At 70.3% G+C, this 57,067-nt stretch carries 53 protein-coding genes (2 of these 53 running past the window's edge); 30 read left to right on the forward strand and 23 right to left on the reverse strand.

Annotated elements, in window-relative coordinates; genetic code table 11:
* On the forward strand, nt 1–415 hold the final stretch of the coding sequence (locus tag HCA44_RS03950) for a fatty acid desaturase (protein ID WP_169647211.1). The gene continues 824 nt to the left of window position 1, outside the view; only the last 415 of its 1,239 coding nucleotides appear in the window; its start codon lies beyond the left edge, outside the window; the stop codon is at nt 413–415.
* 15 nt (nt 416–430) lie between these two features.
* Here the strand turns inward: HCA44_RS03950 and rsgA are convergent, their stop codons facing one another.
* Nucleotides 431–1,420: a ribosome small subunit-dependent GTPase A gene (rsgA, locus tag HCA44_RS03955; protein ID WP_206037714.1), complete on the reverse strand. Its 990-nt coding sequence runs from the start codon at nt 1,418–1,420 to the stop codon at nt 431–433.
* Nucleotides 1,417–2,724 (reverse strand): 3-phosphoshikimate 1-carboxyvinyltransferase, encoded by a 1,308-nt coding sequence (gene aroA, locus HCA44_RS03960; RefSeq protein ID WP_240945302.1) that lies wholly within the window; start codon nt 2,722–2,724, stop codon nt 1,417–1,419. The genes rsgA and aroA overlap by 4 nt, the downstream gene beginning before the upstream one ends.
* A gap of 155 nt (nt 2,725–2,879) precedes the next feature.
* On the opposite strand from aroA, the gene HCA44_RS03965 reads away from it, so the two are divergent.
* Nucleotides 2,880–3,632 (forward strand): SOS response-associated peptidase, encoded by a 753-nt coding sequence (locus HCA44_RS03965; protein ID WP_169647357.1) that lies wholly within the window; start codon nt 2,880–2,882, stop codon nt 3,630–3,632.
* Here HCA44_RS03965 and HCA44_RS03970 read toward each other — a convergent pair.
* Entirely contained in the window at nt 3,619–4,110 is a 492-nt protein-coding gene (locus HCA44_RS03970) for an aminoacyl-tRNA deacylase (protein WP_169647214.1), read from the reverse strand. The genes HCA44_RS03965 and HCA44_RS03970 overlap by 14 nt on opposite strands.
* A gap of 223 nt (nt 4,111–4,333) precedes the next feature.
* Between HCA44_RS03970 and HCA44_RS03975 the strand changes: the two genes are divergently transcribed.
* The 4 genes from HCA44_RS03975 to HCA44_RS03990 all read left to right on the forward strand — a co-directional run bounded on the left by HCA44_RS03975 (nt 4,334) and on the right by HCA44_RS03990 (nt 7,403).
* Nucleotides 4,334–5,080 carry a sigma-70 family RNA polymerase sigma factor gene (locus HCA44_RS03975; protein ID WP_206037715.1) on the forward strand — a complete coding sequence of 249 codons (747 nt, stop codon included), beginning with the start codon at nt 4,334–4,336 and terminating at the stop codon, nt 5,078–5,080.
* The gene (rsrA, locus tag HCA44_RS03980; RefSeq protein WP_169647215.1) at nt 5,077–5,358 is read left to right on the forward strand and encodes a mycothiol system anti-sigma-R factor; all 282 of its coding nucleotides are present in this window, start codon (nt 5,077–5,079) and stop codon (nt 5,356–5,358) included. The genes HCA44_RS03975 and rsrA overlap by 4 nt, the downstream gene beginning before the upstream one ends.
* 311 nt (nt 5,359–5,669) lie before the next feature.
* Nucleotides 5,670–5,885, forward strand: a complete 216-nt coding sequence (locus HCA44_RS03985) for a biotin/lipoyl-binding carrier protein (RefSeq protein ID WP_169647216.1) — start codon at nt 5,670–5,672, stop codon at nt 5,883–5,885.
* 15 nt (nt 5,886–5,900) lie between these two features.
* Nucleotides 5,901–7,403, forward strand: coding sequence for a PAS domain-containing sensor histidine kinase (locus HCA44_RS03990; protein WP_169647217.1), 1,503 nt, complete (start codon nt 5,901–5,903; stop codon nt 7,401–7,403).
* Nucleotides 7,404–7,515: 112 nt separating this feature from the next.
* On the opposite strand, the gene HCA44_RS03995 is transcribed toward HCA44_RS03990, so the two are convergent.
* Together HCA44_RS03995 and HCA44_RS04000 are read right to left on the reverse strand one after the other, a co-directional pair.
* Nucleotides 7,516–7,770 carry a WhiB family transcriptional regulator gene (locus HCA44_RS03995; protein WP_027506852.1) on the reverse strand — a complete coding sequence of 85 codons (255 nt, stop codon included), beginning with the start codon at nt 7,768–7,770 and terminating at the stop codon, nt 7,516–7,518.
* Between the two features lie 386 nt (nt 7,771–8,156).
* Nucleotides 8,157–9,095, reverse strand: a complete 939-nt coding sequence (locus HCA44_RS04000; protein WP_169647218.1) for a diacylglycerol kinase family protein — start codon at nt 9,093–9,095, stop codon at nt 8,157–8,159.
* Between the two features lie 179 nt (nt 9,096–9,274).
* Here HCA44_RS04000 and HCA44_RS04005 point away from each other — a divergent pair, with 179 nt between their 5' ends.
* Nucleotides 9,275–9,661, forward strand: a complete 387-nt coding sequence (locus HCA44_RS04005) for a hypothetical protein (protein WP_169647359.1) — start codon at nt 9,275–9,277, stop codon at nt 9,659–9,661.
* Nucleotides 9,662–9,671: 10 nt separating this feature from the next.
* Here the strand turns inward: HCA44_RS04005 and HCA44_RS04010 are convergent, their stop codons facing one another.
* Entirely contained in the window at nt 9,672–10,298 is a 627-nt protein-coding gene (locus tag HCA44_RS04010) for an acid phosphatase (RefSeq protein ID WP_169647219.1), read from the reverse strand.
* A gap of 23 nt (nt 10,299–10,321) precedes the next feature.
* On the opposite strand from HCA44_RS04010, the gene HCA44_RS04015 reads away from it, so the two are divergent.
* Complete coding sequence (locus HCA44_RS04015; RefSeq protein WP_169647220.1) at nt 10,322–11,158, forward strand: ParA family protein; 837 nt, start codon at nt 10,322–10,324, stop codon at nt 11,156–11,158.
* 22 nt (nt 11,159–11,180) lie between these two features.
* Here the strand turns inward: HCA44_RS04015 and HCA44_RS04020 are convergent, their stop codons facing one another.
* Entirely contained in the window at nt 11,181–11,483 is a 303-nt protein-coding gene (locus tag HCA44_RS04020; protein WP_346764561.1) for a helix-turn-helix domain-containing protein, read from the reverse strand.
* A gap of 194 nt (nt 11,484–11,677) precedes the next feature.
* On the opposite strand from HCA44_RS04020, the gene HCA44_RS04025 reads away from it, so the two are divergent.
* On the forward strand, nt 11,678–12,541 hold the full coding sequence (locus HCA44_RS04025) for an NAD(P)H-dependent oxidoreductase (protein WP_169647222.1): 864 nt from the start codon (nt 11,678–11,680) through the stop codon (nt 12,539–12,541).
* Here the strand turns inward: HCA44_RS04025 and HCA44_RS04030 are convergent.
* The 4 genes from HCA44_RS04030 to HCA44_RS04045 form a co-directional block, all read right to left on the reverse strand.
* The gene (locus tag HCA44_RS04030) at nt 12,442–13,188 is read right to left on the reverse strand and encodes an ESX secretion-associated protein EspG (RefSeq protein WP_346764562.1); all 747 of its coding nucleotides are present in this window, start codon (nt 13,186–13,188) and stop codon (nt 12,442–12,444) included. The genes HCA44_RS04025 and HCA44_RS04030 overlap by 100 nt on opposite strands.
* 2 nt (nt 13,189–13,190) lie before the next feature.
* Complete coding sequence (locus tag HCA44_RS04035; RefSeq protein ID WP_169647224.1) at nt 13,191–14,354, reverse strand: hypothetical protein; 1,164 nt, start codon at nt 14,352–14,354, stop codon at nt 13,191–13,193.
* A gap of 117 nt (nt 14,355–14,471) precedes the next feature.
* On the reverse strand, nt 14,472–15,689 hold the full coding sequence (locus HCA44_RS04040) for a PQQ-binding-like beta-propeller repeat protein (protein ID WP_169647225.1): 1,218 nt from the start codon (nt 15,687–15,689) through the stop codon (nt 14,472–14,474).
* 8 nt (nt 15,690–15,697) lie between these two features.
* On the reverse strand, nt 15,698–17,266 hold the full coding sequence (locus tag HCA44_RS04045) for a DEAD/DEAH box helicase (protein ID WP_169647226.1): 1,569 nt from the start codon (nt 17,264–17,266) through the stop codon (nt 15,698–15,700).
* 440 nt (nt 17,267–17,706) lie between these two features.
* On the opposite strand from HCA44_RS04045, the gene HCA44_RS04050 reads away from it, so the two are divergent.
* Together HCA44_RS04050 and HCA44_RS04055 are read left to right on the forward strand one after the other, a co-directional pair.
* A complete protein-coding gene (locus HCA44_RS04050; protein ID WP_169647227.1) occupies nt 17,707–18,387 on the forward strand; it encodes a ferritin-like fold-containing protein in 681 nt (226 codons plus the stop codon).
* A 124-nt stretch (nt 18,388–18,511) separates the two neighbouring features.
* The gene (locus HCA44_RS04055; RefSeq protein ID WP_206037649.1) at nt 18,512–18,745 is read left to right on the forward strand and encodes a DUF3107 domain-containing protein; all 234 of its coding nucleotides are present in this window, start codon (nt 18,512–18,514) and stop codon (nt 18,743–18,745) included.
* Nucleotides 18,746–18,817: 72 nt separating this feature from the next.
* On the opposite strand, the gene HCA44_RS04060 is transcribed toward HCA44_RS04055, so the two are convergent.
* Nucleotides 18,818–19,489, reverse strand: coding sequence for a TetR/AcrR family transcriptional regulator (locus HCA44_RS04060; RefSeq protein WP_169647228.1), 672 nt, complete (start codon nt 19,487–19,489; stop codon nt 18,818–18,820).
* 365 nt (nt 19,490–19,854) lie between these two features.
* Here HCA44_RS04060 and HCA44_RS04065 point away from each other — a divergent pair, with 365 nt between their 5' ends.
* The 3 genes from HCA44_RS04065 (at nt 19,855) to HCA44_RS04075 (ending at nt 23,065) form a co-directional block, all read left to right on the forward strand.
* Nucleotides 19,855–20,844 carry a DUF3152 domain-containing protein gene (locus HCA44_RS04065; protein WP_346764579.1) on the forward strand — a complete coding sequence of 330 codons (990 nt, stop codon included), beginning with the start codon at nt 19,855–19,857 and terminating at the stop codon, nt 20,842–20,844.
* An 85-nt stretch (nt 20,845–20,929) separates the two neighbouring features.
* Nucleotides 20,930–22,114, forward strand: a complete 1,185-nt coding sequence (moeZ, locus tag HCA44_RS04070) for an adenylyltransferase/sulfurtransferase MoeZ (protein WP_169647229.1) — start codon at nt 20,930–20,932, stop codon at nt 22,112–22,114.
* Between the two features lie 96 nt (nt 22,115–22,210).
* Complete coding sequence (locus HCA44_RS04075) at nt 22,211–23,065, forward strand: TIGR02569 family protein (RefSeq protein WP_169647230.1); 855 nt, start codon at nt 22,211–22,213, stop codon at nt 23,063–23,065.
* Between the two features lie 55 nt (nt 23,066–23,120).
* On the opposite strand, the gene HCA44_RS04080 is transcribed toward HCA44_RS04075, so the two are convergent.
* Nucleotides 23,121–23,786, reverse strand: a complete 666-nt coding sequence (locus tag HCA44_RS04080; RefSeq protein ID WP_169647231.1) for a FadR/GntR family transcriptional regulator — start codon at nt 23,784–23,786, stop codon at nt 23,121–23,123.
* Between the two features lie 11 nt (nt 23,787–23,797).
* On the opposite strand from HCA44_RS04080, the gene HCA44_RS04085 reads away from it, so the two are divergent.
* The 6 genes from HCA44_RS04085 to HCA44_RS04110 all read left to right on the forward strand — a co-directional run bounded on the left by HCA44_RS04085 (nt 23,798) and on the right by HCA44_RS04110 (nt 31,533).
* Nucleotides 23,798–25,066: an MFS transporter gene (locus tag HCA44_RS04085; protein WP_169647232.1), complete on the forward strand. Its 1,269-nt coding sequence runs from the start codon at nt 23,798–23,800 to the stop codon at nt 25,064–25,066.
* An 82-nt stretch (nt 25,067–25,148) separates the two neighbouring features.
* Complete coding sequence (locus HCA44_RS04090) at nt 25,149–26,594, forward strand: nitrate/nitrite transporter (RefSeq protein WP_169647233.1); 1,446 nt, start codon at nt 25,149–25,151, stop codon at nt 26,592–26,594.
* Nucleotides 26,595–26,663: 69 nt separating this feature from the next.
* Entirely contained in the window at nt 26,664–29,195 is a 2,532-nt protein-coding gene (gene nirB, locus HCA44_RS04095) for a nitrite reductase large subunit NirB (RefSeq protein WP_169647234.1), read from the forward strand.
* 87 nt (nt 29,196–29,282) lie between these two features.
* Nucleotides 29,283–29,690, forward strand: a complete 408-nt coding sequence (nirD, locus tag HCA44_RS04100; protein WP_169647235.1) for a nitrite reductase small subunit NirD — start codon at nt 29,283–29,285, stop codon at nt 29,688–29,690.
* A complete protein-coding gene (locus HCA44_RS04105; protein WP_169647236.1) occupies nt 29,687–30,838 on the forward strand; it encodes a uroporphyrinogen-III synthase in 1,152 nt (383 codons plus the stop codon). The genes nirD and HCA44_RS04105 overlap by 4 nt, the downstream gene beginning before the upstream one ends.
* Complete coding sequence (locus tag HCA44_RS04110) at nt 30,835–31,533, forward strand: sirohydrochlorin chelatase (protein ID WP_169647237.1); 699 nt, start codon at nt 30,835–30,837, stop codon at nt 31,531–31,533. The genes HCA44_RS04105 and HCA44_RS04110 overlap by 4 nt, the downstream gene beginning before the upstream one ends.
* A 34-nt stretch (nt 31,534–31,567) precedes the next feature.
* On the opposite strand, the gene HCA44_RS04115 is transcribed toward HCA44_RS04110, so the two are convergent.
* Both HCA44_RS04115 and HCA44_RS04120 read right to left on the reverse strand, forming a co-directional pair.
* Nucleotides 31,568–32,890 carry an FAD-dependent oxidoreductase gene (locus HCA44_RS04115; RefSeq protein ID WP_346764563.1) on the reverse strand — a complete coding sequence of 441 codons (1,323 nt, stop codon included), beginning with the start codon at nt 32,888–32,890 and terminating at the stop codon, nt 31,568–31,570.
* Nucleotides 32,891–32,977: 87 nt separating this feature from the next.
* Nucleotides 32,978–33,616 carry a TetR/AcrR family transcriptional regulator gene (locus tag HCA44_RS04120; RefSeq protein ID WP_169647238.1) on the reverse strand — a complete coding sequence of 213 codons (639 nt, stop codon included), beginning with the start codon at nt 33,614–33,616 and terminating at the stop codon, nt 32,978–32,980.
* A gap of 103 nt (nt 33,617–33,719) precedes the next feature.
* On the opposite strand from HCA44_RS04120, the gene HCA44_RS04125 reads away from it, so the two are divergent.
* Nucleotides 33,720–35,072: an FAD-dependent oxidoreductase gene (locus HCA44_RS04125; protein WP_169647239.1), complete on the forward strand. Its 1,353-nt coding sequence runs from the start codon at nt 33,720–33,722 to the stop codon at nt 35,070–35,072.
* A 42-nt stretch (nt 35,073–35,114) separates the two neighbouring features.
* On the opposite strand, the gene HCA44_RS04130 is transcribed toward HCA44_RS04125, so the two are convergent.
* The gene (locus HCA44_RS04130; protein ID WP_169647240.1) at nt 35,115–36,896 is read right to left on the reverse strand and encodes an NTP transferase domain-containing protein; all 1,782 of its coding nucleotides are present in this window, start codon (nt 36,894–36,896) and stop codon (nt 35,115–35,117) included.
* A gap of 142 nt (nt 36,897–37,038) precedes the next feature.
* Here HCA44_RS04130 and HCA44_RS04135 point away from each other — a divergent pair, with 142 nt between their 5' ends.
* Both HCA44_RS04135 and HCA44_RS04140 read left to right on the forward strand, forming a co-directional pair.
* Nucleotides 37,039–37,689, forward strand: a complete 651-nt coding sequence (locus HCA44_RS04135) for a TetR/AcrR family transcriptional regulator (RefSeq protein WP_346764564.1) — start codon at nt 37,039–37,041, stop codon at nt 37,687–37,689.
* Nucleotides 37,690–37,759: 70 nt separating this feature from the next.
* The gene (locus HCA44_RS04140; protein WP_169647242.1) at nt 37,760–39,367 is read left to right on the forward strand and encodes an MDR family MFS transporter; all 1,608 of its coding nucleotides are present in this window, start codon (nt 37,760–37,762) and stop codon (nt 39,365–39,367) included.
* A 7-nt stretch (nt 39,368–39,374) separates the two neighbouring features.
* Here the strand turns inward: HCA44_RS04140 and HCA44_RS04145 are convergent, their stop codons facing one another.
* Nucleotides 39,375–39,689, reverse strand: coding sequence for an MGMT family protein (locus HCA44_RS04145; protein ID WP_169647243.1), 315 nt, complete (start codon nt 39,687–39,689; stop codon nt 39,375–39,377).
* On the reverse strand, nt 39,686–40,483 hold the full coding sequence (locus HCA44_RS20915; protein WP_346764565.1) for an alpha/beta fold hydrolase: 798 nt from the start codon (nt 40,481–40,483) through the stop codon (nt 39,686–39,688). The genes HCA44_RS04145 and HCA44_RS20915 overlap by 4 nt, the downstream gene beginning before the upstream one ends.
* A gap of 67 nt (nt 40,484–40,550) precedes the next feature.
* On the opposite strand from HCA44_RS20915, the gene HCA44_RS04155 reads away from it, so the two are divergent.
* Complete coding sequence (locus tag HCA44_RS04155; RefSeq protein WP_240945272.1) at nt 40,551–43,943, forward strand: ATP-dependent DNA helicase; 3,393 nt, start codon at nt 40,551–40,553, stop codon at nt 43,941–43,943.
* A complete protein-coding gene (locus tag HCA44_RS04160; RefSeq protein ID WP_169647246.1) occupies nt 43,940–47,434 on the forward strand; it encodes an ATP-dependent DNA helicase in 3,495 nt (1,164 codons plus the stop codon). Before HCA44_RS04155 ends, HCA44_RS04160 begins: the two co-directional genes overlap by 4 nt.
* Here the strand turns inward: HCA44_RS04160 and HCA44_RS04165 are convergent.
* Nucleotides 47,406–47,825 carry a MauE/DoxX family redox-associated membrane protein gene (locus HCA44_RS04165; RefSeq protein ID WP_169647247.1) on the reverse strand — a complete coding sequence of 140 codons (420 nt, stop codon included), beginning with the start codon at nt 47,823–47,825 and terminating at the stop codon, nt 47,406–47,408. The genes HCA44_RS04160 and HCA44_RS04165 overlap by 29 nt on opposite strands.
* An 83-nt stretch (nt 47,826–47,908) precedes the next feature.
* Here HCA44_RS04165 and HCA44_RS04170 point away from each other — a divergent pair, with 83 nt between their 5' ends.
* The gene (locus HCA44_RS04170; RefSeq protein WP_169647248.1) at nt 47,909–48,976 is read left to right on the forward strand and encodes a potassium channel family protein; all 1,068 of its coding nucleotides are present in this window, start codon (nt 47,909–47,911) and stop codon (nt 48,974–48,976) included.
* A gap of 20 nt (nt 48,977–48,996) precedes the next feature.
* Nucleotides 48,997–49,929, forward strand: coding sequence for an NAD(+) diphosphatase (gene nudC / locus HCA44_RS04175; RefSeq protein ID WP_346764566.1), 933 nt, complete (start codon nt 48,997–48,999; stop codon nt 49,927–49,929).
* Here the strand turns inward: nudC and HCA44_RS04180 are convergent.
* On the reverse strand, nt 49,902–50,153 hold the full coding sequence (locus HCA44_RS04180) for a mycoredoxin (RefSeq protein ID WP_346764567.1): 252 nt from the start codon (nt 50,151–50,153) through the stop codon (nt 49,902–49,904). The two genes, nudC and HCA44_RS04180, sit on opposite strands and share 28 nt — an antisense overlap.
* An 86-nt stretch (nt 50,154–50,239) precedes the next feature.
* On the opposite strand from HCA44_RS04180, the gene HCA44_RS04185 reads away from it, so the two are divergent.
* From HCA44_RS04185 to HCA44_RS04195, 3 genes are all read left to right on the forward strand, one after another.
* Nucleotides 50,240–52,363 carry an ATP-dependent DNA helicase UvrD2 gene (locus HCA44_RS04185; RefSeq protein ID WP_169647249.1) on the forward strand — a complete coding sequence of 708 codons (2,124 nt, stop codon included), beginning with the start codon at nt 50,240–50,242 and terminating at the stop codon, nt 52,361–52,363.
* A gap of 176 nt (nt 52,364–52,539) precedes the next feature.
* Entirely contained in the window at nt 52,540–52,686 is a 147-nt protein-coding gene (locus HCA44_RS04190; RefSeq protein WP_169647250.1) for a hypothetical protein, read from the forward strand.
* 166 nt (nt 52,687–52,852) lie between these two features.
* Entirely contained in the window at nt 52,853–53,173 is a 321-nt protein-coding gene (locus tag HCA44_RS04195) for a WhiB family transcriptional regulator (protein ID WP_169647251.1), read from the forward strand.
* Nucleotides 53,174–53,243: 70 nt separating this feature from the next.
* Here the strand turns inward: HCA44_RS04195 and HCA44_RS04200 are convergent, their stop codons facing one another.
* The 3 genes from HCA44_RS04200 to HCA44_RS04210 form a co-directional block, all read right to left on the reverse strand.
* Nucleotides 53,244–54,569, reverse strand: coding sequence for an AarF/UbiB family protein (locus HCA44_RS04200; protein ID WP_169647252.1), 1,326 nt, complete (start codon nt 54,567–54,569; stop codon nt 53,244–53,246).
* A gap of 113 nt (nt 54,570–54,682) precedes the next feature.
* Nucleotides 54,683–55,534: a hypothetical protein gene (locus HCA44_RS04205; RefSeq protein WP_169647253.1), complete on the reverse strand. Its 852-nt coding sequence runs from the start codon at nt 55,532–55,534 to the stop codon at nt 54,683–54,685.
* Nucleotides 55,535–55,658: 124 nt separating this feature from the next.
* A protein-coding gene (locus HCA44_RS04210; protein ID WP_169647254.1) for a zinc-dependent metalloprotease crosses the window boundary here: on the reverse strand, nt 55,659–57,067 show its 3' portion. 49 nt of this gene lie beyond the right edge of the window; the window shows 1,409 of its 1,458 coding nt (coding positions 50–1,458); its start codon lies off the right edge, out of view; it ends in the stop codon at nt 55,659–55,661.

The following is a 57,067-nucleotide window of genomic DNA, read 5'->3' on the forward strand; positions in this document are numbered from 1 at the left end:
CCTGCGGCAGATGCTGGGCAGCGCCAACATCTCGGGCGGCAAGGTCATGGACTTCATGACCGGGAACCTGAGCTACCAGATCGAGCACCACCTGTTCCCGGATCTGCCGAGTAACAGGTACGCCGAGATCGCCGTGCGCGTGCGCGAGTTGTGCGACAAGTACGACCTGCCGTACACGACCGGCCCGCTCGCGGTGCAGTACGCGAAGTCGTGGCGCACGATCGCGAAGCTGTCGCTGCCGAACAAGTACCTGCGTGACACGGCGGACGACGCTCCCGAGACGGCGTCCGAGCGCCGCTTCGGCGCTCCCGCTGTCGGTGTGGTCGATCCCGCGACCGGCCGCCGCCGTGGCCTGCGCACCGCGATCACCGAATTGCGCAGGCGCAAGGGTATTCTCGGTCGATTCCGGCGCTGAAACCTGGCTGGTCCGTCACCAGGCGTCGTTCGTCGCGATCGCGCTCAACAGGCGGCGCACGGCGGCCACCCGCGCAGCCGAGTCGCCCTCGAGATCGTCGAGGGCGCACTCGGGATCGGCGGGCGCCCCCAGGTGGGTGCATCCGCGCGGGCAGTTCTCTACTGCCTCGGCGAGATCGGAGAACGCGGCCACGACGTCCCCGGGTGCGATGTGCGCGAGGCCGAACGAGCGGATCCCCGGAGTGTCGATCACCCAGCCGCCCCCGGGCAGCGGCAGCGCCACCGATTGCGTCGACGTGTGCCGGCCCTTGCCGACGCCCGACACCACGCCGGTGGCCCGGTCGGCATCCGGCACCAGGCGGTTGACGAGAGTGGACTTGCCGACCCCCGAATGCCCGATGAGGGCCGTGGCGGTGCCCGTCAAGCGCCCACGCACATCGTCGAGTGGGTCGTCCCGCCCTGCCAGCACGACCGGCACGTCGAGCGCGGCGAAGGTCGACGCGAACTCCTCGGGCGGTGCGAGATCGCTCTTGGTGAGGCACACGACAGGGGCGAGGCCGCCCGCGTACGCGGCGACGAGCGCGCGTTCGACGAACCCGGTGCGCGGCGGGGGATCGGCGAGCGCGACGACGATCAGCAACTGCGCCGCATTGGCCACGACGACACGTTCGTAGGGGTCGGTGTCGTCGGCCGTGCGCCGTAGCACGGTGGTGCGGTCGGCGACGCGCACGATGCGAGCGAGGGTGTCCGGCTTGCCCGACAGGTCGCCGACGACGCTCACCTGGTCGCCCACGACGATCGGGGTGCGGCCCAGTTCGCGGGCGCGCATTGCGACGACACGGCGGCCGGGATCACCTCCCAGGACACATCCCCACCGCCCGCGGTCGACCGACACGACCATCGCGGATTCCGCGTCGTGGTGGTCCGGCCGGTTCTTGGTGCGCGGACGGGTGCCGCGGCCGGGCCGGATCCGGACGTCGGACTCGTCGTAGCGGCGCGGGCTCAGCGGTTCGCTCCCACCGTGGTGGTGTCGCCCGCGAGCATGTCGTGCCACAGCCGGTCGAAGCCCGGAAGCGTCTTGGCGGTCGTGTCGATGTCCTCGACCACGACGCCCGGCACCCGCAGACCCACGATCGCACCCGCGGTGGCCATCCGGTGGTCGGCGTACGAACGCCACGTGCCGCCGTGCAGGGGGGCGGGCACGATCGACAGGCCGTCGTCGGTCTCGGTGACATTGCCGCCGAGCCCGCTGATCTCGTGTGCGAGCGCGGCCAGCCGGTCGGTCTCGTGTCCGCGCAGGTGCGCGATGCCACGCAGCTGCGAGGGCCCGTCGGCGAGGGCGGCGAGCGCGGCGACCGTGGGGGCGAGCTCGCCGACGTCGTGCAGGTCGACGTCGACGCCGCGCAGCGACTGCGGCCCGTGAACGGCGAGCCCTGCCGGACCCGGTGTGACGTGCGCACCCATCGCGGTCAGGATGCCCCGGATCGCATCACCTGCCTGAGTCGTGCGTGCGGGCCAGTGCGGCACGGTCACCTCGCCCGCGGTGACGGCAGCGGCCGCGAGGAAGGGAGTCGCATTCGACAGGTCGGGTTCGACGGCGCGGTCGACCGCGTGGATCGTGCCGGGGGCGACGTGCCAGGTGTCGGCGTCCGGCCCGTCGGCGGGGGTGGTGACGGCGACACCGGACTCGCGCAGCATCGCGACGGTCATGTCGATGTGCGGCATCGACGGCACCGCCTTGCCCGCGTGGTGCACCGTGACGCCCCCGTCGAACGCGGCGCCCGACAGCAGCAATCCCGACACGAACTGGGACGAGCCGGATGCGTCGATCGTGACGTCGCCGCCGCGCACCGCGCCGTGCCCGGCGACTCGGAACGGCAGGGCGTCGCCGGTGACCTCGGCACCGAGGGCGCGGAGCGCGTCGAGGATCGTGGCGAGCGGCCGGGTACGGGCCTGCGCGTCGCCGTCGAACTCGACGATGCCGTCGGCGAGCGCGGCGAGCGGGGGCACGAACCGCATGACCGTGCCCGCGAGGCCGCAGTCGACGGTGCCGCCGTGCAGGCGATGCGGTGTCACATGGAGAGTCGTGGCGGGCCGGCCTCCCTCGTCGGCGTCCTCCCGGATGTCGACGCCGAGTGCGCGGAGGGCGTCGATCATGAGATCGGTGTCGCGGCTGCGCAGCGCGCCGCGCACGGTCGACGGTGAGTCGGCGAGCGCAGCGAGGATCAGCGCCCGGTTGGTGATCGACTTGGAGCCCGGCAGCGGCACCGTGGCGCGCACCGGGTGCCCGGCGGTGGGCGCGTTCCACAGGCGCGGGGAGGCTCGGAGGCGAGGTGAGGAACTGTTCTCGATCGGCACGCGTCCATCTTCTCCCATCGGCGTCCTGTGGGCGAACGCCCCGGTTTGCCGTTGCCGTGGCGAGCGTCCCGCTCGGGCGCCTGTGCGACCGTGCGATGCTGTCGGGCATGTGTGGCCGGTACGTGGCGTCTCGCGATCCCGCGCGCATCGCCGAAGACATGGATGCCCTGGACGAGACGGCGACCGGTGACCCGGGTACGCCCGGCGGCGAGGCTTGGACGCCGAACTGGAATGTCGCGCCCACCACGCAGGTCGTCGCGGTCGCGGCGCCGCGCGGGACGCGTCGGGTGCGGCGGATGCGGTGGGGACTGGTGCCGGCGTGGGCCCAGTCGCCGTCGGACGGCCCGGTGCTGTTCAACGCGCGATCGGAGACCGTCGCGGTCAAACCTGCGTTCGCCGACGCCTTCCGCGTCCGCCGGGCGCTCGTGCCGATGGAGGCGTGGTACGAGTGGGGGCCGCACGGCGCACGCGGCAGGAAGGGCACCCGGCCGTTCGCGATTCTCGACCCGGACGGTGGCGGATTCTCGGTGGCCGCGCTGTGGTCGTTCTGGCGCGATCCGCAGGCCCCCGCGTCGCCGCCGACGGTCAGCTGCGCGGTGGTCACGACCGCGGCGGCGGGGCGATTCGCCGAGATCCACGAACGGATGCCGCTCGTGCTGTCCGACTCCGCGTGGGAACGGTGGCTCGACGAGGACGTCGACAGCCCGATCGACCTGCTCGACCCCGAGCCCGCCGCCTACCGCCGCCTCGAGGTGCGCCCGGTCTCGCCGCGGGTCGGCAATGTGCGTGCGAACGACCCCGATCTGCTCGCGAAGTACGACGGGTCACCGCAGGTCGGTGAGCAGATCAGTCTGCTGTGACGTGCGCTGTCACCGCATCGGTGAGTCGTACCAGGTCGGCCGGTGCGAGCTCGACCTCGAGGCCGCGGCGTCCGGCGCTGACGAGGACACGCTCCCACTCCGTCGCGGACGCGTCGACCACCGTCGGGAGGCGTTTGCGCTGGCCGAGCGGTGACACGCCGCCGAACACGTAGCCCGTCGCGCGCTCGACGGCCGCGCGCTCGGCCATGCTCGCCTTGCCGACACCGAGCGCGCGGGCGGCCGCCTTGAGCGACAACTGCGAGGGCACCGGCAACACCGCGACCGCCAGTCCGCCCGGTACGGCGACGACCAGTGTCTTGAAGATCTGCGGCGGTGCCACGGCGAGCCGTGTCGTGAGGTGTTCGACGGCTTCGTCGCCGTAGGCGGCCGAGCGTGGATCGTGCGGGTACTCGTGGACCGTGAACGGGATGTTCGCGCGCGTGCACGCCGTGGTTGCGGGGGTTGCAGTGCCTGCCATGTGCTCACTGTGCCAGCAGGCGGAGCCGACGGAGACGGAGCCGCCGCGGGTGTCCCGGGAACATGTGCCCGGCTCGCACTGTTGACAGCAACGTGCCCCGGAGCAGCAACGTGCTCCGGAGCTGCACAGGGCGTGCGTCGAACAGGAGGAGGCGGTGTCGGTGGCGGCAGCGGTCATGGAGCGTGTACCCGGCAATGCGGCACGCCCGGTCGAGCCCGGCGTGATGCACCCGCCGGGTCGGTCCGCGGCGGTAGCCTGGAAGGCGACGGCGACTGAAGGGATCAGCGTGCAGGAACAGGACCGTCCCGACGTCGACGAGACCGCGCCCGGTGCAGGTAAGGCTCGTTCCGACGACACCGACAACCAACTGATCGAGCGTTTCGAGCGCGACGCGCTGCCGCTCCTCGACCAGCTGTACGGCGCTGCGCTGCGGATGACGCGCAACCCGGCCGATGCAGAGGATCTCGTCCAGGAGACGTACGTCAAGGCGTTCAGTGCGTTCCGGTCGTTCCGCGAGGGCACCAACCTCAAGGCGTGGCTGTACCGCATCCTCACCAACACGTACATCAACTCGTACCGCAAGAAGCAGCGCCAGCCGGCGCAGTACCCCACCGACGAGATCACCGACTGGCAGCTGGCGGCCACCGCCGAACATTCGTCGACGGGCCTGCGATCCGCCGAGATGGAAGCGCTCGAGGCACTGCCCGACGACGACATCAAGGCCGCATTGCAGCAACTGCCGGAGGAGTTCCGCATGGCGGTGTACTACGCGGACGTCGAAGGCTTCCCGTACAAGGAGATCGCGGAGATCATGGGCACCCCGATCGGCACGGTCATGTCGCGCCTGCACCGTGGGCGCAAGCAGTTGCGGAGCCTGTTGGCCGACGTCGCGCACGAGCGGGGGTTCAACCGCGGCGAGAACGCGTCGGTCGGTGCGGCCGTCGCGGACGCGCAGGAGGTCGGTCGATGAGCACGCAGGACGAATTCGAGCGGTTGGATTGCTCCGCGGTCATCGCGGACGTGTGGCTCATGCTCGATCGCGAGTGCGACGACGCGTCGCGCGCACGGCTCGAGCGGCACCTCGCCGAGTGCAGTTCGTGCTTCGAGGCGTACGGGATCGAGGAGAAGGTCAAGAGCCTCGTGAGCCGCAAGTGCGGCGGCGAACGCGCACCGGAGGGGCTGCGCGAGCGGCTCAGCATCGAGTTGCGCCGTACCGTCGTCGTCACGCGCACGGAGATCCGGGACTGACCGGTCGCGGAGAGCCCTCCAGACATGTGAGGGGCCGCCGAGCACTGCTCGGCGGCCCCTCACATGTCTGGAGCGTCAGGCGTTGGGACGCTTGCCGTGGTTGGCGGCATTGCCCTTGCGGCTGCGCTTCTTGCGGCCACGCTTACCCATGGTCGACTCCCTTCTGTTCTGTGCGGCTCTCGTGCAGTCCAGTGTCCCACGTGTGGTTGGGTGGGTATTCGACAGGTCGGGGTAGTCGAACAGCTCGAGTAGGTCGGAAAAGTCGGACGGTAGGCGGACCGGAACGGGTCCGTGGCGAAAGTGAGGACGAGGTGGCCGAGGACGTGCGGGCCGAGATGGTGTCGACGGTCTTCGAGATCGTGGCGCATCCCGGTGACGAGGTGAAGGAGGGCGACACGCTCGTCGTCCTCGAGTCGATGAAGATGGAGATTCCGGTCATCGCGGAGGGGGCGGGCACGGTCGCGTCGATCGATGTCGCGGTCGGCGACGTCCTCAAGCAGGGCGATCTGATCGCCGTCCTCTCGTAGCGGGAGGCGGTCGCGGTGTCGACGCTCAGTGACCTGCTCGCCGAGCACACCGATCTGCCCGGCGAAGCGGTCGATCATCTCCAGCGGGTGGTCGGCGAGTGGCAGTTGCTCGCCGACCTGTCGTTCGCCGACGTGCTGCTGTGGGTGCGCACGTCGTCGGACAGCCCGAACGGCGCCGGACGCATGATGTGCGTCGCACAGTGCAGGCCGACCACGGCGTCGACTGCATTCCAGCAGGACATCGTCGGTGCCGAGGTCACGCGCACGCGGCATCCGCAGGTACGCGAGGCGTTCGAACGCGAAGCGGTCGTGCGGCCGCCGGAGTATGTGGCGCACGCGGGCCTTCCGCCGCGTGGCGAGGCGTTCCCGGTGCGCTGGCGCGGCAAGGTGATCGCGGCACTCAGCCGCGACACGAACCTCGCGTACCAGCGCACCCAGAGCCCGCTCGAGATCGCGTATCTCGACAGTGCCGAGGATCTGTGCCAGATGGTCAGCGACGGAACATTTCCCATCCGGGATTCGCGGTCGCACCTCACGTCCAGCCCGCGCGCCGGCGACGGCTTCATCCGGCTCGATCCGTCGGGTCGCGTCGTGTACGCGAGCCCGAATGCGTTGTCCGCGTACCACCGGATGGGGCTCAGCACCGATCTCGTCGGGCAGGATCTGGCCGCGGTCACACGCCTGCTCGTCACCGACCCGTTCGAGTCGCGTGATGTCGCGTCGTACATTCGGGACACGTTGGCCGACAAGACCGGTCGACCCATGGAGATCGAAGCGCGCGGCGCGACGGTGCTGTTGCGGGCCCTGGTCCTCAAGCCCGGCGGCACGATCGTCGGAGCCGCCGTCGTGGTGCGCGATGTCACCGAGGTCAAGCGTCGCGATCGCGCGCTGCTGAGCAAGGACGCCACGATCCGCGAGATCCATCACCGCGTGAAGAACAACCTGCAGACCGTCGCCGCACTCCTGCGGCTACAGGCCCGCCGCACCGACAACGACGAAGCGCGTCAGGCGCTCAGCGAATCGGTGCGTCGCGTCACTTCCATTGCGCTGGTACACGACACGCTGTCGATGTCGGTCGACGAGGAAGTCGACATGGACGAACTCGTCGACCGTCTCGTGCCGATGATGTCGGACGTCGCGACGGTCGAGGCGCCCGTGACCGTCGAACGCGACGGCAGCTTCGGGGTGTTCTCCGCCGAGCGGGCGACCCCGCTCGTGATGGTGTTGACCGAGTTGGTGCAGAACGCGATCGAGCACGCCTTCGAGCCGGGCACGACCGGCACGGTCACGCTCGGCGTGAGCCGGTCGGCGGGCTGGCTCGACGTCGTCATCCACGACGACGGACGTGGCCTCCCAGACGGTTTCAGCCTCGAAAGGTCCGATCGTCTCGGTCTGCAGATCGTGCGCACGCTGGTCGTCGCGGAACTCGGTGGTTCGCTCGGACTGCACGCGAGCCCCGACGGCGGCACCGACGCGGTGCTGCGGGTCCCGTTGGGGCGCCGCGGTGCCCGGTTGTGACCGGTTGTCACACCGGAACCGGCCGCATCGGGGTATGACGGCGAGGTCTCTGCAGCACGAAGCCCGGCACCGAAAACGGTGCCGGGCTTGCAGTCCGGGATCGGACGGAAGATCAGACGGCGCTGCGGGCGCGGGTGCGCGCATTGCGGCGCTTGAGCGCGCGACGCTCGTCCTCGCTCATTCCGCCCCAGACGCCCGCGTCCTGGCCCGACTCGAGTGCCCACGACAGGCAGTCGGCGGTGACGGGGCAACGGTTGCAGACGACCTTGGCATCAGCGATCTGCGCGAGCGCCGGGCCGCTGTTTCCCACGGGGAAGAACAGTTCCGGATCCTCGTCGCGACAGATGGCCTTGTGGCGCCAGTCCATTCCGTGTGCTCCTTACCGGGCGCACCTCAGTGCACCATTCGTCGTGGCGCACCTCGGTGCACCTTTTCGTCATGTCGAGTTAATGTCTGCGGGCAGAAATGTTTCCGCGCTGTTGCTTGTGAATGCTTTCACGAACGGCCAGGAAGTCAATAGAATCCGGGCGGAGCGTGGGCGAACTCACGTTTGCCGTTCGCCTGACCGCATCTCTTCCTTTTTACCGCAGTGAGAAGGCCATGTGCGAGAGATGCGGCGAAACGCACATCTGCCGTTGGTTCACTCTCGGTTTCCCTCTCGGCCGTGTTCCGGCTTCTCCTCGACTCCGTTGAACGTTCGCCGTGAGTTTCTACCGAACAACACCGTGCAAACAGAGTGAAATGTGTGACATCTCACGCTGTCGGATCGGCGACCACTTCCAGTGCATGCGGCACCGACACGAACTCCACCGAGTCACGTCTGCCGAGGTAGTCACCGTCCATCTGCAAACCGATCGGCGCGCTCGCCGTGATGCGGACGCGCGGTAGGTCGTCGGCGCGCACGAGCGCGGAATGCTCGGGATCGCCGTCCTTCGCGAGCAACTGCCGTGCGACGCGGAGGGTCGGCACGAGGCGCGTCGTGCGCATGGCGAAGACGCCGAGACCGGAGTCGAAGGACGTGCCCGGATTGGTGTGCACCGGGCGCTCCTCGAAGTACGTCCACGGGCTCGAGTTCGACACGAATGCGTAGTGCACGCCACCGACCGCCTCGGCGCCGGGAATCGTCACCGTGAGCGTCGGGTCGTGGTGCTTGTCGGCGAAGAACGCCCGGACCGCGGCGCGCACGTAATGACCGGGCGTGGGTGGACGACCGTGCTTGCGATGGTTGTCGACCGTCTCACACACGTGCGCGTCGAGACCCATGCCCGCGTTGAACGTGAACCAGCGGTTGTCGCAGTAACCGAGCCCGACACGGCGCCGTGCACCGCGCGCGAGCAGATCGATCAGCTGGTTCGTCGCCTCGACGGGATCGGCGGCGATGCCCAACGACCGCGCGAACACGTTCGCCGAGCCGCCGGGCACGACCGCGAGCGGAAGGTGGGGGCCGGGCGATGCGGACGGCGCCCCGAGCATGCCGTTGACGACTTCGTTGACGGTCCCGTCGCCGCCGTGGACGATCACCAGGTCCATCCCGTCGACGTGCGCGTGGTGGGCCAGTTCCGCCGCGTGGCCGCGGTGCGTCGTGTGGGCGACCGAGAGCACCACCTGACTCGACAGTGCGTGCGCGAGCAGATCGCGGCCCGCAGGCGACGTCGACGTGGCGTTCGGGTTGACGATGAGCAGGGCACGCACGGGTCGTCAGCGTAGCCCGGTGCGGTGCGCCCTGTCCGCCCTGTCCCGTGCGGCCGGACCCGCGGCGTCCCCGCAGGACCGGGCACGCGGCGCGCGCAGGGGGTGTCTAGGCTGGCGGGGTGTCCACGCAGTACCCCACTCCGTCCACGCCGACTCCGCCGACGCCCACCACGGTCCGGATGGCCGGTGCGCTCGTGGGCCTCGAGGGCGCTGTCGCGGTGACCGTCGCGATCGTGCTCGTCGTCCGCGGCTTCGCGGGCGAGGACCAGTCGGTCAGCAACGGCTTCGGCACCGCGGCGTGGTTCGCGATCCTCGGCGGTGCGGTACTTGCCGCCGGGATCGGCTTGTACTTCGGCAGACGGTGGGGTCGCGCGATCGCCGTCGTCGCGCAGCTGTTGCTGCTGCCCGTCGCGTGGTCGCTGCTCACCGACTCGCACCAGCCACTGTGGGGCACGCTGCTCGGCATCGTGGTGGTGTGCTCACTCGGGTGCCTGTTCGCCCCGGCCACCACCCGTTGGCTCGCGGAGGACTACGGCTCGGAGCCCGACGCCGACCAGCCGGACTGAGCGCATCCGCTCACGGCACCTGAACGCCACGGTTCTCGGCGACCAGCTGGCTGGTGCCGTGCTCGTATCCCAGCACCGCGTACGAGCCCGGATCGAGCGCGAACCGGCGTCCCTCGACGACCGGCAGCTCGATCCAGCGCGCCATGAGCGCCCGCGAGAAGTGCCCGTGCCCGAACAGCACGACATCGCGTGAGCGCAACTGGGCGCGCGCGACCGACAGCACGAGGTCGCAGCGCGCGTGCACCTGCTCGGCCTGTTCGCCGCCCGGCGACGGATGCGTCCACACCGTCCAATCCGGGACCCGCTCGCGGATCTGCTCGGTCGTGAGTCCCTCGAAGTCGCCGTAGTCCCATTCCGCCAGGGCCTCCCACGTGCGTGAGGGTGCAAGTCCCGCGGCCTCGGCCGTGTGTACCGCCCGGGCGCGGGGACTGGCGAGCACGAGCGGATCCGACAGGTCGAGAGCAGCCAGGGCATCGCCTGCCGCGCGGCCCTGCCGCTCGCCGTGCTCGGTGAGCGGGACGTCGGTGCGGCCGGTGTGCTTGCCGTCGCGGGCCCATTCCGTCTCCCCGTGCCGTACGAGGACGATCCGGTGCGGGCCCGGCGGTGTCTGGTGTGCTCCGGTGCTCGCCGACGTCATGAACCTCATCATGTCAGCACGGCATGCGTGTGAGGCTCGCTCCGGCGCGAGATGTACGACAAGATCGTGGCGTGGCGACGACGGTACTGGCAGTGGCGAATCAGAAGGGTGGGGTCGCCAAGACCACCACCGTGGCGTCCCTCGGTGCCGCGCTGGCCGGGCTCGGCCGGCGCGTGCTCGTGGTCGACCTCGACCCGCAGGGCTGCCTCACGTTCTCGCTCGGTCACAATCCCGATCGCCTCGAACGCTCGGTGCACGACGTGCTGACCGGCGACATCGGGGCCGCCGATGCGATTCTGGACACGAGCGACGGTGTCGCGCTGCTGCCCGCCACGATCGACCTCGCGGGCGCCGAGGCGCTGCTGCTGATGCGCCCGGGCCGCGAGTTCACGCTCGCCCGCGCACTCGCGCCGCTGTACGACGACTACGACACGGTGCTCGTCGACTGCCCGCCGTCGCTCGGCGTACTCACACTCAACGGGCTGACGGCGGCGCATTCGGTGCTCGTGCCGCTGCAGTGCGAGACTCTCGCCCACCGCGGCGTCGGTCAGCTGTTGCGCACCGTGCGCGAGGTACAGCAGATCACCAACCCCGATCTCGTCCTGTTGGGTGCGCTGCCCACGCTGTACGACGCGCGCACCACGCACAGCCGGGACGTGCTTTCCGACGTCGCGGACCGGTACGAGTTGCCCGTGCTCGACCCGCCGATCCCGCGCACCGTACGATTCGCGGAGGCGTCGGCGTCCGGGGCCACCGTGCTCGCGGGCCGGAACAACAAGGGCGCCACCGCATACCGTGATCTCGCCGAGAACCTCGCGAAGTACTGGTCGGGGTCGGAGTTGCGTACCTTCTCCGGCTGAACGATCAGGGCCTCGGCAATGATCAGGGGGCAGTCGTGGCTCGCGACGCGAGATAGTCGGCGCCCCACCGATCGAGTTCGGCGACCATCGGCACCAGAGTCTCGCCGAGAGCGGTGAGCGCGTACTCGACACGCGGTGGTACCTCGGCGTAAACGGTGCGCGAGACGATGCCGTCGGTCTCGAGTTCGCGCAGTTGCCGGGTGAGTGAGCGCGGAGTGACGTCGCCGACGGCGCGATGCAGTTCGCCGAAGCGCAGCACCCCTGCCGCACCGAGGTGTTTGACGATGGTGAGCTTCCAGGCGCCGCCGAGGACGGACGTGGCCACCTCTACCGGGCATATCCGTGCGGCTCTCGCAACAGGGGGACGCATCGGCATTCCTTCCAGGAAACTCTCGTCGAAGGTGCTGTGTACCTGCACACTATCAAGAAAGTCACTATGTCATGGCAATGACAGTACTTGTTTTCATCGTAGTAACTCCGCACGCTGGAGTCACACCGTGAGACGAAGGAGGTCGACAGATGTCGTTGCGGGGAACCAGCGTGTTGTGGGTGTCGGCGCACCCGCTCGAGTCGTCACTGTCCGCGCATCTGCGCGGGGTCGGGGTGGGAGTGTTGCGCGCCGAGGGCGCGGACGTCGTCGAATCCGACCTGTACGCGATGCGGTGGAATCCGGTCGTCGGGCACGGCGATTTCGCGAAGGGCGTCGACGGCAGCGTCAACGTACGGACTGCCGCCGCATTCCGGCGGGGCGAACTCGGCGAGGACGTGCGCGCCGAGCAGGACAAGCTCCGAGCCGCCGATCTCGTAGTCGTGCAGTTCCCGCTGTGGTGGTACGGCATGCCCGCGATTCTCAAGGGCTGGTTCGACCGAGTCTTCGTGAACGGCTTCGCATTCGGCGTCACCGATCCGGACACGGGAAGACGGCTGAAGTACGGCGAGGGCGGCCTCTCGGGCAAGCGTGCCGTCGCGATCGTGTCCGCAGGCGATCGTGCGACCTCGTTCGGGCCCCGCGGTGTCAACGGAGACCTCGAGTCGTTGTTGTTCCCGATCTTGCACGGCACGTTCTGGTACACGGGGATGCAACCGCTCGTCCCGCACCTGCTCGCGGGTGTCGACCGCCCTGGCTGGTCCGAGGTGGACACGGCGGAAAAGCTACTGCGCGAACGACTCCGGGGAATCATGGACGAATCGGGCATCGCCTACCGCCGGTTGCGCGACGGCGGTTACGACGACGACCGCGTGCTCGCCGCGGAGTACCGTCCCGGCGAGTGCGGGCTCGCGGTTCACCACGCTTCTTCGCGTACCGTCTCGAGTGCGGAGTCGAGCAGTGCGGACACGAGCGAGACCAGGACGTCCGGGCCGCCGGGGACGGCGACCGCGTGATCGTGGGGGCCGACGACATAGCGGCCGTCGCCTGCGACGTCGATCCAGCGGAACCATCCGACGTCGTTTCCGCGGGCGTGGCGCGGGCCGCACCACACGCGCACCGTGCCGTCGCCCGCGTGCCCACTGTGCAGCACAGTTTCGAGGCTCCGGGCGGCGGGGACGGCGTCGGCCGGCCGGAGGATGCCGGCCGAGAGGTCCTCTTCTGCTTCGGGTTTGGGCTTCTCGAACCGGTGGCGGCCGCCCGCGTTCGGAGGGAGGAGGCCGACGATCTGACCGCCGAGGCTGCCCGCCTGCCCCAGTGCGACGACGACGTCGCCGCCGTGCAGGGGAGCCGGGCCCGGCATCTGGACGGCGATCGCGACCTGCTGGTGCATCTGCGCCGCGATCGCTCGGATCGGCTGCCCGTCGACGGTGCGGCCGGACACGGCCGCGTAGATCTCGGGTGACGCGAGGATGCGGACCGCTGCGGTCAGCGCGTCGTGTTCGGGCCCGTCGAATGCGGCGCGCACCGCCTGCTGGTACTCGTCACGGGCTTCCTCGCTGTCGAAGCCCGTGACGATGTGGAAGGGAAAGGGATACCGGTCCTGCCCGGTGCCGAGCCACAGTGCGCCGAACTGTGCGCCCCGCATACGCCAGTTGCGCACGGTCAACCCCCGATCACGGGCGGCGAGACCGGAGGCAGCTTTCCGATGAGCTCGGTGCCGTTGTCGAGCGTCACGAGGTAGCCGGGAGTCTTGTGTTCCTTGTCCTGATCGCCGTTGCCGCGCGCACCGCCTGCACCGCCCATCATGCCGCCCATCATGCCGCGGCCCGCGCCCGCCGCCCCGGCGCCCGCCTTGAGCCCTCCTGCGGGGTTGCCGGCCGCGGCTCCGGGGGCGGCGCCCATCACGCCACCGGGCGCGGCGCCTGCCAGGCCACCGAGTGCGCCGCCGCCTGCACCACCGCCGAGACCCGCTGCCGCGCCACCCCCGGCACCGCCGCCGAGGCCCGACGCGCCGAGGCCGCCGGTGCGCGCGCCGTCGCCGAGAGCGCCCGCGGGGGACACCGAGGCGGGTGATGTGCCTGCGGCACCGTCGCCGAGACCTCCTGCCGACGCCGGGGACGTGCCGCTGGTGTCGCTCGCGCTGTCGCCGAGGGCCTCGCCGGTCGGGTCGGCGCCTGTACCCGCGCCACCGACCGCACCGCCTCCGCCACCACCGACGCCGGTACCGCTGCCACCGCCGGTCGCCGGGCCCGTGACGCCACCGGGGACGGCGTCACCCGACAAGTCGATCGGGATGACGGGCGCTTCGAACTGGGGAACGGTGCCGTCGACTCCACGCAGGCCGCCGGAGAACGTCGAGAGTTGGTTCAGCGCTTCCTGGTGGCGCGCGTAGTAGGCCTCCTCGTCGGCCGTCGACCACGGGGTGATGGTGTTCCAGAAGCCGCCCTTGCTGATGTACTCGGGCGTCGAACTGCGCACGAGGTCGACCGCGCCGGTGAGTTCCGAGAGGGTGGTGGACACGCCGCGGAAGTACTGACCGGCCGCGGGTGCGTTCTCCGCATAGGTCGCGACGGCGCGGCTGCCGGACTCCGCCGCCGAACCGGCCCACGCGTCGGCGATCCGGACCGACAACTCCCGGCCGAAGTCCGCGACGGCCTGTTCGGTGTCGTCGCCCAGCTTCGACCACCCGGAGCCGAGCGAGCCGGCGTTCTCGGACGTCATCGCCTCGACGACGTCGCGGATCTTCTCGAAGCTCCACGGAACGGACTCGAACGCTTCGCAGATCATCACGTACGTCGGATCCATACCGCTCGACGGCACTGCCATGTTCGGCCCCCTGAGTCGCAACCACCCCGTAGCGCGCGGGACAGCGTCCCGCCGGCGCCCGTCCAAAATACATGGCGCGGGTGCAGACGGCGGGATCAGGTGCGGACCGGCCGACGGTCAGCGCAGCGCGGTGACGGTGTCCCCGCGCTGTTCGAGGACGACGTCGCCGACGACGGCGGGCACGACGGGTGCCTCGGTACCCGGCGGGCGTGACACGCCGATACTCGAATCCGGCTGCCCGGTCGCGGGATCGAGGACGGCCAGGCCGCCCTGGACCGGCACGAGCAGGCGCCCCGCCATGATCGTGGCGGGCCCGATCGTGCCGGGATAGTTCCAGACCGGGTGCAGGTTGTTCGTCGAGAAGCCGAACAGGCTCGTGCCCGACCACCAGGTGATGCTCGAGCCCGTGACCGTCGCTCGGGCCTCGGCCGTCGCGGGCGAGTCGAGTGCACTGACCGCGCTGAGATTCCCGGCGCCGTCGTAGATGCCGATGCGCGGCCGCTCGCCGCCGCCTCCCGGAAGGTAGACGGCGGTGTTCTCGCCCCACACGGCGATGATCCGCGTGCCGTCGGCGGCCGACGGAATCTCGGCGAGCACGTGCGACGCGTACTCCTCCGGCTCCTGCGCGTCCTTGGGAGTGGGGGAGAGCAGGGTGAGACGGTCGGCGCTCTCGCCCGGGCATCGTTCGAGGACCGCGAGGCGCGCGGTACTGGTGTGCGCGTCGATCAGCGTGCATCCGCTGCGCGGTTGCTTGTTCGGATTGACGGGAGCGTCGACGCGTCCGTACTCGACCGTGCGCACGAGATCGGAGCGCCACAGCTCGAGCCGGGTGTCGCCGCGTGCGACGACATACGATCCGTCCGCACTCAGTGTGATCTCGGGGTCGGCGTCGCTCGACCGTTGCGCCGCGCGCGTGCCGTCGCTGCCGTCGAGCGCGGTGACCTGTCCGCATCCACGATCGTCCGGGTACACCGCGACCGCGCGGTCCCACGACGCGGTGACCGCGCACAGGTCGCGATCGCGTTCGTAGCGCCACAGTTCGGCACCGGTGGCGGGGTCACGGCCGACGACGGCCGTGCCGTCGGCGGTGGCGACCGCCCCCGCGGCGGGCGCGGGGGCGGTCGTGTCGGGGCTCGGCGCGGTCCACAACTCGTGCAACACCGTCGGCACCGTGTCGGCGGGGGTGGGTTCGTCGGCCGGAGCAGCGGCGGTGACCGATTCCGTGCCACGCGCGTCGCTGCGCGCCCACACCACGACGATCGACACCACCAGGACGAGCGCGATCCCGGCCGCGACCAGCAGGTCGGCGCGCGTGCGCCGCTCGGGTGGCAGCACGGACGCTGTTACTCGGCGTCGGTGCTCGCGGTGGCCGCGGCACCCGAACGACGCCTGCGGCGACGGCGGCGCGGCTTGCTCTCGCCCGCATCGTCGCGAGAGGCGGGTCCGGTCGAGGGAGCGTCGCCCGTAGGGGCAGCGTCCTTCGCCGGTGCGCCGTTCTCGCCGCTGCGGGTCGCGCCGTTGTCGTCGCTGCGCTTCGCGCCGCGGGTGCGCTTGCGCGAGCGGGTGCGGGCGGGTCGCTCACTGCGTTCGCGCCGCTCCCCGGACCCGCTCGCAGCCGGCTCGCTCTTGGTCGAGGCGGTCTTGATCGAGCCCGTCACGTCGGTGGGGATGTCGAGATCCTCGAACAGGTGCGGCGAACTCGAGTAGGTCTCGACGGGCTCGTCGATGCCGAGGCCCAGTGCCTTGTCGATGAGCTGCCAGCGGGGCACATCGTCCCAGTCGACGAGCGTGACCGCGGTGCCCGTGCGGCCCGCACGGCCGGTGCGGCCGATGCGGTGGACGTAGGTCTTCTCGTCCTCGGGGCACTGGTAGTTGATCACGTGCGTGACGTCGTCGATGTCGATGCCGCGTGCCGCGACGTCGGTGGCGACGAGCACGTCGATCTTGCCGGTGCGGAACGACTTGAGTGCCTTCTCGCGGGCGACCTGACCGAGATCGCCGTGGACGGCGCCCACCTGGAAGCCGCGCTCACCGAGGTCGTCGGCGACCTTCTGCGCGGTGCGCTTGGTGCGTGTGAAGATCATCGTCGCGCCGCGGCCGCGGGCCTGCAGGATGCGGGCGACCATCTCGGCCTTGTCGAGGGCGTGCGCTCGGTAGATGTGCTGGGTGGTGCGCTCGTGCACCGCGGACGACGCGGCGTCCTCGGCCCGGATGTGCGTCGGGCGGTCGAGGAAGGTGCGGGCGAGAGTGATGATCGGGCCCGGCATCGTGGCGGAGAAGAGCATCGTCTGCCGTTTGTCCGGCACGATCGAGAGAATGCGTTCGATGTCCGGCAGGAAGCCCAGGTCGAGCATCTCGTCGGCCTCGTCGAGCACGAGGACACCCACCTTGCCGAGGATCAGGTGCGACTGGTTCGCGAGGTCGAGCAGGCGACCGGGGGTGCCGACGACGACGTCCGCGCCCGCCCGGAGTGCCTCGATCTGCTGCTCGTAGGGGCGTCCGCCGTAGATCGAGACGACCGACAGCTTGCCGCGCGGGCCGCTACCGGGCAGGTACGTGGCGGCTTCCTCGAGATCCTTCGTGACCTGGACGCACAGCTCGCGCGTGGGAACGATGACCAGCGCCCGGGGCGTGCCGTCGAGTTCCGCGGTGCCCGTGGCGGTGCTGATGCGGTCGAGCAGGGGGACACCGAAACCGTAGGTCTTGCCCATGCCGGTGCGGGCCTGGCCGATGAGGTCGTCGCCCGCGAGGGCGAGGGGGAGCGTGAGTTCCTGGATCGCGAACGTGCGCTCGATGCCGTGCTCGCCGAGCGCGCGCACGATCTCGTCGCGGACGCCGAGTTCGGCGAAGCTGGGAGCGACGTGGGCGTTGCCCGTGTCGACCGAGATGGTGGCTTCGACGGCGGCTTCCACCGCGCCGGCTTCCGCCTGCCTCGAAGTCGCTTCCGCCTGCCTCGAAGTCTCTGTATCGATCGAGTTCTCTGTCAGGGATGAAGTGGTGTTGCTCAGGGGTCTGGCCTTCCTCGTCGCTGCACGCACGAGGTGAGGGAGGGTCGATTCGTTCGACCCGGATCGTCTGGCCGACGGTCTTGCCGACGCTGCCGAAAGCCTCTCCCGATGTGTCGCCTCGGCGTCAGCACGGAACTCTCTGGTGAATCCCGGCGAGCCGATGCGGGCATGCCATCGGTCAGGTGCGCGCACATTTCCATGGAGACCGTATGCGCTGTGACGTCCGATTCGGTGGGACGACGCGCAGGAAACAACGATCTCTCTGCCCCGAGTGTACCGGTCGGTGTCCGCGAGACCGATTCCACGTGGTCGTGCTCACTCGACGCGCACTAGGCTTCGGCGTCATGGGAGCCGACACGTCCATGCAAGCACTGCCGCCCATCGGGCCCGACCATCCGGGCGTCGCGGAACTGTTCGCGGTTCTCGCGTACGGCGAGATCTCGGCGTTCTACCGCCTGGCGGAGGACGCGCAGATGGCGCGCACGCTCGAAGGGAAGGTCGCGCTCGCATCCATGGCCTCGGCCGAGATGGGGCACTTCGAGCTGCTCGAATCCGCGCTCACCAGCAGGGGTTTCGACGTCTACGAGGCGATGGATCCGTTCGTGCGCGCACTCGACGACTACCACGCGTCGACACGGCCGTCGACGTGGCTCGAGGCGCTCGTGAAGGCTTATGTCGGCGACGGGATCGCCGCCGACTTCTACCGTGAGATCGGTCACTCGCTTCCGTCGGAGGTCGCCGACGTCGTCGAGGAGGTGCTCGCGCAGACCGCCCACTCGGAATTCGTCGTCTCCGAGGTGCAGTCGGCGGTGCGGGCGAGCACACGGGACAAGGATCGCCTGATGCTGTGGGGGCGCAGGCTGCTCGGCGAAGCCATCACGCAAGCGCAGTTCGTGTTGTCCCGCCGCGAAGCGCTCACCGAACTCGTGCTCGGTGCGACGGGCGACCTCAACGGCGTCGTCGCGTTGTTCGACCGGATGCAGCAGAAGCACGCCGAGCGGATGAGTGTGCTCGGTCTCGTGTGACGGGAGTTCCCGTGTGACGGCGGTGCGCGCGTGTTCGCTGTGGGCACACGCGCGAAACGGTCGGGGTGGGTCTCGTCTGCATTAGCCTGGCGGTGAAAGCCAGTCTTCTCGAACAGTTCGGAGGTTGACCGTGGAGGTCAAGATCGGTTTAGTCGACAGCCCGCGTGAGCTCGTCATCACCAGCGAGCAGACCCCGGACGAGGTCCAGAAGTCGGTGTCGGGTGTGCTCGAGTCGGGCGAGGGCGTGCTGTCCCTCGAAGACGAGAAGGGGAGGCGCTACCTCATCCGTGCGGCCAAGATCGCGTACGTCGAGATCGGTGTCGCCGATCCGCGCCGGGTCGGTTTCGGCGCGGTCTGACGCCTGCCGACACAGAGGGGCGCCCGGAACGGACTCGTTCCGGGCGCCCCTCTGTGTGTGGACCTACGAGGGTCAGCGGTTCTCGGCTTGCAGCGGCACGTGCGACAGGCCGCCCCACGCGAGCGCGACGGTGGTGTCGACGGCATCGTCCTTCGGGATCGGCCGTGCGGCTTCGAGCCAGTAGCGTGCCGTGAACTGGCTGGCGCCGACGAGACCGACCGCGAGTGTGCGGGCGCGATGCGGGTCGAGCCCCGAATCGTGGCTGACCAGGTCGAAGACGGCGTCGACGCAAGCCTCGGTGGCGTGTTCGACGCGGCGCTGCACCTGAGGCTCGCCCATCATGTCCGACTCGAACACGAGGCGGAAGCCCTGTGAGTCGTTGTCGACGAAGTCGTAGAACGCCTGCACCGCCGCGCGCACGCGCTGCTTGTTGTCGGTGGTGGAGCGCAGCGCTTGACGGACGCCGGAGATGAGGCTGTCGACGTAGTTCTGCAGGACCGCGACGTAGAGCTCGAGCTTGCCGGGGAAGTGCTGGTAGAGCACCGGCTTGCTCACCCCTGCGCACTCGGCGATCTCGTCCATGCCCGCGGAGTGGTAGCCGCGGCTGACGAACACCTCGCTTGCGGCATCGAGGAGCTGGCGGCGGCGGGCATCGCGCGGGAGCCGGGCGCCGCGGCGGTTGCCGTTGCCCTTGGTTCCCGGGGAATCGGGAGCGGAGTTCATCCGTTCCGCGAGTTCGGTCATGTCGCGTCCAATCTGCACTAGGCAAGTGTCCATCACCGCACATCCGGTGCGCGTGAAAGTATCCTGCGTCACAGTGTGGGTGCTGCAGTCACCATACCCGCCAGGATTTTCCGTGCAGTCCGGGTGCTCCCGGGGTGCGGTAGCCGACCGATTGCCCATCGGCTCGCGGTGGGCGAGTGCCACAGTGTTCTCTCGATTGCCGACGCGATGTGCGTGCGGGCGCATCGGACACGCCGACGGGCTCACGCACGGATCTGTGCGAGTCGACACCTGCCGATTGTGAGATTCTGGCGGGTGTGACGGACCGAGGTGGAGGACCGAGGCCACGCCGAAGCGTGGACCGCGACGACGGCGGTCGCGGTGGTGTGCACACGCACCGGGCGCGCCGACGCGACGAGTCCTATCAACCGCTGCGCGCGCAGTGGGATCCGACGAGTCACGAGCGTGGCCGCAGCCGGTCGCCTCGGCCGGATCGTCGGGTGAAGAAGCAGAGCGCGTTCGGGCGGTTCGTCTCGAACTACGGCTGGCGCGCGTACGCGATCCCGGTGCTCGTCGTCGTCACCGCGTTCGTCGTGGTCGACGCGGTGCGCAGCAGTGGCACCGAGAGCACCGCCGACGACGAGACCCCCGCGATGGGCGTGCTCACCGACAACACCGAGGGCACGGGCGTCGTCGGGGTGCCGCCCACCGCGGACGGCAGCTTCGCCGCCACACTGCCGTCGGGCGGGCTGCCCAACGGCGGCTCCTTCACCGAGCGTGGCGCGGGCACGTGGCACGTCGTCGCCGGCACGAGCGCGAAGGCCGGACAGGGCACCGACCGCGAGTTCACCTACACCGTCGAGGTCGAGGACGGGGTGGACACGGCGGCCATCGGTGGCGATCAGGCATTCGCGGCGATGGTCGATCAGACGCTCGCGAACCCGAAGAGCTGGGTGCACGACCCGCGCTTCGCGTTCCGCCGGGTCGACACCGGCGAGCCGGACTTCCGCATCTCGCTCACGTCGCAGATGACCGTCCGCGAGAAGTGTGGATACGACATCGAGCTCGAGGTGTCGTGCTACAACCCGGGCATCGACCGGGTCGTGCTCAACGAACCGCGCTGGGTGCGCGGCGCGACCGCCTTCCAGGGCGACATCGGCTCGTACCGCCAGTACCAGATCAACCACGAGGTGGGGCACGCCGTCGGCTACGCCGAGCATCAGCCGTGCCAGACGCAGGACGGTCTCGCCCCGATCATGATGCAGCAGTCGTTCGGTACCGCGAACGACGAGATCGCGCAGCTCGACCCCGAGGGAGTCGTTCCGCGCGACGGGCTGACCTGCCGATTCAACCCGTGGCCCTATCCACGGGGCTGAGGTGGCATGGTGCTCGTACGGGCGCCGGGAAGACAATGGCCCGGTCGACGTGTTGCACCGGTAACGACGTAACCAGGAGGTCCCCGTGTCGGAAACTTCGCTGCCCCCGCTGGTCGAGCCCGGGCCCGAGCTCACCCGTGAGGAAGTCGAGCGCTACAGCCGCCACCTGATCATCCCCGACGTCGGGATGGACGGGCAGCGCCGGCTGAAGAACGCCAAGGTTCTCGTCATCGGCGCGGGTGGCCTCGGCTCGCCCGCACTGCTGTATCTCGCCGCGGCCGGGGTCGGCACGCTCGGTATCGTCGAGTTCGACGAGGTCGACATGTCCAACCTGCAGCGTCAGGTCATCCACGGCCGATCCGACGTCGGCAGGCCCAAGGCGGAGAGCGCGCGCGACTCGATCAAGGAGATCAACGAGCACGTGGACGTGCGCCTGCACGAGTTCCGGCTCGAGCCCGACAACGCGGTCGAGCTGTTCGAGCAGTACGACCTGATCCTCGACGGCACCGACAACTTCGCGACGCGCTATCTCGTCAACGACGCGGCCATCCTCGCGGGCAAGCCGTACGTGTGGGGATCGATCTTCCGGTTCGAGGGGCAGGCGTCGGTGTTCTGGGAGGGCGCCCCGGACGGACGCGGAATCAACTACCGCGACCTGTACCCGGAGGCCCCGCCGCCGGGCATGGTGCCGTCGTGCGCGGAGGGCGGCGTGCTCGGTGTGCTGTGCGCGTCGATCGGCTCGATCATGGTGACCGAGGCGGTCAAGCTGATCACGGGCATCGGCGAGTCGTTGCTCGGCCGCCTGATGGTCTACGACGCGCTCGACATGACCTACCGCACCATCAAGCTGCGGCGCGACCCCGATCGGGTTCCGGTCACCGAACTCGTCGACGACTACGAGGCGTTCTGCGGCATCGTGTCCGACGAGGGCACGGCTGCCGCGGCGGGCTCCACCCTCACCGCGGCCGAGCTCTCGGACCTGCTCGAGGCGGGCAAGGACATCGCGCTGATCGACGTGCGGGAACCCGTCGAGTGGGACATCGTGCGTATTCCCGGTGCGACGCTGATCCCGAAGGATCGCATCCTGTCCGGGGAGGCGCTCGCCGAACTACCGCAGGACCGGCCGATCACGCTGTACTGCAAGACGGGTATCCGGTCCGCCGAGGCCCTCGCGGCGCTCAAGCGCGCGGGTTTCTCGGATGCGACGCACCTGCAGGGCGGCGTCACCGCATGGGCCAAGCAGGTGGACCAGAGCCTTCCCGTCTACTGAGCGTTGCCGTCCGCGGACCCGCGCGGCTCGGTTCGGTCGCCCCACGCGTGCGCGCCTTTCCCGGCCGATGCGGGTCGGGGCGGTAGCGTGTGCGCGGTGAGCACAGGTCAACCTCCCCAGCACGTGTGCTCCACGTTCGGCCTCAAGGACGTCGAACCGATTCCGCTCGGTGCGGACTGGGACGGCGGCTGGCTGTGTGGAGACGTCGTACTGTCGCCGGTCGCCGATCACGCCCGTGCCGCGTGGTCGGCGAAAGTGCGCGAGACCCTGAGTGTCGACGGCGTGCGTCTCGCACGGCCCGTGCGGTCGACCGACGGCCGCTATGTCGTGTCCGGCTGGCGCGCCGACACCTTCATCGAGGGGTCTCCCGAGCCGCGGCACGACGAGGTGGTGTCGATGTCGGGCCGGCTGCACGCCGCAACGGCACAGCTCGACAAGCCGCGTTTCCTGGCGCAGCCTCCGGTCGCACCGTGGGCAGAGGTCGATCTGTTCGCGGCCGCCGATCGCGCCGCGTGGGAGCCGACGCCGCTGCGCAGCGCGCGCGGTGCGCCGGGGCTCGATTCCCTCACGCCGGACCGGCAGCGCAGCATGGACATGATCGGCTCGCTCTCGACGCTCCGCAAACCCACCACGAGCCCGGATCAACTGGTGCACGGCGACCTGTTCGGCACGGTGCTGTTCGCAGGCTCACTGGCACCCGGCATCACCGACATCACGCCGTACTGGCGGCCGGCGGCGTGGGCGGCGGCGGTCGCGGTGGTCGACGCGATCTCGTGGGGTGGTGCCGACGAGGAGCTCGTGGTGCGGTGGGACGAGCTGCCCGAGTGGCCGCAGATGATGCTGCGCGCCGTGCTGTTCCGGCTCGCGGTGCACGTTCTGCATCCGCGTTCGACCGAGGCCGCCTTCCCGGGGCTCGCCCGCACCGCGGACATCGTCCGCATGATGGTCTAGCCGTATCCGGTCGTGTTCGCGGACGGTGCCGACCGCGCGCTGACAGAGCCGCGCGCTACGCGAGCAACTCGCTGAACAGTGCGCGGGCGGCGGCAGCGGCAGCGGGGGCGTCACCCGCGATGACGGCCTCGACGAGAGCGTTGTGCTCGTCGTGGAAACCCTCTCCGGTCGCGTGGAAGCGTGCGTCGACGGTTTGGGTGATAGCGGGCAGCAGCGAATCGTAGAACTCCACATACACCGAGTTGTGGCTGGCGACGACGATCGCGTGGTGCAGCGCGACGTCGGCGGCCACGAGCAGGTCGGTGTCGGTGCCCTCCCATGCGCGGCAGCGTTCGTCGAGTGCGCGCCGGAGCCGGGCGACGTCGTCGTCGGTGCGGCGCCGCGCCGCGAGTTCGGCCGCGGTGACGTCGAGGGCGCGGCGCAGTTCGAGGGTGTCGCGTTCGCGCGCGGTCGCGAAGTACTCGGTGAGCGCCGTGCCGACGAGCGACGTCGCCAGGACGTACGTGCCGGAGCCCTGCCTGCGTTCGAGGAGGCCGGCGTGCACGAGGCCCTGTACCGCTTCGCGCACGGTGTTGCGGCCGGTGCCGGTGAGTTCGGCGAGCTCGGGCTCGGTGGGGATGCGTGTCCCGACCGGCCATCGGCCGGTCTGGATGCCCCGTCGCAAGGCGTCGGTGACCTGCCCGACCAGGTTCGTGCGACGGACGGGTTTCACATCATTCATCCGGTCATCCTATGATTTGTGCCGTGAAGGTTCTCCACGGTCGGTTGCTCGTGTTCGCCGCGATCGCGCTGTCGGCGCTCGTCCTGCGGCTCGCGGTGACCTCGTTCACCCCGGTCGCCGCGCGCGTCCGGGACGAATTCGGATTCTCGGAGACGATCGTCGGTGTGTTCGGAATGATTCCGACCGCGATGTTCGCACTGTTCGGGCTCACGGCACCCATTCTGACGCGTCGCCTCGGGCTCGAGTGGACCGCCTTCGTCGCGATGCTGGCAGCGGGCATCGGAATGCTCGTGCGGGCGACGGTCTCGGCCACACCTGCGCTGCTGGTCTTCTCGGCGCTCGCGCTCGGTGGCATGGGTATCGGCAATGTCGTCGTCCCGCCCCTCGTGAAGAAGTACTTCCCCGATCGGCTGGCTGCGATGAGCACCGTCTACATCGTCGGCGTCCAGGTCGGCACCATCGTGCCCGCATTCGCCGCGGTGCCGGTCGCCGACCTCGCCGGGTGGCGCGTGTCGATCGGGATGTGGGCGCTCGTCGCATTCGCGGCCGCGCTGCCGTGGCTCGTGCAACTCGTCCGGCTGCGCGGCGAGAACCGCACCGGGGGTGCGGACGCGGGCCGTGTCGCCGACGACGCCCCCGCAATCGAACGGGGCCGCGTGTGGCGTTCGCCGGTGGGCATCGCGCTGGCCCTGATGTTCGGCGGTACGTCGCTCACGACGTACGCGATGTTCACGTGGATCCCGGACATCCTCACCGACGCAGGCCGCAGCCCCGCCTATGCCGGTTCGATGGTGGGCGTGTTCTCGGCGATGGGACTCGTCGCGGCGATCGCGGCTCCGTCTGCGTGTGCGCGCATGCGCAATCCGTATCCGATCGTGATCGCCGCGTCGGTGTGCTTCCTCGTCGCGTTCGCAGGGTTGCTGTTCGCCCCGACGACGGCCACGATCCTGTGGATCGTGCTGCTCGGGCTCGGCCCGAGCACCTTCCCGATGTCGCTCACACTCATCAACCTCCGCACCCGCACCCACGTCGGCTCGTCCGAACTGTCGGGCTTCGCACAGGGTGTCGGATACACGATCGCGTCGACCGGTCCGCTGCTGTTCGGGGTGCTGCACAGCGTCACCGACGGCTGGTGGGCGTCGTTCGGTTTCCTCACCGCGGCAGTGGTCGTCGTCCTCGTGTCGGGCGCGGTGGCCTGCCGAAACCGTATGCTCGAGGACACCTGGCTCCCGCGCGGTCGATCTCACACGACCGTCGAGGACGGCGTGAGAATCTCTTGACGTCGCGGTCACCGAGCGCAGCACCGACGCAATACCCGTTTCCTACGGTGAGGTCTCACCCACCCACCGCAGGAGGCAGATCGTGGACAGTGTTCTCGCGCAACGGCGCAAGCGCAGTCATTCCATCACGCACTGGGATCCCGAGGACGTCGAGGCGTGGGAAGCGGGCGGCAAGGACGTCGCCAAGCGCAACCTGATCTGGTCGGTCGTCGCCGAGCACGTCGGATTCTCGATCTGGTCGATCTGGTCGGTCATGGTGCTGTTCATGCCTACCGACGTGTACGGCATCGACGCGGGCGGCAAGTTCTTCCTCGTCGCGGTGCCCACCCTCGTCGGGTCGCTGCTGCGCATCCCGTACACGGTCGCGACGGCGCGCTTCGGCGGCCGCAACTGGACGGTGTTCAGCGCGATCGCGCTGCTCGTCCCCACGATCCTGACGCTCGTGCTGATGCTCAACCCGGGGGCGTCCTATGCGACCTTCCTCGTGGTCGCGGCGTTCGCAGGTGTCGGCGGCGGCAACTTCGCGTCGTCGATGACCAACATCAACGCCTTCTACCCGCAGCGCCTCAAGGGCTGGGCGCTCGGCCTCAACGCGGGCGGCGGCAACATCGGTGTCCCGGTGATCCAGATCGTCGGCCTGCTCGTCATCGCGACGGTCGGCAACACCGATCCGTGGATCGTGTGCGCGGTGTATCTGGTGGCGATCGCTGTCGCCGCGGTGGGTGCAGCGTTGTTCATGGACAATCTCGAGAACCAGACCGCGGACCTGTCGGCGATGGGCAAGGCGCTGCGGTTCCGCGAATCGTGGATCCTCAGCTTCCTCTACATCGGCACCTTCGGCTCGTTCATCGGCTTCAGTTTCGCGTTCGGTCAGGTGCTGCAGATCAACTTCCTCGCGAGCGGTTCCACCGCCGCGCAGGCATCCTTGCAGGCCGCTCAGATCGCTTTCCTCGGCCCGCTGCTCGGCTCGATCTCGCGCCCGCTCGGCGGCAAGCTCGCCGACCGCATCGGCGGCGGCGCCATCACGATGTACACCTTCGTCGGAATGGCATTGGCAGCAGGCGTTCTCGTCGCCGCCGGCACGGTCGACGACAGCTCGACCGGTGCGACGACGGGCCTCGTGATGACCGTGTTCGTGCTCGGCTTCATCGCGCTGTTCCTGCTGTCCGGTATCGGTAACGGCTCCGTGTACAAGATGATTCCCGCGGTTTTCGAGGTCAAGGCCGCGAACCAGCCCGGCCTCACTCCCGCCGAGCGCGGACAGTGGGCACGGTCGCGCTCCGGTGCACTCATCGGATTCGCAGGCGCGATCGGCGGGCTCGGCGGCGTCGGCATCAACATGGTGCTGCGCGCGTCGTACAACAGCGCCGCACACTCGGCCACGATGGCCTTCTGGGTCTTCCTCGCGTTCTACCTCGTGTGCATCGCGGTCACGTGGTTCGTGTTCGTGCGGCCGTCCGCGTCGCTGCGGACCGGCACCGGGGACTCCGGGGCGAACCGGCCCGATCCCGCGCCGGTCACCGCCTGACCCGTTCGACTCCACCGATCGTTCCCGCACGCGCGGCCGGCCGGGCACCACCCTCTCGAAGGAGCACTCATGAGCGACACGCACACCACCACCGGTACGAAGTCCCTCGTCGTCGTCGGTCACGGCATGGTCGGGCACCGTTTCGTCGAAGCCGTGCGCTCGCGCGACGACGCCGGCCGGTGGGCGGTCACGATCCTGTGCGAGGAGGACCTGCCCGCCTACGACCGCGTCGGGCTGTCGAGCTACGTCGGCTCATGGCAGGCTTCCGACCTCGCTCTCGACGGAAACCGTTACGACGGAGACGGTCTCGTGGACCTCAAGGTGGGGTCCGGGGCGGCCCGCATCGACCGAGCCGCGCACACGGTCGAGACGACCGACGGCGAGGTCGTCGAGTACGACGCGCTCGTGCTCGCCACCGGCTCGTATCCGTTCGTGCCGCCGGTTCCGGGCCACGACCGGCCGGAGTGTTTCGTGTATCGCACGATCGCCGACCTCGACGGCATCCGGGCCCGCGCCGAGGCCGCAGGCCCGGGCGCCGTCGGTGTCGTCGTCGGCGGCGGGCTGCTCGGGCTCGAGGCCGCGAACGCGTTGAAGCTGCTCGGCATGCAGGCGCACGTCGTCGAGTTCGCGCCGCGACTGATGCCTGCGCAGGTGGATGCGGGCGGCGGCGCACTGCTCGAGCGGCTCGTCACCGAACTCGGACTCACGGTGCACACGGGCGTCGGCACGTCGTCGATCACCGCGGGTGCCGACGGCAGCGCCATCGCCGTCGAACTGTCCGACGGCACCGTGATCGACGCGTCGCTGCTCGTGTTCTCGGCGGGCGTGCGGCCGCAGGACGCCCTCGCGCGTGCCGCCGGTCTCGCACTCGCCGAGCGGGGTGGCGTACTCACCGACCTCGGTTGCCGCACATCGGATCCCGACATCTATGCGATCGGCGAATGCGCCGCTGTCGAGGGCCGCTGCTACGGCCTGGTCGCGCCCGGATACACGACGGCCGAGATCGTGGCCGACCGGCTGCTCGGTGGCGGCGCCGAGTTCCCGGGCGCCGACATGTCGACCAAGCTCAAGTTGATGGGTGTCGACGTCGCGAGCTTCGGCGACGCCCTCGCACAGACGCCCGGTGCACTCGACGTCGTGTTCAGCGACGCCGCGAAGGGCACCTACGCAAAGCTGGTGCTCTCCGACGACGCCAAGACGCTGCTCGGCGGCATCCTCGTCGGCGACGCCTCGGCCTACGCGTCGCTGCGTCCGCTCGTCGGGCGGGAGTTGCCCGGCGACGCCGCCGCACTCATCTCGCCCGCGGGCGAGAAGCCCGGCGCGGGAACACTTCCCGACGACGCGCAGGTGTGCTCGTGCAATGGCGTCACGAAAGGCGCGATCTGCGGTGCGATCGCGGACGGCGCCTGCGACGTCGCGGCCGTCAAGGCCTGCACGGGCGCGGGCACCACCTGCGGCGGCTGCCTGCCGTCGGTCAAACAGCTGCTCGCGGCGTCCGGTATCGAACTGTCGAAGGCGGTGTGCGAACACTTCGCGCAGTCGCGCGCCGAGCTGTACGAGATCGTGCGGGCGACCGGCACGCGCACGTTCTCGGCGCTCATCGCGAAGTACGGCACCGGCACCGGCTGCGACCTGTGCAAGCCCGTCGTCGCATCGATCCTCGCGTCCACCGCGTCCGACCACATCCTGCACCCCAAGCAGGCGGGCCTGCAGGACACCAACGACCACTTCCTCGCCAACATCCAGCGCAACGGCACGTACTCGGTCGTGCCGCGCATGCCGGGCGGCGAGTGCACTCCGGACCAGCTCATCGTGATCGGCGAGGTCGCCCGCGATTTCGGCCTCTACGTCAAGATGACCGGCGGGCAACGTATCGACCTGTTCGGCGCGCGCGTCGAGCAGCTACCGGAGATCTGGCGCAGGCTCGTCGACGCAGGCATGGAATCGGGGCAGGCGTACGGCAAGTCGCTGCGCACGGTCAAGAGCTGCGTCGGATCGACGTGGTGCCGGTACGGGGTCCAGGACTCGGTCGGCATGGCGGTCGAACTCGAGCTGCGCTATCGCGGGCTGCGCTCGCCGCACAAGCTCAAGTTCGGTGTCTCGGGTTGCGCGCGCGAGTGCGCCGAGGCGAGAGGTAAGGACGTCGGCGTCATCGCCACCGAGGACGGCTGGAACATGTACGTGTGCGGTAACGGCGGGCAGACGCCGAAGCATGCCCAGCTGCTCGCGAGCGGCCTCGACGACGCGACCCTGATCCGCTACGTCGACCGGTTCCTCATGTACTACATCCGCACCGCGGACCGCCTGCAGCGCACCGCGCCGTGGCTCGAGTCCCTCGAGGGCGGCCTCGACCACGTGCGAGCCGTCGTGTGCGAGGACAGCCTCGGCATCGGGGCGGAACTCGAAGCAGACATGGCTGCCCACGTCGAGGGATACCGCGACGAGTGGAAGGGAGTGCTCGACGACCCGGAGAAGTTGTCGCGTTTCGTGTCCTTCGTCAATGCGCCGGGCCGGCAGGACCCGACCGTCGAGTTCGACGAGACCGGCCCGCGCAAGAAGCCCGTCCTGTTGGGCATGCCGAACGCCGCCATCTCCGGGTGATCCTCCGGAAACAGGCCCGAAACACCGACCCGCAACCATGAACCGTGCAGCCGCACCGCGGTCTGCATCGTCCTCGAGGAGAAGCACATGACGGTAACGACGGAGTCTCCGAGCACGGCACCGCACCTGTCGGCAGCCGAGCGGGATCGCGACGGGTGGACCTCGGCGTGCGCGCTCAGCCGCCTGATCCCCGAACTGGGGGTCGCGGTGCTGCTCCCCGGCAATGTGCAGGTCGCGCTGTTCCTGCTCGCGAACGGCGACCTGCATGCCGTCGGCAACATCGACCCGTACGGGCGCGCGGCCGTCATGTCCCGAGGCATCGTGGGGGACCGTGGGGGCGAGCCGACCGTCGCGTCGCCGCTGCTCAAGCAGATCTTCTCGCTCGCCGACGGACGGTGTCTCGACGACCCGGGCACGCGCCTGCCGGTGTTCGACGTGCGGGTGTGGGGTGGCGTCGTGCAGGTGCGTGCACGATCGGACCGGGGCGGCGAATGACGGCGACGCTCGCGGCGCCGCTGCTCGGCTACACCGTCGCGATCACCGCGTCGCGTCGCGCCGAGGAGTTCGCGACGTTGCTCGAGCGTCGCGGCGCAGCCGTCGTACAGGCGCCGGCGATCCGGATCATCCCCTTGGCCGACGACACGGAACTCGAACGCGTCACGCGCGAGATCGTCGCCGATCCGCCCGACATCGTCGTCGCGACCACCGGCATCGGTTTTCGCGGTTGGATGGAAGCCGCCGACGGGTGGGGACTGGCCGAGACCCTGGGCAAGGCACTGGGGCAGACGCGGCTGCTGGCGCGTGGCCCCAAAGCCAAGGGCGCGATCCGTGCCGCCGACCTGCGGGAGGAGTGGTCGCCCGCCTCGGAGTCGTCGGCCGAGGTGCTCGATCACCTGCTCACCGAGGGCATCGAGGGGGTGCGCATCGCCGTCCAGTTGCACGGCGCGACCTCCGAGTGGGAGCCGGTCGCGGACTTCTGCGACGTCCTGCGGTGCGCGGGCGCGGTGGTGGTGCCCGTGCCCGTGTACCGCTGGACGCCGCCCGAGGACCTCGATCCGATCGACCGGCTGATCGACTCGATCCTCACGCGGTCGATCGACTGCGTCACGTTCACGAGCGCACCCGCCGTCGCCTCGATGCTCACGCGCGCGAAGGACACCGGTCGGCTCGACTCCCTCACGCACGCACTGCGCCGGCGGGTGCACGTCGCGTGTGTGGGTCCCGTCACCGCGGCGCCCTTCGGCGAGCTCGAGGTGCCCACCACGATGCCCAGCCGGTTCCGGCTCGGTGCGCTCGCGCGGCATGTCGCGGACGAGCTGCCTCGTCGCGACCGCGTCTTCCGTGCGGGAGGGCACGACGTGAGCGTGCGTGGCTGCTGCGTCGTCGTCGACGGTGCGGCGAAACAGGTCTCGCCCGCGGGCATGTCGGTGATACGCACGCTCGCCGCGCGCCCCGGCCGCGTCGTGTCGCGTGAGGACCTGCTCGCGGTGCTGCCGGGTGGTGGCGACGACACGCATGCCGTCGAGACCGCGGTCGCGCGGTTGCGCACCGCGCTCGGGGCACCGAAAACCATTCAGACCGTGGTCAAGCGGGGCTACCGCCTCGCGCTCGACCTCACCGACTGCGCAGAGGAACCGCGATGAACGAGAACCAGCATCAGCCCACGCTCGTGCTCGTCGCACACGGCACCCGGAGTCCAAGAGGGCTCGACACGATCGCGCGGATCGCCGCCGCGGTGTCCCGCGAGGTCGGCCCTACCCGCGTCGCGTTCGCCGACGTCCTCGGCCCGTCGCTGAGCGAGGTCCTCGACGAGGTCGACGGTCCCGTGATCGTCGTGCCCGCATTCCTCGCGTCGGGCTATCACGTGTACACCGACGTGCGCGAGGTCGTCGCCCGCACCGGCCGCCGCGACGTCGTCGTGACGGACGCACTCGGCCCGGACGTCGCACTCGCGTCGTTGCTCACGGACCGGCTGCGCGCGGCAGGTCACGCCGACGGCGACGCGGTGGTGCTCGCCGCGGCGGGCTCGTCGGACCCTCGCGCGCTCGCCGACGTCGAACACGCGCGCGTCCTGCTCGCTCGCGAACTCGGCGTCGCGGTGTCGGTCGGCTACGTCGCGGCGGGCGCGCCCCGCGTCCCGGACCTCGTCGCGGCCGTGCGTGAGCACGCGGGCGCTCGCGTGGCCGTCGCCTCGTACCTGTTGGCGCCGGGTCTGTTCCACGACCGCCTGCGCACGTGCGGCGCGGATGTCGTGGCCGACCCGCTCGGTGTGCACGACGTGGTGACCCGGCTCGTCGCCGCACGGTACCGTTCGGCGCGGGTGGCGGTGCACGCGTAGCGGATTCGTCCCCGCGGCCGGACCGTGTGCCGACTCATCGCAGACCGGCCACCACCTGCCGGGCCACGCGTTCGCCCGATTCGATCGCGCCCTCGATGTATCCCGCGTGCTCGCCCGCGGTTTCGGTGCCCGCCCAGTACAGCGTCTCGGCGAGCGGGTCCGACGGCAGTGGGAAGATCCCGGCGGCGGTGGTCGCGTCGGGTAGGGCCAGATAACCGCCGCCCACGTATTCGTCGAGTTGCCAGGATTTTTCGTGCCAACCGACGGGATCGAGGATCGCGGCGGAGTGGAGCGCAGCGCCGAGCCGTTCGAGCAGAGCGCGCTTGCGGGCCGTGGGGGTCATGGCGTCGAGCGTTCGGGCTTCCTTGCCGCCCACCAGGATGCACAGGTGGCCGGGGCCGTCCGGCGGCGAGGTGTCGAACACCGCGGCGCCCGGCTCGTCGAGCAGCATGTGCTCGGCCTCGGCCCGGCCTCTCCAGAAGGGTTCGCGGTAGACCGCCATCGCCTTGTACACCGATCCCATGTACATCTCGTGCTGCAGCCTCGCCAACCGGGGCGGCAGTGCGGGTTCGAAGGTCACCGCACCCAGAAGTGGTGGTGGGGGAACGCAGACGATCACCTTGTCCGCCCGGACGAGCACGGACGGCGACCGGACCGTGGCGCCGCGCTCGTCGTAGTCGATCGAGGTGACCGGAGTGTTCAGCAGTACGCGAGGAGCGAGTTCCGCGGCGAGCCGTTCGGTGAGCGTGCCGGCACCTTCGACGATCAGGGCGTCCTGCGCGCCGCCCCTGGTCGCCAGCATCGTGGAAATCCCGCCCTGATAGCGGGTCATGGCGGCGAACGCCCTCATCGAGATTCGGTCGAGGTCGGCGGTGGTCGCCACTGCGGCGATCACCTCGAGTAGGCGGCGGGCCGTGGCCGACGGGAACTTCCGGATCCACTCGTCGACCGTGAGCGTCGTCCATCCGCGGGGCTCCCGCACCTTCGTCTTGACCTCGAAGGCGAGCAGTGCGAGGTTGGCCACGACGGTTGCCGGCCGGATCGCGGAGAGCGCGCGGCCTTCGTACAGGATGACAGGCCGTCTCGGAGTGTGCATCGGGTAGACGGTGGTCCCCAGCTCGGCGGCGAGCGCCTCGAACCGATGATGGCCGTGACCCACCCATTGTCCGCCGAGGTCGACACGCGAACCCAGTTCGGACGTCTCGGCGGTCATCCGCCCGCCGACGCGGGGCGCGGACTCGAGCACCAGCACCTCGATGTCCTCGCGTCGAAGCTCCCGAGCGGCGATCAGGCCGGCCATGCCTGCGCCGACGATCGCGACGGTGGTGCGCTGTGCGGTGCTCGATGGATGGTCCACGGGCAACTCCTGTCATAAAAAGTCGGACAACCGTACGAAAGCTGGGTCGTGCGGGTGGGGAACCGCACCTGCCGGAGGCGGGTCCGTTCAGGCCCGACCGGACCGGCTCGGCATGCTTCGGGCCACCGGCTGTGGGTCGGCGTAGAGCACCAGCATGTCGAGGGCGTGGGTCAGATCGCGTCGGGCGCGTTCGGGATCGGGCTTGGCGACGTACTGCAGGATCAGGCCGTCGACCAGGGCGAGCGCCATACGACCGAGGGTGTCGAAGCCGGCCGCGCACCGCTCGCCTGCCGCCTGCGCCGCCTGTTCGCAGAAGCCGGTCACCACTGCGCTGTAGCGCTCGTACTGCAGGCGCGCGAGGTCGCCGTCGGACTCGCTCCGTAGCGAGTAGGTCATCAGTTCGTACTGCATCGTCTGCAGTCCGACGCGGTGCGACACCAGCTTGTCCCAGAAGCTCGCCACGCCGTGCCGCAGTGCGTGTTCGACGCCGCTGTCGACGCTGAGTTCGGCTCTCAGTGACGTGGAGATCTCCTCGATCACGGCCAGGATCACCGCGCGGAGGAGGCGGTCTTTGCTGGGGAAGACGTAATGCAGGGTTCCCAGGGGGATGCCCGCACGACCGGCGACCGCGCGCAGCGTCGTTGCCGGCACGCCGTGGTCGCTGAACTCGGCGATCGCGGCTGCCACGATCTGCGGCTCGCGCTCGGCCGCCTTGACATAGCCCACAACGCCTCCTGCGACTCGATGATCGTCTGTCGACCCGTTGCACAGCCTAGCAATGTGATCTAGCTTACTGTCGGACGACCGACCGACTTGTGGAGGATTCTCGATGACGGACTGCGATGTGGTGGTGGTCGGCGCAGGACTCGCCGGTCTGGCTGCCGCGCGAAGACTGACGGCCACCGGCCTGCGGGTGACGGTGCTGGAAGCGCGTGACCGGGTCGCCGGGCGCAACCTCGGTGGACACCTCGCCGACGGGGTGCCGGTGGAGATGGGCGGGCAATGGATCGGTCGGCCCCAGACCGAGGTGCTGAAGCTCGTCGACGAGCTCGGCCTGGAAACCTTCCCCACCTACGACCGAGGGGACGGGGTGACCCTCTACCGTGGGAAAGTCACCCGCTACTCCGACGAGACTTTCGGGCTGAGCGATGACGCCGCCGTCGAAGTCGGCCGTCTGCAACAGGAATTGGAAGCCCTGGCGGAGCCGGTGTCATTGTCGTCGCCGTGGGCCTCACCCGACGCGGCGGACGTCGACCGTCGGACGCTGGACGAGTGGCTGCGCGCCAACACCGACGACGCCGAGGCGCTGGCCTTCTGGAACGCCGTCGTTCCGGCGCTGTTCTCCGCGCAGCCCGCCGAGATGTCGTTGCTGCATTTCCTGTTCTACATCAAGTCCGGCGGCATGATCGACAGCCTGGTCGCCACCACCGGTGGCGCCCAGGAACTGCGTGTCGTCGGTGGAACACACCAGATCTCGGAGCGTATCGCCGCCGAACTCGGCGACGGGATCGTCCGGCTCGGCAGTCCGGTACACACGATCGTCCACGACGACGACCACGTCGAGGTGGTGTTCGACGGCGGATCGTCGACCGCCGCCCGCGTCGTCGTGGCCGTCCCGCCGACGCTCGCCGGCCGCCTGCGCTACCGGCCCGCGCTGCCGGGTTCGCGCGACGGGCTGACCCAGCAGATCCCGATGGGGTCGGTGATCAAGATCCAGGTGGCCTACCCGACACCGTTCTGGCGCGACGCCGGACTCAACGGGTTCGCGTTCAACCTGGACGACGAACTCGGTGTCACCCTGGACAATTCGCCGGTGGACGGCCGCTGCGGCGTGCTCGTCGGATTCTTCGAAGGTGCGCACGCCCGCACCGCGGCCGCCTGGACACCCGACGAGCGCCGAGCCCGTGCCGTGGCGAGCCTGGTCACGTTGTACGGCCCTGCTGCCGCCGATCCGATCGACTACGTCGAACATGACTGGATGGCCGAGGAATTCACTCGTGGTTGCTACGGCGGGCGGCTCGGCGCGGGTGTGTGGACGCAGTACGGTTCCGCGTTGTCCGAACCGATCGGGCGCCTGCACTGGGCCGGTGCCGAGACATCCGACGTCTGGAACGGGTACATGGACGGCGCGGTGCGCTCCGGATACCGCGCCGCTGCCGAAGTTCTCGCCGCCACCCCGTGAGCGCTGTGCGAGTCCGGGCACGCTCTTTTCACTCACGAGGGGTCAGAAGCGGGGGAGTGGGACCAGTTCGATCGGCGTGCCCGGCGTCGCGCCCGGCGGCACGAGCGCCAGCGCGTCGGCGCCGACGAGTGCCCCGAGATGCGCCGTGGAGAACGAGGTGTCGACCGCCCATCCCGAGGCGGTGCTGCGCGCGGGCAGTACCCGCACCGCCGCGGCGTCGGCGACGGCGTCGATACCGGTGATGTGCGCTGTGATCGGCGAATGCGCCGCACGTCCGGTGGCCCCGTCGACGACGGCAGGCAGCATCGTGGTCAACGCCGCGACCGCGGCGTAGGGGTTGCCGGGGAGGCCGAGCACGGTGCGCCCGTCCGGGAGCACCGCGACCACCTGAGAGCCACCCGGACGGCACCGCACGCGCTCGACCACGACGTCGGCCCGCGCACGGGCGAGTGCGGCACGCAGTTCGTCGGCGGCGCCGCGTCCGGTGGCGCCGACGACGACCACCGCATCCACCTGCTGGTCCGGCGCGAACAGACCGTCGAAACCCGCCGCGTGGTCGCGCACGTGCTCGTCGCGCACGACGACGGCCCCGCACGACTCGATCAGGCGCGGCAGGACCGGACCGAGCGAATCGCGTGTGGCACCGGGCGGAAGTGCACCGTCGCGCACGATCTCGTCGCCGGTGAGTGCGACGTGCACGCGCAGCGGACCGCGCGCGGCGAGTGTCGTCACCTCGGCGCTCGCGGCGAGCGAGACCAGTGCGACGTCGATCGGCGCGCCGGCGTCGGCGAGCCGGGTGCCCGGCCGCCACTGCGCGCCGCGCGTGCGGGTGTCGTCGCGTTCCGGCGCGCCGGGAAGCAGTCGCAGCGTGTGCGCTTCGCGCCCGACGTACTCGTCGCGTACCACCGCCGTCGCGCCGTCGGGCACCGCTGCGCCGGTCGCCACGCGCACCGCGTCGCCCGAGACGAGCGATGCACCGGAGTCGTCGCCCGCCCGTACGATGTCGTCGCGCAGCCGCCACGGGCCGGGGCCGGAGACCGCGTAGCCGTCCATCGCCGACGTGTCCTGCGGCGGGAGGTATCCCTGTGCGACGAGCGGTTCGGCGAGCGTCCCGCCGTACGCGTCGACGGCGGCGACCCGGCGCGGCGTGAGCAGTCGCACGTGTTCGCGGACCAGGGCTACGGCGTCGTCGATCGCGGGCAGACTCGCACGGTGACCGGCACGCGCGGCGTCGAGTTCGTCGGGTGTGTCGCAGTCGGTGACGTCGAGGCGGACTGTCGAATACGAGTCGGGCAGAAGTGACTTCATGGGCTGCCCGGAGACCGTGCCGAGCGCGTCGAGTCGCTCGCGCAGCAGCCGTCCACGCCACGCCGAGAGCAGGAACTGCGCCCGCCCGCCGGCGTCGACCGCGACGGCGACGCCCCCGTCGTCGTCGCCGACGTGTGCGTGGAGTGTCGCCACCGCCGCCCGCGTGAGGTCGGGCAGATCCGCGGCCAGCAACAGCACGGTCGCGTCGTCGAAGGAGGCGGAGGAGGAGGCCGAGAGCGTGGCGACGCCCGCCGCGACCGCGGCGACGGGCCCGTCTCCCGGAGGGTCCTCGCGCGTCTGACGAATCGCCTCGGGAAGCCCGTCCCGACGAGGACCGACGACCACCGTCGTGCAGTCGCGCACCGCGTCGAGCGCGATGTCGAGCAGTCGTCGTCCACCGATCGTCTGAGCAGGCTTGTCGACACCGCCCATCCGCGTGCCGCGCCCGCCGGCGAGCACGATCGCGTACGTGTGCGCGCCGCTCGTGCTCAGCCGGGAATCGTGCAGCTCACCCATGCGACCTCTTCTCGTGTCTCCCGCACTAGATGCTGCCCGATCGGATCCGCAGGCGCACACCCGACGCGCGGCCCGAGAACGCGTGCAACTTTGCAATATCTGCAAATTTGCAGTTTCTGAAAGTTTCGCGCATCCTTGCTCGGTGACCACCACGTCTTCGTCGTCCGACGCGAGTGCGCGGGCAGACGCGGGCCTGCGCGAACGCAAGAAGCGGCAGACCCGCCGCGACATCGCGCGCGCGGCGTACGAGGCGGTCTCCGAACTCGGCCTCGACGGTGCGACAGTCGAGACGATCGCGGAACGCGCGGGCGTGTCGACGCGCACCTTCTTCAACTACTTCGACACCAAGGACGACGCGGTCGTCGCGATGGTCGTCGACCGGTTCGCGGGCTTCGCCGACGCGGTGCGCGAGTTGCCGCCGAGCGACAATCCGGTCACCGAGGTGCGCGATGCGCTCATCCGGTTCGTCGCCGAGCGTCGCGCGGACTTCTCGGGCGACGACGGCGTCGAGGCCATGTTCGAGCACAACCCGGGTCTGCACCGGTCGTTCGCGGCGGCACTCACCCGGTTCGACGCCGAGACCGCCGCGGCACTCGCGGCCCGTCACCCCGACGATCCGTGTCCCGCACGCGCCGCGGCGGCAGCTCTTGCGGTCGGTTTCGGGCTGCTGCGGCTCGTGATGCTCGACGTGTCGCACCACGAGTCCGCGATCCACGATCCCGACGGCGCGCACGATCCCGCGGCGCGCCTGCGCGAGTACTACCGCGTGTTCGATCGCCACCCGCTCGCATAACCGCAGCGGTCCGGATTTTCGCCCGTGGCGCACCGCCGCCACCGACACCACTCACGAAAGACGAAGACGCATGACCGAATCCGGCGTCACGACGCCCCCTCCGCCGCCCGATTCGGGCGCCGCTCCGATGGTGCTGACCCAGAAGAAGATCTGGCTCATCTTCGGGGCTCTCGTGGCGGGCATGTTCCTCGCGTCGCTCGACCAGTCGATCGTCGGGCCCGCACTGCCCACGATCGTCGGCGAACTGCACGGCGTCGAACACCAGGCGTGGCTCATCACCATCTACATCCTCGCGGTGTGCATCACGATGCCGCTGTACGGCAAGTTCGGTGACCTGTTCGGCAGGCGCTCACTGTTCATCGCCGCGATCGGCATCTTCACCCTCGGCTCGCTCGGGTCCGGCTTCGCGGGATTCCTCACCGACGGTCACATGGCCTTCTGGGAGCTGGTGGCGTGGCGCGGGGTCCAGGGCATCGGCGGCGGTGGGCTGATGATCCTGTCGCAGGCGATCATCGCCGACGTCGTCCCCGCCAACGAACGCGGAAAGTACATGGGCCCGATGGGTGCTGTCTTCGGCGTCTCCGCGGTCGCCGGGCCGCTGCTGGGCGGGTTCTTCACCGATCATCTCGACTGGCGCTGGTGCTTCTGGGTCAACGTACCCGTCGGGCTGATCGCCCTGTTCATCGCGTTCCGCTACATGACGCTCCCGTCGCACCGCAACACCAAGCCGCTCGACTACTGGGGCATCGTGTGCATGGTGCTCGGCACGACGGGCCTGGTGCTCATCACCGACCTCGGTGGCGACACGTGGGCATGGGGCTCGGGCGAGATGATCGCGCTGATCGCCGCGACCGTGCTCGCCGTGGTGGCGCTCGTGTTCGTCGAGAGCCGGGCCGTCGAACCGATCCTGCCGCTGCACCTGTTCCGCAACCGCGTGTTCCTCGTGTCGACCGTCATCGCGATGGTGCTCGGGGTCGGAATGTTCGCCGCGATCGGCTATCTGCCGTCCTTCCTGCAGATGTCGACGGGCAAGTCCGCCGCGGTCTCGGGCCTCATGATGATCCCGATGATGGTCGGCCTGATGCTGACCACGATCGGCTCGGGCCTCGCGATCACCAAGACCGGCAAGTACCGCGTGTACCCGATCGTGGGCCTCGCGATCACCTGCCTCGCGCTCGCCTGGCTCACCACGATGACCGAGAAGACGTCGATCGTGGAGATCGGCGCGATGATCTTCGCGTTCGGTGCCGGTCTCGGGTTCGTGATGCAGGTGATCGTGCTCGCGGTGCAGAACTCCGTCGACCCGCACGAGGTGGGTGTCGCGACGAGCTCGAACAACTACTTCCGCGAGATCGGTGCCGCCGTCGGCACCGCGTGGTTCGGGTCGCTGTTCACGGGCCGGCTCATCGACAACATGACCGACGTCGCCGCCGACCAGGGTGCCGCGGTCGCGGCGAGTGGTTTCGACCCGTCGTCGATGACCCCCGAGGTGGTGCGGATGCTGCCGGAACCTCTGCACGACGCCGTGATCGCTGCGTACGCCAACGCGCTCGCACCCGCGCTGTGGTACGTCTTCCCGCTGTTCGTCGTCGGTCTGATCCTGTCGCTGTTCCTGCCGCAGGTGACATTGTCCGACGAAGCGGGCATGGTGGCCCGCGGCGAAGCCGTGCGCGGCTGACAGCCGATCAGTCCGCGGCGATCGCGTCGGCGAATGCATGCCTCGCGGCACGCACGTCGATGCGATCGCCGTGGATCGGCACCCCTTCGAGTTCGAGCCGCGCCAGCTGACGTCGTCGCAGGTGCGGCGCGGGCGCACCCGACGCGGGCACGATGCGGTGCCACGGCAGGTCGGCCGAATCGGTGCGCATGATCCATCCGACCGTGCGCGCGCTGGTCAACCCGGCCGCCTCCGCGACGTCACCGTAGGTCGCGACCCGTCCGGCGGGCACCGACGCGACCAGCTCGCGGACGCGTTCGATCTGTTCGTCGGTCGTCTTCACAGTACTTTCCGGATGGCGGCCGCGGTGTCGGCGGGCCGCGCCTGCGGCACCATGTGGTCACAGTCGAGTTCGACGACGTGCAGGTCCGCACCGAGGCGCTCCGCGAGGCCGTCACGCAGTTGCGGTGTGACATACGGCGGCTGCACCTTCATCGCCTGGACGAGCACCGTGGGCGTGCCCGCCGCGGGCAGGACCAGCGGGCGGGCGAGCTCGCCCCACGCCGACACGAGGGCGGGCACCGAGATCCGCCAGTTCACCCGGCCGTTCGGCAACTCGACGAGATGCTCGGCGATCTCCTCGTCGAGCAGCGGCCGTGGCACCTCGCCCCACGCGCCGTGCACCTTCTCCGACCGCGCCTCGGCGACGTCGGTGTAGTCGGGGGACGAGATCGTCGCGTCCGCGACCTGCGCGAGCACGCCCGGGTCGAGTCCGATTGCGGGATCGAGCAACACGAGCGCGCGCACACACTCGGGAGCGCGGTGTGCGAGGTGCAGCGCGATCGCGGCGCCGAACGAATGGCCCACGACGACAACCGGTTCGGACGTGTAGGTGTCGAGAGTCGCGAGGACGCTGTCGACGTGGGCGTCGAGATTCCAGGGCGGCGCGAACGTCGAGCGTCCGTGCCCGCGCAGATCGGGGGCTATCCACCGGGCCTCGGGCAGATGGTTGTCGGCCAGATCCCGCCAGCGCCTGCCGTGACCCGTGACGCCGTGCAAGGCGAGCACGCCGGGCCCGTCGGAGGTGCCGAAGGTGTACGTGTGGAGCGGAGGTGCGGCGGCATCGGGATTCTGCACGGTCCAACTATGCACCACACCGTCGCTCCCGGTGCGGTCGTCGGCGGTGTCGGTGCCGTCTGGTGGAATGCCCCTCGTGTCCGTGTCATCCCGCTCCGCTGCTGCGCGCCGCGCTCCGCGTCCGCAGCTCGTGCGGCGCGACCCGGGTGTGCGCGGTCCGCGGCGCTGGGGCCCGGAGGTGGCGCCGGTGCTGCACGGCGCGCCCGCGCGGGACGTCCGGGCCGGCACCGAGGCACGGGGTGTGCGCACAGTCCCGTGGCAGGTACTCGGCGGCCCCGGCACAGGCAAGACGTCACTGCTGATCGACGCCGTCGTGGCGCGCATCGAGGCGGGCGCCGCCCCGGAGTCGATCCTGCTGCTCACGCAGTCCCGCCATGCCGCGGCCGTGGCGCGCGAGCACGTCACCCGCGCGCTGCTGCCGTCCGGCCGCCTCGGCTCGCCCACACCCGAGGCGCCCGCGGTCGCACGCGAGCCGCTCGTCCGTACCGTGCACTCGTACGCGTTCTCGGTGCTACGGCTGTTCGCGGCGCGCCGTGGGGCGCCACCGCCGCGGCTGCTCACCGGCGCCGAACAGGACGCCGTCGTGCGCGAAATGCTGCGCGGCGAAGCCGAGGACGGCGCACACGCGTGGCCCGCGCGGCTGCGGCCCGCGCTCGCGCTCGGCGGGTTCGCCGCCGAGGTGCGCGACCTCATGTTGCGTGCGAGCGAGCGGGGCGTCGGCCCGGAGGGACTGGTCGATCTCGGCTACGAGCAGGAGCGGCCCGAGTGGGTCGCGGTGGGCGAGTTCGCCCTCCGCTACGAAGAGTCGATGTTGTTGCGTGCGGCGGTCGGTTCCGGATCGCCCGAAGCCACGGCGCCCGCACTCGACGCCGCCGAACTGGTCGGTGCGGCCGTCGACGCGTTCGCGCAGGACGCCGATTTCCTCGCGCGTGAGCGCGCCCGCATCCGCCACCTCCTCGTCGACGACGCACAGCATCTCGATCCCCAGGCCGCACTGCTGGTTTCGGTTCTCGCACACGGCACCGACTCCGCGGTCCTCGCGGGCGACCCCGACCAGACCGTCTACGGTTTCCGCGGCGCCGATCCCGCGTTCCTGACCGAGGCGGGCGAGCGCGGCGACGAGCACCGCATCGTGCTGCGCGAGGGTATGCGCACCGGCCCCGCGATCGCGGGCGTGTGCAGGCAGATCGCTGCCCGACTGCCCGGCGCGGGCGCGCAACGCGAATGGGCACCCACCGAACACCGCGTCGGCGAGGACGACAGCGCGACCGTCCGGGTGCTGCCGAGCCGCGCCGAGGAGGCTGCGGTCGTCGCCGACGCGCTGCGCCGTGCACACGTGCTGGGCGGCGTGCCGTGGGGGGAGATGGCAGTGGTGGTGCGGTCCGTGCCCGCAGCGCTCGCGCCGCTGCGCCGCGGTCTCACCGCCGCGGGCGTGCCGGTCGTCGCCCCCACATCCGACATCCCGCTCGTGCGCAGGCACGGTGCGGCGGGCCTCGTCGGTGTGCTGCGTGCACTCGCCGACCGCACGTTCTCGGGTGACGACGCACTCGCGCTCCTCGCCGGACCGATCGGCGGCGCCGACCCGGTCGCGCTGCGCCGGCTGCGGCGCGGGCTGCGTCGAGGCGAACTCGCGACCGGCGGCGAACGCGACTCCGCGGAACTGCTCCGCGCCCTGCTCACCGGAACCGACGACCGCGTCGCCGGCCTGGTCACCGACGTCGAGCGTGCTCCGCTCGACCGGGCACGCAAGATCGTCGGCAAGGCCCGCATCGCGTGGGAGCAGGGCCGCGGCGTGGAGGAGACCGTCTGGGCGGCGTGGCAGTCGAGCGGCCTCGAACGCACGTGGGCTGCCGCGTCCGAACGGGGTGGTGCGGCGGGAGCGCAGGCGGATCGCGATCTCGACGCCGTCATCGCGCTCTTCGACGCGGCGGCTGCATACGTCGACCGGATTCCTCGCGGCACGCTCTCCGGCTTCCTCGATTATCTGGCAGGCCAGGAGATCTCCGGTACGTCGCGCACCGCGCGGGCCGAGCAGGACGCCGTCACCATCCTGTCCGCGCACGCCGCCGCCGGGCGCGAGTGGGAGGTCGTCGCGGTCGCCGGGGTCCAGGAAGGGCTGTGGCCCACACTGCGCACGCGCGGCAGCCTCCTCGGTACCGACGTCCTCGTCGACCTGCTCGACGGCAACGGCGCGGCGGCGCCGGGGGCAGGTGCCGACGCGGTGGACGTCGTGTCGCGCACCGCGCCGCTCCTCGCGGACGAGCGGCGCCTGTTCCTCGTCGCGTGCAGCCGGGCGCGCAGCCGCCTGCTCGTCACCGCGGTCGACTCGACCGAGGGCGACGCCGAACTCGTGCGGTCGCGGTTCGTCGACGAACTGCTCGGCGACGAGGCATCCGACGACCACCCCGACGGAGTCCCTGCACCACAGCCGACCCGCGTGCTCGCACTGCCTGCCCTCGTCGCCGAACTGCGCAGCGTCGTCTGCGATCCGGACGCCGACCCCGCGCGGCGCGGCCGGGCCGCCGAGCAACTCGCGCGGCTCGCCGATGCGGGCGTGCGCGGCGCGCACCCCGACGACTGGTACGGGCTGGCGGCGCCGTCCGACGACACACCCCTCTGGCGCCCGGACGACGGTCCTGTGCCGATGTCTCCGTCCACCGTCGAACTCATCAGTACGTGCCCGTTGCGGTGGATGCTCGAACGGCACGGTGGCACGGACGGCGACACCGTCAGCGCCGTCGCCGGCACCCTCGTACACACCCTCGTGCAGGCTGTCGCCGGCCGGCTGCCCGTGGATCAGGTCGAGCGTGCACTCGAAGAGGCCTGGGATGCAGTCGATCTCGGTTCGCCATGGTTCTCGCGCCGCGAGCTCTCCCGCACGCGGGCGATGCTCGACACGTTCACCGAGTGGATGCGCGCCACACGCTCCGAGCTCACCGAGATCGGTGTCGAGGTCGAGGTCGACGGCATACTCGAGGTCGAGGCCGAGGACGACGGCGATCCCGAAACGAGCGACGCCGATTCCGACGCACCGCCGCCCGTTCGACTGCGCGGCCGCATCGACCGGCTCGAACGGGACGCGGAGGGCCGCCCGGTGGTGGTCGACGTCAAGACCGCGAAGAATCCGGTCAGCAAAGCCGATGCGGCGGCGCACGCGCAGCTCGCCGCCTACCAGGTCGCCGTGTCGGAGGGCGCCGTCGTCGGCGAACCCGCGTCCGAGCCGGGTGGCGCACGACTCGTGTTCGTCGCCAAGGCGAATCGCACCGACGGCGCGACGCAACGGCTGCAGCAGCCGCTCGACGCGGCCGAACTCGCGCAGTGGAAACAGCGCATCCATTCCGCGGCGGCGTCGACCCGTGGCCCCGAGTTCGAGGCGAGGGTGAACGACGGATGCCGGCACTGCCCCATCCGGTCGAGCTGCCCGGCGCAGGACGAGGGTCGGCAGGTGAGTAGCGAATGACGCACGTGCAGAACGGCACCCGCACCCTCGTCACGCCTACCGAGCTCGCCACCGGTCTCGGGTGGCATCCGCCCACCAACGAGCAGGCCGCGGTCGTCTCGGCCCCTGCAGGGCCCACCCTCGTCGTCGCGGGAGCGGGTGCAGGCAAAACGGAGACCATGGCGGCGCGTGTCGTGTGGCTCGTCGCGAACGGGCTCGTACGGCCCGACGCGGTACTCGGACTGACCTTCACGCGTAAAGCCGCACAACAACTCACCTCCCGCATCCGGCAGCGGCTCGCGCGGCTCGCGGGATCGGATCTACTGCGCTCGATCGACCCCGCGGGCGTCGTGCGCGCCCAGATCCTGTCGAGCGAACCCGAGATCAGCACGTACCACGCGTATGCGGGCAGGTTGCTCGCCGAGCACGGACTGCTGCTGCCGGTCGAACCGTCGGCGCGGCTCCTGTCGGAAACCGAGTTGTGGCAGATCGCATATCGCGTCGTCAGCGGGTGGGACGAGGATCTCGACACCGACTCGGGCCCCGCGGCGGTCACCGAAGCGGTGCTCGCGTTGTCCGGCCAGCTCGCGGAACATCTCGCCGAGCCGGACGCCTTGCGCCACGCGCACGACGAGCTCGAATCGCTCGTGCACGCGCTGCCGCCCGGGCCGCGTCAGCGGGGCGGCCCGAGTCGTGAGCTGCTCGGGATACTCGAGGCACAGCACCGGCGGGTCGCCCTGCTTCCGCTCGTCGAGGCTCTCGCCGACACCCTCCGTCGTGAGGGCGTGCTCGACTTCGGCGCGCAGATGTCACTGTCGGCGCGGCTCGCCGCGACCCACCCCGAGGTCGGTCGGGCGGAGCGGTCGCGCTTCCGTGTCGTGTTGCTCGACGAGTACCAGGACACCGGGCACTCGCAGCGTGTGCTGCTGTCGTCGCTCTTCGGCGGTGGCGTCGACCCGGCGCTCGCGGTCACCGCGGTCGGCGATCCGATGCAGTCGATCTACGGCTGGCGCGGCGCGTCGGCGGCCAATCTGCCGCGGTTCGCCACCGACTTCCCGTGCGGCACCGGGGCACCCGCACCGGTGCTCGAACTGCTCACCAGCTGGCGCAACCCGGCCGAGGCGCTTGCACTCGCCAACGTCGTGGCCGATCCGCTGCGTGCGGGCGGTGTGTCGGTCGCGACGCTCCGGCCGCGACCGGACGCGACCGACGGCGACATCCGGCTCGCCCTGCACGAGGACGTCGTCGCCGAGCGTGCGTGGGTCGCCGACGCGCTCGCCGACGAGTTCGCGGCCGCGCGCGAGGCGGGCAGGCCTACCCCCACCGCGGCGGTTCTCGTGCGGCGCAACGCCGATGCCGCGCCGATCGCCGAGGTGCTGCGCTCGCGCGGCCTGCCGGTCGAGGTCGTCGGTCTCGGCGGACTGCTGCACACACCCGAGGTGGCCGATCTCGTGGCGATGCTGCGTGTCGTCGCCGATCCGCTCGCAGGCAGCGCAGCCGTGCGTCTGCTCACCGGGGCCCGGTGGCAGCTGGGCGCGTCCGATCTCGCGGCGCTGTGGCGGCGCGCGGGCGAACTCGCGATCGGCCGGGACCGGTCGGCGTCGGGCGCGGTCACCGATTCGCGGGCGCTGGCCGACGCGCTCGACGCGGCGCTGCCCGGCGAGCAGGCGGACCGCGCCGGTCTGATCGACGCGCTGGCCGACCCCGGCCCGCCCGAACGGTATTCGGAGCGAGGGTTTTCGCGCATCCGGCGGTTCGCGAGCGAACTGGCTGCGCTGCGTCAGCGGCTGGGTCAGCCGCTCACCGACCTCGTCGCCGACGTCGAACGGGTGCTCGGCGTGGGTGTCGAAGCGCAATCGCGGGTACGTGCGGCGGGGGTGGCGGGCCGCGAACACCTCGACGCGTTCGCCGACGTCGTCGCCGGGTACGCGAACCGTTCGACCGCCACGCTGTCCGGGCTGCTCGCGTTCCTCGATGCCGCGGAGTCGGTCGAGAAGGGGCTCGCGCCGGGCGAGGTTCAGGTCGATCCTGATCGCGTGCAGGTGCTCACCGTGCACTCCGCGAAGGGGCTCGAGTGGGAGATCGTCGCCGTGCCGCACGTGTGCACCGGCGTCTTCCCGTCCCGCACCGCATCGGCGACGTGGCTGGGCGGGCTCGGCGAGCTGCCGCCGTCGCTGCGCGGCGACCGCGCCGTCGGCGGCGAGCATCCCGAGGACGGCGTGCCGGTTCTCGAACTGGACGATCTGCACCACCGCAAGGATCTCGAGGACGCGCTCTCGTCGCATCGGAAGGCGCTCGCGGCCAGGAAACTCGAAGAGGATCGGCGGCTGTTCTACGTCGCGCTCACTCGCACCGAACGAGTGCTCCTCGTCTCGGGCCATCACTGGGGCGAGACGGGAACCGAGCCGCGAGGAGCGTCCCCCTTCCTCGTCGAGCTACGCGACACGGTCGCGCCACCCGATCCGGACGGCGACGGCACCGACAGCACTCCCGGCAGGTCGGCCCTCGACACCGCGATCGGGGCCGTCACGATCGACGTCTGGGCACCCGCCCCCGACGACGACGCCGACAATCCGCTGACGGCCGAAGCCGTCACTGCCGCATGGCCGTCCGATGCCCTCGGCCGTCGTCGCGATGCCGTCGAAGAAGGTGCCGCGATGGTGCGCGCCGCGCTCGCCGCCCACGCCGCGGCGCGACACAGCGAAGACCACAGCGAAGGCCACAGCGAAGGCAGCAGCACGGACCGCGGCGACACCGACGGCAGCGACATCGAGCGCGACGATTCCGCCGACTCCGACAACTGGGCGGCCGACGTCGACGCGCTGCTCGCGGAGCGCGCCGCGCGGGCCGATCGCCGGGTCACGGTCGCCGTTCCCGGACAGCTGTCGGTCAGCCAGCTCGTCGAGCGCGGCGCCGATCCGGAAGGTCTCGCGGCGCGCCTGCGGCGGCCGCTGCCGTATCGGCCGAACCCGATGGCGCGGCGCGGCACCGCCTTCCACGCATGGGTCGAACGTCACTTCGATGCAGAACCGTTGCTCGACGTCGACGAACTGCCGGGCGCGGCCGACTCCGACGCAGCCCCGGACGGCGACCTCGCCGCACTGCAGGAGGCATTCCTGCGCAGTCGGTGGGCACAGCGCAATCCGGTCGAGGTCGAGGTGCCGTTCGAGACGTCGGTCGCGGGCACGGTCGTCCGCGGCCGCATCGACGCGGTGTTCGCCGATCCCGACGGCGGCTGGACCGTCGTCGACTGGAAGACGGGTGCACCGCCGTCCGCGGCCGACGAGCCCGCCGTCGCGCTGCAACTCGCGGCGTACCGGATCGCGTGGGCGGGCCTGGTGGGCGTCGACCCCGAGCGCGTGCGCGCGGCATTCCACTACGTCCGCACCGGCCACACCGTGTCACCCGAATCGTTGCCGGGCACCTCCGAACTGACGCGATTGCTCGCCGAGGTCGGCGCCTCCACGGACGGGCGCGTCGAGGTCAGCGACGAGCCCGCAGGGCCTCCGTGACGAGCGGGATCTGAATCGGCAGGCGGCCCAGGGCGATCGCCTTCTGCGCGGTTCCCAGCTTCGGGTTGCGTACCCAGTCCACCGCCATCTGCACATTCGCCGGGAAGACGGCGACGAACAGGGCGGCGGCGAGAGTGCCACCGAGGCGTCGCGTGCGCGGCGCCAGGAGGCTCGCGCCCACCGCCAGCTCCGCGGCCCCCGACGCGTACGTGTAGGTGCGGGCGTCGCCGGGCAGCTGCCGCGGCACGATGGCGTCGAAGTACTTGGGAGCGGCGAAGTGCAGAGCGCCCGCGCCGAGCAGCAGCGCGGCGAGACGTAGGGCGGGCCTTCGTGAGGCGGAGGACTGTGGCGAAGGGGAAGCGTGTCGGGTCACGCGACCACCTTGCCGCATCGCGAGCCGGACGGTCCACTAGCGTGGCCGCCGCGGGCTACGCTCCGAGGACAGACCGCACGTAATGGCAGACAGGGCAGGCAATGGCAGGCAAGCTTCGCGCGAGGCTCGATCGTTCGGACAGTCTGACGGACCGACCCGACTTCGATCTCGTCGGTGTCATCAGGATTCCGGAGGGGGCCACGAGTCCCGCGCGGGCGATCTGGAAGAGGGTGCTGATCGCGATCGGCGCGCTCGCCGCCGCGGTCGTCATCGTCTACATCGGACGATCCGGGTATCGCGATGCACAGGGCGGCGACCTGTCGCTGCTCGACTGCATCTATTACGCAACGGTGTCGTTGTCGACCACGGGCTACGGCGACATCACGCCGGTCACTCCGTGGGCGCGCTTCCTCAACATCGTCCTGATCACGCCGTTGCGCATCTTCTTCCTCATCGTGCTGGTCGGAACCACGCTCGCCGCACTCACCGAGAGTTCGCGGCAAACCTTCAAGATCCAACGCTGGAGGCGTCAGGTGCGTAATCACACGGTCGTGATCGGGTACGGCACGAAGGGCCGGACCGCGATCGACGCCCTCATCGGCGACGACATCCCGCCGTCGGAGATCGTCGTCGTCGACACCGATCAGTCGGTGCTCGACTCGGCGGCTGCGAAGGGTCTGGTCACCGTGACCGGTTCCGCGACGAAATCGGACGTGTTGCGGCTGGCGGGTGCGCAGCACGCAGCCGCGATCATCGTGGCCACCAACCGGGACGACACGTCGGTGCTCGTCACGCTCACCGCGCGCGAGATCGCACCGGACGCCAAGATCGTGGCGGCGATCCGCGAGTCGGAGAACACGCATCTGCTGCGTCAGTCGGGCGCCGACTCGGTCGTGGTGTCGTCGGAGACCGCGGGCCGCCTCCTCGGCCTCGCGACCACCACACCCAGTGTCGTGGAGATGATGGAGGACCTGCTCACGCCCGAGGCGGGCTTCGCGGTCGCCGAGCGGCCGGTCGAGAAGGACGAGATCGGTGGTTCACCGCGGCATCTCGCGGACATCGTCCTCGGGGTCGTGCGTGACGGCAGGCTCATCCGGGTTGGCTCGTCCGAAGCCGATGCGATCGAGCCTGGCGACAAACTGCTCTACATCCGGCGGGTCACCAACTGACGTCCCGTACTGTCGTGCGCGTGGCACACGACACACGGGGATTCCAGCTGAAAGAGCTTCCGCAACTGTCCCGGTCGGGTGTCGGCCGCGCCGAGGAGTTGCGTGCCGACGAGGATGCGCTGCGGTCGGGATGGGCCGATGCTCTCCTGCTGTGGGTCGACCGGCGTGGTCAGGTCCGCCTGGACGGCGACGCGCTGGTGCTGGTGCCCGCCACCGAGGCTGCGGACGAACCTCTCGCCGGCGCGGTGTTCATGGGCACCCGCGACGACCGGCACGTGTGGGCCGCGCGGACTCGCGTCCTCGCGGGCGAGGTCGCGGATCTGCGCGGGATGGGGGCGCGACTGTCGGACGACGACGCGGGGCTGGCCACCGGCGCGGTCGCGGTGCTCAACTGGCACGACGCGGCGGGCTTCAGCGGTCTCGACGGCGCACCCACCACACCCACCCTCGCGGGGTGGTCGCGCATCTCGTCGTCGACGGGACACGAGGACTTTCCGCGCACCGATCCCGCCGTCATCTGTCTCGTCCACGACGGGGCCGATCGCGTACTGCTCGCACGGCAGCCGACATGGCCGGAACGCCGGTTCTCGGTCCTCGCCGGCTTCGTGGAGGCGGGGGAGTCGCTCGAAGCGTGCGTCGCACGGGAGATCCGCGAAGAGGTGGGGCTCACCGTGGCGGACATCCGCTATCTGGGCAGCCAGCCGTGGCCGTTCCCGCGGTCGGTCATGATCGGGTTCGCGGCCACCGCCGATCCGGACGCGCCGCTCGTGTTCGCCGACGGCGAGATCGCGCAGGCACGCTGGTTCGATCGGGACGAAGTGCGCCGCGCCCTCGCGCTGGGGGACTGGGCGTCGGACGCGGACGCACCTCTACTGCTGCCGGGATCGGTGTCGATCGCGCGGGGAATGCTCGAATCGTGGGCCGATCAGACGCCGAGCGCCTGCTTGACCTGAGCGAGCGTGGGGTTGGTCGCGGTGCTCCCGTCGGGGTACTTCACCGTCGGCACGACGTGATTGCCGCCGTTGACCTCGCCCACGAAGTCGGCCGACGCGGGGTCCTGCTCGATGTCGATCTCGACGTAGCCGATGCCGTTCTCGTCGAGCTGCTTCTTCAGGCGTCGGCAGTAGCCGCACCACGTGGTCGAGTACATGATCATCGTGTTGTCCGTTGCAGTCACGAGACCAATAACACCACGACCTGCCCCGGTGTTCCCGCGCCCGTCCGGTCCGGCGGCTGTCGGCGGCGGCTGACATGATGGGGCGCATGTCCGTCGACGCCACTTCCGCAGTAGAACCTGCCGGCCTCGACCCCGAGCAGACGGCGGCGGTCGTGGCTCCGCGAGGCCCGGTCTGTGTCCTCGCAGGCGCGGGCACGGGCAAGACCCGCACCATCACCAGGCGCATCGCGCACTTGATCGACCGTGGCCATGTCGCACCGGGACAGGTGCTCGCGGTCACGTTCACGGCGCGTGCGGCGGGGGAGATGCGGGGCCGATTGCGTGGCCTCGGTATCGGGGCCACGGGCCCGCAGGTGCAGGCCCGCACCTTCCACGCCGCGGCACTGCGTCAACTGCGCTACTTCTGGCCGCAGGTCGTCGGGGACACCCCGTGGCAACTGCTCGACCGCAAGTTCGCGGTCGTGAGCGCCGCCGCGGGCCGTGTCGGGTTGTCCACCGAACGCGACAGCGTGCGCGACCTGGCGAGCGAGATCGAATGGGCCAAGGCGTCGCTCGTCGCGCCGGAGGACTACGCGCGTACGGCGGCGAAGTTGCATCGCGACGTCCCGGCCGACGCGGAGAAGGTCGCACGCGTCTACGCCGGCTACGAGCAACTCAAGGTGCGCGGCGACGAAGGCATGCTGCTCGACTTCGACGACCTGCTGCTGCACACCGCCGCGGCGCTCGAGGAGCACACCGCGGTCGCCGAGGAGTTCCGCGACCGGTACCGCTGCTTCGTCGTCGACGAGTACCAGGACGTCACCCCACTGCAACAGCGCGTCCTCGACGCGTGGCTCGGCGACCGCGACGACCTCACGGTCGTGGGCGACGCGAACCAGACCATCTACTCGTTCACCGGCGCCACGCCTCGTTACCTGCTCGACTTCTCGCGCACCTATCCGGACGCCACGGTCGTCCGGCTCGAGCGCGACTACCGTTCGACGCCACAGGTCGTCTCGTTGGCCAACCGGGTGATCGGCGCGGCACGCGGCCGCATCGCGGGCACGCGGCTCCAGCTCGTCGGCCAGCGCCCGGACGGGCCCGAACCGACGTTCGCCGAGTACGACGACGAGCCCGCCGAAGCCGACGCCGTCGCACGCGCGATCACCCGCCTGCTCGCCTCCGGCGTACCGGCCTCGGAGATCGCGATCCTCTACCGCATCAACGCGCAGTCGGAGGTGCACGAAGAAGCACTCACGCGGCACGGCATCGCGTATCAGGTGCGCGGCGGCGAGGGATTCTTCACGCGCGCCGAGGTACGGCAGGGCATCGCCGCACTGCGGCAGGCCGCGGGCCGCGACGATCTTCCCGACACGGTCGGTCCCGATCTCGTCACGCTGGTCCGGGCCGTCCTCGCGCCGCTCGGCCTGTCGGACGAGGAGCCCGCGGGCACCCAGGCGCGCGAGCGGTGGGCGTCGCTGACGGCGCTCGTCCAGCTCGCCGAGGAGCAGGTCGCGCAGAACGAGACGATCGGTCTGGACGGTCTGCTGCGCGAGCTGTCGCTGCGTGCCGAGGCACGGCACCCACCGGTCGTCGAAGGGGTCACCCTGGCGTCGCTGCACGCTGCCAAGGGCCTCGAATGGGACGCGGTGTTCCTCGTCGGGCTCACCGACGGCACGCTGCCCATCGCGCACGTGCTGGGCGACTCGTCGTCGGCGCCCGACACCGCGGGCATCGAGGAGGAGCGTCGGCTGCTGTACGTCGGCGTCACGCGCGCCCGCGTTCACCTCGAACTGTCGTGGGCACTCGCGCGCAACGAAGGCGGCAGGCGGTCGCGGCGTCGCTCGCGCTTCCTGCACGGCCTCGTGCCCGACGAGTCGCCGGCCTCGCGCATCGCGGCGCCCGCGAAACCGTCCAAGAAGCGGCCGAGGTGCCGGCTGTGCGGCAAGCCGCTCATCGGCACCACTGCCACCATGCTCGGCCGCTGCGAGAGCTGCCCGGCCGATCTCGACGTCGAATTGCTGGACGCGCTACGCGAGTGGCGGCTGCTCACGTCGCGCGAGCTGAAGGTTCCGGCGTACGTCGTGTTCAGCGACAACACGCTCACCGCGATCGCCGAGCAGTGCCCGGTCGACGAGGCCGCGCTCGTCGCGATCCCCGGCATCGGCCCCAAGAAGCTGTCGACCTACGGCGAGGACGTGCTGTCGCTGTGCCGCGGCCGGGCGCGGTGATCGCCTCCCGGATGCACGAGAAACCCCAGGTAGAAAATAACTTGTGCCGTCTTTCGGCATTCGCTTACTCTGTGTAAGTCGCGGCGGTTTGCCGCCGCGTGCACGATGTCGGCGAGCGTCTCTCTCAGGAGAGGCGCTCGGAAGTTCACGAGCAACGGTGAGGAGGTGGCTGAGCAATGAAGATCCGGAACTACGCAGCAGCAGGCGCAGCGTGGCCTGTCGCGATCCTCGCCGCGGCCGCCCCCGCGGCGCGCGCGGCAGCCGAACGAGCCGCAGCACCCACCGAGTCCGTGCTCACGAGCCACCGATTTCGATACCGGTAGCTCCCCGGAGTTTCCCCCAGGCCACGGACCCGCAGGCGCGGACCGTGGCCTTTATCGTTCCGTCCCCGGAACTCGGCCCGGTTCGCGCGAGAAGACGAATCGATACGAAAAGCGCGAGCATCGTGGTCACCTCGGCCGCGGTCTCGCACCGAGAACGGAGGACGACATGTCAGCACGGACATGCCGAGGGGGCATCGAAACATCCGCCGGCGCAACCGGATACATCCAACTCGTGTCCACGCGCGGCGACCTGCCGTGTCGGCGGCTCGATCCGGATCTGTGGTTCGCCGAATCTCCCGCGGACCTCGAAGAGGCGAAGTCGCTGTGCGCGTCGTGCCCGATCCGTGCCCGATGTCTCGCCGCCGCTCTCGACCGGCGGGAACCGTGGGGCGTGTGGGGCGGCGAGATCCTCGAGCAGGGTGTCGTGGTCGCGCGCAAGCGTCCGCGGGGCAGGCCCCGCAAGACGCCCGCAGCCGCGTGCGCGTGACGTCGTGCTCGGTGGCGCTCCCGACGGCCGGTCGGTGGTATTCCCGGACGGGGAGTGCCACCGACCGCGTCTAGCGACCGGTGCCTGCGTCGGCGAATCCGGGCAGCCACTCGGTGAGGATCGCCATGTACGGCGCGTACGCGTCGAGTTGCGCGCAGATGCCGACCGAACCGAGCAGCACCCGGAAGATCATCAGGTACTCCGGCGGCAGGTTCAGCGAACGGCCGGTGCGGAACTGGGGGCTGGTGAAGTCGGTGGCCGTGCCCGCCGCCTCCTGCAGCCAGTCGCGCGTGAAATGGAACGACTCGCTGTGGATCGGGTCGGTGAACGGGCGGAGGTAGTCGGCGATCTCCTCGTGTGTGACCGCCTTGCCGGGCAGTACGAACTTGTTGTCCCGCAACAACTGTGTGAGATCGTCGAAATCCTCTTGGACCGCGAGACGCACCATCCGGCCGAGGACCGGCGGTAGCCCGTCCGGAAACGGTGCGCTCGCACCGAAGTCGATGATGCCGAGCCTGCCGTCGTCCGACAGCATGAAATTGCCGGGGTGCGGATCGGCGTGCAGCAGCCCCACCCGTGCGGGCGACTCGAAATGGAACTCGGCGAGGCGCGTCCCCGCGGCGTTGCGTTGCTCTCGCGTGCCGTCGGTGATGATCCGGGACAGCTTGGTGGCGGACATCCACTCGGTCACCACCACTTTGGGTGAACTCGCAACGACCCGAGGCACCGCGAACTTCGGGTCGTCGCGATACACCTCGGCGAACCGGCGCTGATTGTCCGCCTCGATGCGGTAGTCGAGCTCTTCCTCCGTGCGCGAATTGAACTCGTCGATCACCGGCCGCACGTCCATGCCCGGCACGATGGTCGAGAACAGGCCGCTGAACCGGCTCAACGTGCGCAGGTCGGCCCGCAGGGCCGCGTCGGCGCCGGGATACTGCACCTTGACCGCGACCTCGCGACCGTCCGACCACACGGCACGATGCACCTGCCCGATGCTCGCCGAGGCGGTCGGTTCGTCGTCGAACTCGCGGAATCGCTCGCGCCAGCGGGTGCCGAGTTGACGGTCGAGCACTCGGTGGACGTCCTTCACCGGCATCGGCGGAGCCGCGGCCTGCAGCTTGCTGAGCGACTCGCGGTAGGGCTCAGCGAACTCTTCCGGGATCGCGGCCTCCATGACGCTGAGCGCCTGGCCCAGCTTCATCGCGCCGCCTTTGAGCTCGCCGAGCACGGCGAACAACTGTTCGGCTGCGCGCGCGCTCATCTCCGCTTCGATCTGTGCGCGGTCGCCGCCTGCGATACGTCTGCCCAGACCGACCGCCGCGCGCCCTGCGATCCCCAACGGAATGCTTGCAAGTTTCGCGGTGCGGGCTGAGCTCTTGCGGGGGATGTCGGACACGCCTCCATCATGGCGGACGCATCGCCGATTCGCCTACGACGTATTCGCGCGGCTGCGGTAGCGGACCGTATCGCCCCTGTTCAGACCGCTCGTGCGGGGTGCCGTCGGGTGTTTCACAGTGGCGCCAGATGGCGGCACGTGCAGTCGGGCTGCAACGGCCAGTGCCGCGTCGAGGTGCGACCCGAGGTGGTGTCGACCTCGACGGTCGCGTCGAGCGTGCACGGCGGTCTCGTCGTGTACGGGTGCAGCACCGCGTCGACCTGCTCGAGCGCGAACGCGGCAGTCGCGAGGATCGTCGCCGGACGTGCGTATCCCGTGCGGCCCAGCAGCTGTGCCGCGAGATGCGGCCAGTCCGAGTCGAGGTCGGCCCGCACGAGGTCGGCGCACCGCAGACAACTCGTGCGCCCGGGAAGCACCAGCGGGCCCACGACTCCGTGTCCGTCGCGGATACGCACGTGCAGGTGCACCACGCCTGCCCGGACGAGGTCTTCGACGAGACGAGGTTCGACGACGAGATCGTCGGTGAGCACGACACACACGGCGCCCCAGCGGCGCACGTCGCCGTCCGGCGGGTAGTACGACGAGCGGGTGACGTGCGCAGCCGTGCCGTCGAGTCCGCGCTCGAGCGCGTCGCCCAGCGGGCCGCGCCCGTGGATGCGGACGGTGCCCGCGCGGGCCACAGGGTCGGCGCCACGCAGCAATCCGGCGCGGGCGAGAGTGTCGAACAGGTCGCGCGCGAGCACCGGATCGAAGCCCAGACGGCGCGCATCCCACAGCAACTGGGGCCGCGAGCGCCGCCCGTCGATCAGTTCGAGGACGGCGAGAACGGATTCGCCGTCGATGCCCGGCGGCGGCGACACGACGACGGCGCGTTCGGGATCCCAGCCGATCTGGACGCGGCCGTCCGGCCGTGACAGCAGCGTGAGCCGCGGGTCGAGGGCAGGCGCGGCAGGGTGGGTTCGCATGTGCCGACTGTGCCGTACGGCGCGCTGACGAGAGTGCCGCGCGAGCCGGTTTTCCACAGGGCGATAACGCTTTCACCTGCGAGTACGTCCGCACATCGAGAAAGTGCGGATCGCGCCGGCCCGATCACTCCCTGGTCGACCCGCTGTCCGGGTTGCCGTCCCCGTCGCTCCCGTTGTCGTCGCTGCCCGTGCCGTCGTTCGTGCCGACGTCGCCCTTGTCGCGGGCCTCGCGCTCCGCGCGTTCGCGGGCCTCGGTCTCCTCGAGTTGGCGGATCGGATCGTCGAACGTGCCGACGTCGCCGCCGTGCACACGGTCGACGAACGACGCGGGGGCGTCGAGATCGTTCGAGTCGGGCAGCAGATCCGGGTGGGCCCATACACCGTCGCGGGCATCGACGCCCGCGCTGTCGGTGAGCGTGCGCCACAGTGTGGCGGCTTCGCGCAGCTTGCGCGGGCGCAACTCGAGGCCGACCAGGGTCGCGAAGGTCTGCTCGGCGGGGCCGCCCGTCGCGCGGCGACGGCGCAGCGTCTCGGTGAGCGCCGCGACTCCCGGCAGCCGGTCGCCGAGTGCGTCGGCGACGACGATCTCGACCCAGCCTTCGACGAGCGCGAGGAGGGTTTCGAGCCGTTCGAGGGCCTGCTTCTGCTCGGGTGTCGTCTGCGGTTCGAACGCGCCCTGCTGCAAAATGCTCTCGAGCTGCGACGGATCGGACAGCGCGCTCGGATCGAGGTTCTTCGCGAGATCCTCGATCGCGGAGAAGTCCATCGTGATGCCGCGTGCGTACTCCTCGACCGTCGCGAGCAGGCGCTGACGCAGCCACGGAACGTGGCTGTAGAGCCGCTGGTGCGCCACCTCGCGCGCCGCGAGGAACACCATGACCTCGCGATCGGGCTGCTCGAGCCCCTTGCTGAACTCGGACACCGCGGCGGGCAGCAGCGCTGCGGTCCCCGCGGGTCCGAGAGGCAGACCCACATCGGTGGACGTGAGTACTTCCTTGGACAACTGGCCGAGTGCCTGGCCGAGCTGCGAACCGAAGGCGAGGCCGCCCATCTGGCTCATCATGCCGAGCATCGGGCCCGCCATCTGCTTCGCCTCGGGTGGCAGGCCTTCGACCCACATGCCCGACACCTTCTCGGCCACCGGATCGCACAGGCGCTTCCACGTGTCGATCGTGTTGTCGAGCCAGTCCTCCGGCGACCACGCCTGCGTGCGGGTAGCCCCGGCCGGCAGCACGGTGGCGGCGTCGAGCCACAGTTCGGCGAGCCGCGCGGCCTCGGCGACCGCCTGTGTGCTGCCCTGCGTGACTGGCGCCGACCGGCCGATCTGCTGGCGTGCGATCTTCTTCGCGATGTCGTAGTTGACGGGGCCCGACTGCTCGCCGGACGACATCGCACCCCCCATGCCACTGAGCATCTGACCGAACTGGCTCAGCATCTGGCCGAGTGCGGCAGGATCGAAGCCGCCGGCGCCGAAGTCCCCCTGGCCGAAGCCGAACCCGCCCTGGTCGCCGCGACTGTTCTTGTCGCGATCTC

This window comes from Rhodococcus sp. HNM0569 (assembly GCF_012726205.1).
Taxonomy (GTDB): Bacteria; Actinomycetota; Actinomycetes; order Mycobacteriales; family Mycobacteriaceae; genus Rhodococcus_F.

Excerpts from the sequence above, each read along its gene's own strand:
- HCA44_RS04035 (WP_169647224.1), bottom strand. The coding sequence starts at position 14,354 with ATGGCAGTGCCGTCGAGCGGTATGGATCCGACGTACGTGATGATCTGC.
- nirD (WP_169647235.1), top strand. The coding sequence starts at position 29,283 with ATGACGGTAACGACGGAGTCTCCGAGCACGGCACCGCACCTGTCGGCA.
- HCA44_RS04025 (WP_169647222.1), top strand. The coding sequence starts at position 11,678 with ATGTCGTTGCGGGGAACCAGCGTGTTGTGGGTGTCGGCGCACCCGCTC.
- HCA44_RS03975 (WP_206037715.1), top strand. The coding sequence starts at position 4,334 with ATGCACCCGCCGGGTCGGTCCGCGGCGGTAGCCTGGAAGGCGACGGCG.
- HCA44_RS04195 (WP_169647251.1), top strand. The coding sequence starts at position 52,853 with ATGTCAGCACGGACATGCCGAGGGGGCATCGAAACATCCGCCGGCGCA.
- HCA44_RS04050 (WP_169647227.1), top strand. The coding sequence starts at position 17,707 with ATGGGAGCCGACACGTCCATGCAAGCACTGCCGCCCATCGGGCCCGAC.
- HCA44_RS04170 (WP_169647248.1), top strand. The coding sequence starts at position 47,909 with ATGGCAGGCAAGCTTCGCGCGAGGCTCGATCGTTCGGACAGTCTGACG.
- HCA44_RS04140 (WP_169647242.1), top strand. The coding sequence starts at position 37,760 with ATGACCGAATCCGGCGTCACGACGCCCCCTCCGCCGCCCGATTCGGGC.
- HCA44_RS04125 (WP_169647239.1), top strand. The coding sequence starts at position 33,720 with ATGACGGACTGCGATGTGGTGGTGGTCGGCGCAGGACTCGCCGGTCTG.
- HCA44_RS04155 (WP_240945272.1), top strand. The coding sequence starts at position 40,551 with ATGCCCCTCGTGTCCGTGTCATCCCGCTCCGCTGCTGCGCGCCGCGCT.
- HCA44_RS04190 (WP_169647250.1), top strand. The coding sequence starts at position 52,540 with ATGAAGATCCGGAACTACGCAGCAGCAGGCGCAGCGTGGCCTGTCGCG.
- rsrA (WP_169647215.1), top strand. The coding sequence starts at position 5,077 with ATGAGCACGCAGGACGAATTCGAGCGGTTGGATTGCTCCGCGGTCATC.
- HCA44_RS04165 (WP_169647247.1), bottom strand. The coding sequence starts at position 47,825 with ATGCGGCAAGGTGGTCGCGTGACCCGACACGCTTCCCCTTCGCCACAG.
- HCA44_RS04110 (WP_169647237.1), top strand. The coding sequence starts at position 30,835 with ATGAACGAGAACCAGCATCAGCCCACGCTCGTGCTCGTCGCACACGGC.
- nirB (WP_169647234.1), top strand. The coding sequence starts at position 26,664 with ATGAGCGACACGCACACCACCACCGGTACGAAGTCCCTCGTCGTCGTC.
- HCA44_RS04015 (WP_169647220.1), top strand. The coding sequence starts at position 10,322 with ATGCGTGTGAGGCTCGCTCCGGCGCGAGATGTACGACAAGATCGTGGC.
- HCA44_RS04060 (WP_169647228.1), bottom strand. The coding sequence starts at position 19,489 with ATGACCGAACTCGCGGAACGGATGAACTCCGCTCCCGATTCCCCGGGA.
- HCA44_RS04130 (WP_169647240.1), bottom strand. The coding sequence starts at position 36,896 with ATGGGTGAGCTGCACGATTCCCGGCTGAGCACGAGCGGCGCGCACACG.
- HCA44_RS04080 (WP_169647231.1), bottom strand. The coding sequence starts at position 23,786 with ATGAATGATGTGAAACCCGTCCGTCGCACGAACCTGGTCGGGCAGGTC.
- HCA44_RS04205 (WP_169647253.1), bottom strand. The coding sequence starts at position 55,534 with ATGCGAACCCACCCTGCCGCGCCTGCCCTCGACCCGCGGCTCACGCTG.
- HCA44_RS04010 (WP_169647219.1), bottom strand. The coding sequence starts at position 10,298 with ATGACGTCGGCGAGCACCGGAGCACACCAGACACCGCCGGGCCCGCAC.
- HCA44_RS04005 (WP_169647359.1), top strand. The coding sequence starts at position 9,275 with ATGGCCGGTGCGCTCGTGGGCCTCGAGGGCGCTGTCGCGGTGACCGTC.
- HCA44_RS03965 (WP_169647357.1), top strand. The coding sequence starts at position 2,880 with ATGTGTGGCCGGTACGTGGCGTCTCGCGATCCCGCGCGCATCGCCGAA.
- HCA44_RS04085 (WP_169647232.1), top strand. The coding sequence starts at position 23,798 with ATGATTTGTGCCGTGAAGGTTCTCCACGGTCGGTTGCTCGTGTTCGCC.
- HCA44_RS03995 (WP_027506852.1), bottom strand. The coding sequence starts at position 7,770 with ATGGACTGGCGCCACAAGGCCATCTGTCGCGACGAGGATCCGGAACTG.
- HCA44_RS04105 (WP_169647236.1), top strand. The coding sequence starts at position 29,687 with ATGACGGCGACGCTCGCGGCGCCGCTGCTCGGCTACACCGTCGCGATC.
- HCA44_RS03970 (WP_169647214.1), bottom strand. The coding sequence starts at position 4,110 with ATGGCAGGCACTGCAACCCCCGCAACCACGGCGTGCACGCGCGCGAAC.
- HCA44_RS04160 (WP_169647246.1), top strand. The coding sequence starts at position 43,940 with ATGACGCACGTGCAGAACGGCACCCGCACCCTCGTCACGCCTACCGAG.
- HCA44_RS04185 (WP_169647249.1), top strand. The coding sequence starts at position 50,240 with ATGTCCGTCGACGCCACTTCCGCAGTAGAACCTGCCGGCCTCGACCCC.